Origin of the sequence: Candidatus Thiodiazotropha endoloripes (genome assembly GCF_001708965.1) — a bacterium.
Classification (GTDB): domain Bacteria; phylum Pseudomonadota; class Gammaproteobacteria; order Chromatiales; family Chromatiaceae; genus Thiodiazotropha; species Thiodiazotropha endoloripes.
This window is the reverse complement of record NZ_LVJW01000003.1, coordinates 1,440,645-1,498,315: the sequence shown is the minus strand read 5'-3', so window position 1 is coordinate 1,498,315 and position 57,671 is coordinate 1,440,645. Positions and strand designations below refer to the sequence as shown.

Sequence of the window (57,671 nt, the reverse complement as noted above, 5' to 3'; positions counted from 1 at the left end):
TTTCTGTATTCACTCCAGTCGCAACCACCACACCTCTAGCCTGTCCATGAGTTACCAGGGTTCCCGAGTAGGCCATGTTTGTCCGATCTCCGAGAGGAGCATCCTTTTCAAGTACCTGGACGCCCTTCTCGACAGCCATCGATTCGCCTGTCAATGCTGACTCCTGTAGCTGAAGCCCCTTGACCCGAAACAGCCTCAGGTCAGCCGGCACCCGATCACCTGATTGCAACAGCACCACATCACCTACAACCAGCTGTTCAGCATCAACGGTCAGTTGCACTTCATCCCGTAGCACCATGGCCTGTGGAGATAACATCTGGCGAATGGCATTCAGAGCATTTTCCGCTTTGCCTTCCTGGAGATAGCCGATCAAGGCATTGATGACCACCACCCCGAAGATAACACTGGCATCAAGCCAATGTTGCAGCAGTGCAGTGACTACCCCTGCAACAATCAGTACATAGATCAGTAAATTATGGAATTGATGGAGAAAACGCTTCCAGGCAGGTACCGGCTCTGGCTCTGGAAGTCGATTGGCACCATAGAGTTCATAATGCTTTTTTGCCTGATCGCTCGACAACCCGGCTTGATTCGAATCATATCGTTCAAACACCGCCCTGTAATCAGAAGCATGCCAGTAATCATTGATTTGTTGGGAATCATCCTGCTCGGCTGAGTCACTACTCCTGGCTGGTTTGAAGACTCTGTAAAGACTGAAGATGACAACGAATACACATAACAGCGCCAGGCCGCTCCACCATATGTCACTAAACATGAACAGACTCTCTTATAACTTCTGATCGGCGAACCTACTGAAAAGTAAGGTGCAAACAGTGGCTGGTAATTCAAGACCATGATTATCAGTATATAAGCAGCATATTGCCTGCTGTGAATCTGTTGATCGCAAGCAACAGCAGTATTTACTCACAATTAAGGGCCTTAACTATCAATTATAATAAAGATCCGCAATTCCACTGGAAAATCATGGGAATTTTCCTGGCCAATTGGAACAGACGAAAGGCTTTGACAAGCGGAATCACTTCGACAACAGTGCTTTATCAACCGGCCAGCAAGAGGCCCTATGCGCTGCTCTGCCTCCACAACTGGACCTCCCCATGAAGAATGCGGCACTCTTAAAAGTATATTCAATTATTCTAATTAATAATCAATACCTTAATTAATTCTCGACAAATTAACTTAGTTATTGCGTTTTAGTTGGTTTTTGACTTATTCTTCAGACCTAGGGCCTATTAAATAAGTTCTAGACCAATAAAACGACGCCTAGCAGAATCCGGCCGTCACTGATGTGCGGAATAGCAGATGATCCTAAGGGATAGTCAAAACAGTGATTCTGATGAAGCAGTTCTCATCATAAATCCAAACAGAAACCTTACATGGCAGCAGTCCAAGTGGTTATTCCTCTTGTTTGCCTTTTGCTGTTCGGCAGTTGCCGCTTATTTCTACTCGCTCGGCGCCTGGCTGGTGCTCCCGTTTGCCGGTATGGAGATTCTGCTGATCGGTATCGCCATCTATTGCCAAAGCTGCTGTGCCCATAGTCAACAGATCATCCGCATAGACAGCAAACATGTCAGAGTCATCGATAGCGGTCGAGTCGAAACGGAAAAGTGTTTTCACAAATCCTGGCTGAAGATCATCAGAAACCGTGATCCGAAAGGCTGGTACCCAAGCCGGCTGTTGATCGGTTCCCATGGACAATTCGTAGAGGTAGGAAAGTATTTGATTGAAGAGGAGCGGGAAACACTCGCCCACAACCTGAAAAGTGCAATCGAGGGCATCTGAGCCGTATGAAGTTCAATAACAATTTTAAACGACAGGATAATCATCCCATGTCGGTAACTCAGCAGCTGATCAATAACCAATCTTACAAGCTTAAAGCGACATCATTAACCGGTATAGCAGTTGCCGGAATGTTTTTTGCCGATAAATGTAGAGCGGAATATGGTATCAATTTCCCTCCTCCGGCTGCTGATGTTGCCCAGGAGATCTATGACATCCATATGTTGACGATGCAGATCACAACTGTGTTGTTGCTGATTGTTTTCGGATTCGTCTTCTACTCCCTCTACTATCATCGAAAAAGCCGGGGATTTGAGGCCGATCAGGATTTCCATAACTCCTGGTTTGGCAACTGGTCCTGGGTTGTTGTACCAGTAATGGTGCTGGGTGTGGATCTCACCATTGCCGGTAAAGCGGATGCGGTACTTAAAAAAGTCTGGGATGTACCGAAAGCGGAGAATATTCTGGATGTCAAAGTCACCGGCCATCAATGGTGGTGGGAGTTCGACTATCTGGATCATGACATCAAGGTGGAAAGCCGCTATGTGCCGGAAAAGGAATCGGGGGATCTCTATCTGAGAGAGGTCGACAATCGCCTGGTATTACCGACTGGTCAGAAAATACGCTTTCTACATACCTCAGCTGACGTTTTGCACGCCTTCTGGGTACCGGAACTGGCAGTAAAAAAAGATGCCATTCCCGGTTATGTCACCGAAACCTGGGCTGAGCTCAACCGTGAAGGTGTATTCCGTGGTCAATGTGCTGAACTTTGCGGCACCTGGCACTCCCGCATGCCCATTGTGGTTGAGTCGGTTTCGCCACAACAGTTTGCCGCCTGGGTCGATGACCAAAAAGCCATCAAGGTCGCTGCGGCGGCAGAGGCCAGTGCTGACAAAACATGGAGCCTGGACGAGTTGATGGCCAAAGGAAAAACCCTGTACGACACGAAATGTGCCGCCTGCCATCAGGTCACCGGCATGGGCCTGCCTCCCGCCTTTCCTGGCTTGAAAGGCTCGGCAATGGTAACCGGCCCAATCGAAGCCCACCTTGAGATCGTGATCAAAGGTAAAGAGGGGACTGCCATGCAGCCTTGGGGTTCACTGAACGATCTTGAAATTGCAGCCATCGTGACCTACGAACGAAACGCCTGGGACAACAATACAGGCGATGTGGTGCAACCTTCAGATGTGAAGCAGGCGAGATAGAGGAGAGTTTGAACATGACCACAACCACCTTAAACCACGATGAAGCGCATCATCATGATATGCCCACAGGTTGGCGTCGCTGGCTGTTCAGCACCAACCATAAAGATATCGGGACTCTTTATCTTCTGTTTGCCCTGACAATGCTGTTTCTCGGTGGTGCCAGCGCCATGCTGATCCGTGTGGAACTGTTCCAGCCGGGCATTCAGTTGCTTGATCCGGATCTCTACAACAATCTGGTAACCAACCATGCCCTGATCATGATATTCGGCGCGGTTATGCCGGCTGCGGCAGGATTGGCAAACTGGATGATCCCGATGATGATCGGTGCACCGGATATGGCCCTGCCAAGGATGAACAATCTCAGCTTCTGGATCCTTCCTGCAGCTGCAACCATGTTGATTCTCTCCTTTGTAGTGCCCTTCTTTCCAGGTGGCGGTACCCAGATCAATACCGGCTGGACGCTCTATCCTCCGCTTTCAGTTCAAGTTGGCATGTCGATGGATTTCCTCATCTTCGCCATCCATCTGTTGGGTATATCCTCAGTGCTGGCCTCGATCAATATCATTGTCACGCTGTTGAATATGCGCGCACCAGGGATGACCCTGATGACCATGCCGATGTTCTGCTGGACTTGGCTGGTAACCGCTTTCCTGCTGATTCTGGTAGTACCTGTTCTTGCCGGCGGTGTCACAATGCTGCTGTTTGACCGACATTTCGGCACCAGCTTTTTTGATGCAGCCGGTGGTGGAGACCCGGTGTTGTTTCAACATCTGTTCTGGTTCTTTGGTCATCCGGAAGTCTACATCCTGCTGTTACCGTCAATCGGCGTACTTTCCCATGTAATTCCTGCATTCTCCCGCAAGCCCCTATTCGGCTATAAGTCGATGGTTGGTGCGATGTTGACGGTAGCCACAATCGGTATGGTGGTGTGGGCCCATCATCAATACACCATCGGTATGTCATTGGGTGCTGTTACCTATTTCATGATCGGCACCATTCTGATCTCCATCCCGGTGGGTCTGATGATCTTTAACTTCATCGCCACCATGTGGCGCGGCGCCATGACCTTCGAAACACCCATGCTGTTTGCCGTAGCAATCGTTCTGATGTTCACTTTCGGAGGATTGAGTGGCGTCATGCTGGCTGTTGTTCCTGCCGACATGCAGTATCACGACAGTATGTTCGTTGTGGCTCATTTCCACTATGTATTGATGCCAGGCGCTGTGTTCGGACTGTTTGCAGGTGTATTCTACTGGCTACCCAAGTGGACAGGTCATATGTATGACGAGACCCTGGCCAAGATCTTTTTCTGGACCAATGTGATCGGTTTCAACATCACCTTCTTCCCGCAGCACTTTCTTGGCCTGGCTGGCATGCCGCGAAGAATCGTCGACTACAACATGATGTTTACCGAGTTCAATGTCATCTCCAGTATCGGTGCGATCATTTTCGGTCTTAGCCACCTGTTGTTGCTCTATATCGTCATTAAAACCATTCGTGGTGGAAAGAAAGCAGAGAGCCGGGCCTGGGAAGGCGCCAAAGGCCTGGAATGGGAGTTGGATTCACCACCGGCATTTCATACCTGGACCGTAGCTCCACAAATTAAATAGAAACACTGGGAGTGGTAATGAGAATACCGAGATATCAAACACCGGAGTTGAGAAATAAAAATGTCCGCCTGGCCTGGGTGCTGGGTGGCATGGCGATTTTTTTCCTGGTTACCTCCTTTCCATTTTGGACTGGCCTGTTCCGCATCGTAGGCACCCAGGCAATGCCATGAACAAAGCGCGTTCCGGAGAAAACAAGAACCGTCGTACCACCCTGCTGCTGAGTGGACTGGTGGTGGGTATGTTCGGTTTTGGTTTCGCTCTGGTACCGCTGTATGACCTATTTTGTGAAGTCACAGGCACACAATCCCTGTCTCAGCGAAAAATCAATCCTGCAGATCTTACGGTGGTCAAACAGGTTGAAAGCGACAGGTGGGTAACCGTGAAATTCGACGCCACGGTGAACCCGAATCTGCCCTGGGATTTCCAGGCGGCAACCCGCACTATGCGGGTACATCCGGGTAAAACCTATGAAGTCAATTTTGTCGCCCGCAACCGCAGTGGCGATGCTGCGACCGGACAGGCAATTCCCAGTGTTGCTCCCTGGCAGGCCACCCCCTATTTCAGCAAACTGGAGTGCTTCTGTTTCAACAAGCAGACTCTGGCCGGCAATCAGCAGACCGACATGCCACTAAGATTTATGGTATCCCCTGACCTGCCGGCGGACATCCAATCGCTTACCCTGTCCTACAGCTTTATGCGCTTGAAGGCCTCCAAAAGCAAAACTGATCTGTCGAAACTGCTACCGCAAATCGCCAAGCAGTCTACAACTGGAAGCACTTTACCCAACAGATAACCGATGACAATCAACCAAACAAAACTCATATCGGGGAGAGAATTATAATGTCAGCAAAGGAGCATAGTGGGGACTACTTCATACCCGATCCAAGTCCCTGGCCAATCATCGGCATGTTTTCACTGTTAATCACCCTGTTTGGCGGCGCTCTGGCAATGAACGGGGTCTCGATAGGCAATTTTCTGGTGGTAGCCGGCCTGTTGATGTTCTTCTACCTGCTGTATGGCTGGTTCCGGGATGTGATCAAGGAGAATTTAAGCGATTGTTACAATCGTCAGGTCGATACCTCTTTCCGCATGGGCATGTTTTGGTTTATTGCCTCGGAAGTATTCTTCTTTCTAAGCTTTTTTGGCGCCCTATACTACATTCGGAATATCGCTTTACCCTGGCTGGGTGGCGATGGCTATCTTGGTGTAACCAACGAAATTCTCTATCACGGTTTTGAGAATGCCTGGCCATCCCATGGGCCGGGAGAACTGGGTGGTGATTTCAAACCGATGGGTGCCTGGGGTATTCCTGCAATCAATACACTGATACTGCTGACCAGTGGTGCGACCATCACCTGGGCCCACTGGGGTTTAAAGCTGGACAACCAAAAGCAGCTGGTTAACGGACTGATCGCAACCATCGCCCTGGGGGTCTTTTTCGTGATCCTTCAGGCCTATGAATATGGCCACGCCTATCAGGAGCTCAACCTGACACTGGAAACCGGAGCCTACGGCTCAACCTTTTATATGCTAACCGGATTCCATGGATTCCATGTGACCATGGGGGCGGTGATGCTGATGGCCATCCTGGGCCGAAGTATGAAAAGCCATTTCAGCGCGCATAACCACTTCGCCTTCGAGGCCGTTGCCTGGTACTGGCACTTTGTGGATGTGGTATGGCTTGGCCTGTTTGTATTTGTCTATTGGCTGTAAGCCTCTTCACCACCCATATCAAATAGAATCAAGGTGTTAGACCATGCGGTGTGAGCAGCCCGAAAAAGTAACCGGCCATGAGAATGGCGAACAACAGTAGTGAGAGTGTCACCCGGATGGTCAAGGCGCGTACCACACGGGTGCTACTGTTCTTACCGTCATCCTTCGCCATGTAGTACATTCCCTGAAAAAGGGAGATGAGAATGAACAACAGAACCAGAAGTACAGGTAATTTAAAGATAATGTCCACGTTTATGCCCTCTTCTGAGGTACCGATGAAATACCGATCTTCAGTACTGTTTTGATTAAGGATGATTTTAATATAGTTGTTATGACACGTAGTACCCGGCAATTTCGCGCTCAAACAATCCCTACAGTTGTTATGGTAATTGTAACCCCCCTGTTATGCAGTCTTGGATTCTGGCAACTCGATCGTGCCGAGCAGAAACGCACCCAGGCCACTGCCTTGGAGATGCGCCGTAAGATGCCCCCGATTTCGCTGACCGATTCTTCACGACCTGAAACAGATCAACTTCTATACAGACAGGTAAATCTGCAAGGTGAATTCCTGACCGAGAGAACCATCTTAATTGCCAATCGCAAACACTTGGGTAAAACCGGATTTCATGTGGTGACACCACTGCAACTCTCAGCCAGCGGCGAACTGGTCCTGGTAAATCGTGGTTGGACTGCAGTGACACCTTCCACAGACAACGAATCACTGTCCAACCACAGTGGCCAGCTGACCATAGCTGGAGAGATCACCATTCCCCAAGCTCCTGCGATAGAGCTTACGCCAACCGACGACGCTGCTCAGTTACAGCCACACTGGCCCTATCTGACTCTGGAGCGTTATCACCAATGGTCAGGTTTGGAGGTATTACCCATTCTGGTACTGCAGACATCTGAAGATGATCAGGATTTCATCCGCCAATGGCCAACACCGAAAGTCAGTGATCTGATGCATATCGGCTATGCCATCCAGTGGTTTGCTTTCGCTATCATCGCTCTACTTGTCTGGCTGCGTCTCTCCTATCAAAAGGTGGCAAACGAAATCCCATGAACAGTCTGGCCCAACAACCTCCTGCTTCTCGCAATTTGACCTCGTTATGGATCCTGGTTGCGATTACTGCGCTACCACTGATAGCCGCCTGGCTGTTTTTTCTGAATCCACAATGGCTTCCCTCAGGCAGGACACATCATGGGGTGTTGATCGATCCGCCCAGAGCGGTGGCATCAATCGATCTCAAGACAATCGATCAATCGAGTTTTGACTGGCTGACCCTTGAAGGCATGTGGACACTGCTGGTAATCAGCGAACGGAGTTGTGATGCAGCCTGCCTGGAAACCCTGATCAAAGTTCGCCAGATACGAAAAGCCACAGCGGCCAACAGACAGCGCATTGCCCGTGGGCTGATCATTCTGCCGGGGAGCGATGGAACTCTGCAGACCCCCTCCCTCGACGGTCTTGATGGCACCCATCTGCTGATCCCAGAAGATGGCCAGCAGAGCGCCGTCAGAACACTCTTTCCACTCGCCGAATTTGAAGATAGCGTACCGATCTTTGTAATCGATCCCAGAGGTGATTTGATGATGCGTTATGACACCCCACAGGTCACTTCCAAACAGATTCTCAAAGATCTGGAACGCCTACTCAAGGCCTCACAAACCTGGTCCCAAGGAGGTCAATATGGCCACCAGTGATCTTACCGCCCGCCAATCCGTTGGTTTTGCCTGGCAGCACTACTATGAACTGACCAAACCCAAGGTGGTGTTGTTGATCGCCTTTACTGCACTGGTCGGCATGCTGCTGTCAAAACAGGGCATAGTCCCCTGGCAACCGATGTTGTTCGGGCTGCTCGGCATCTCTTTGGCAGCGGCCTGTGGGGCGGTGGTCAACCATATTGTCGATCAGCGAATTGATAAAATGATGGACCGCACCCAGCGTCGACCAATCCCCAGCGGCCACATGGACAGTCAGCATGCGGGCAGTTTTGCCCTGTTACTGGGTATGGTTTCGATCTCCATGCTCTATTTCCTGGTAAATCCGCTGACTGCACTGCTGACATTCCTGGCGCTGATCGGTTATGCACTGATCTATACCCGTTTTCTGAAACGCACCACTCCGCAAAATATCGTCTGGGGGGGCTTGGCCGGTGCTGCGCCTCCACTGCTCGGTTGGGCTGCGATTACCGGCGAGGTGACCATCGAGGCCTTTCTGCTGATGTTGATCATCTTTGTATGGACCCCACCCCACTTCTGGCCGCTGGCGATCCACCGGCGCGATGACTATGCCAAGGCGGACATTCCGATGTTGCCGGTAACCCATGGTGTCGACTTTACCAAGCAGCAGATTCTGATCTACAGCATCATGTTGCTGGCCGTTACGCTGCTGCCCTTCGTGGTGCATATGAGTGGCTATCTCTATTTGAGCGGTGCCATCGCACTTGGTATCGGTTTTGTCTATCACGCAGTCAAACTGCTGCATAGCCCGGGTCGTACCCATGCGATGAAAACCTTTGGCTACTCAATCCTCTATTTGAGCCTGCTCTTCACACTGTTACTGGCAGATCACTACATCATGCTGATCTGAACAATTGTAAAATGAGCTTGAATTCTCAAGCTCTCGACACCATATAGGGTATGTCTCCAAGAGAATCGTGAGATAATTCTTTGCGGGTTGTGAAATTCGCGGCTGGCAATCTGAGCCAGGGAATATTTCAATCTCAATGAAAGGAAGGTCATCCGTGAAGGACATATTCGCCAGGATTGCCCGCCAAACAGCGGCAATGTTCAATCGCATCCTATCCCTCTACCATCCCCGTACTCTGCGGGAGAAAGGTAAGCTCTGGGCGAGTGGCCTGGCCACCATCACACTGATCGTCATCCTGTTTCTGCTCGGAGTCTACTGGAGCATCATGCCGCCACCGTTCGATGTGCGCAGCCACAGTAACGATCGACTGGCGGAACTGGAGCTGAAACCGGTAACAGGCTCCTACACCACCATGACCCTGCTGACGGCAATCAAAACCCTGTTAGAAAAACCGGGTGGCTATCTGAGTAACGACATCACGCCTCCCAGTGTGTTTCTCGACAACATGCCGAATTGGGAGTTCGGCGTGCTCACCCAGGTCAGGGATCTGGCTCGTTCGCTGAGAAACGATATGAGCCGCTCCCAATCCCAATCCCTGGAAAACAAGGATCTCGCCATCACTGAGCCCCAGTTCAACTACAGCAATGACTCCTGGATTTTCCCATCCACCGAGGGTGAATACAGACAGGGTATTGTAGCACTGGAGCGTTATCTGAAAGGGCTCTCTGCGGATGGCAATCAAAACACCCAATTTTATGCCAGGGCCGATAATCTGCGGGATTGGCTGGCGGTGGTGGAAAAGAGGCTGGGCAGTCTTTCTCAGCGTTTGAGCGCCAGTGTCGGGCAACAGCGGATCAATACCGATCTGGCAGGTGACCCTTCGGCCTCCCAGTCCACAGCCACTAATCAGCAGATGAGGGTACAGACTCCCTGGCTGGAGATCGATGACGTTTTCTATGAAGCCAGAGGCTCGACCTGGGCACTGATTCACTTCCTGCAGGCAGTGGAGATCGATTTCTATGAAATCCTGCGCAAAAAGAATGCTCTGGTCAGTCTGCGACAGATCATCCGTGAACTGGAAGCCACCCAGGCACCGATCAGCAGTCCTGTGGTATTGAATGGTAAGGGATTTGGCATCTTCGCCAACTACTCGCTGGTGATGGCTTCCTACATTTCCAGAGCTAACGCGGCGGTAATCGATTTGCGAAACCTCCTCAGCCAGGGATGACATGTTTTTATAACATTTGTAAAAATTCGAAACCTGAAGTCGATAAACCTATCAAATGAGTAACCAGACGCTGCTCACCGCTCAATACAGATAGATCCCCTAAGTGGATTCTATAGAGTAATATCAGAAAGTTATGTAGAAAAAGCCGGTATTGGCGCAACAGTGTCAAGCCGCATCAAATGCCACAAGTAAGCTGTTCAGCTCTGGGAAAAGCCATAAAAACAGCATCATGCTGAAACATCACCGGGGAATTTACACCCCCGCAAGCTGCGGAATGATGCAGAATCACTTGCCATACGCGTAAATATACTGATAATGGCGCACTTCAGTTGCGGGCCCTGTGCTATAATCCGCCCGTTTTTGAGAGCCCTCAGTTGGGGCCCACACAATATTGAGTATAGAGATAGTATGGCGAAAGAAGATTTTATCGAGATGGAAGGCACGGTTGTCGAGACTCTGCCCAACACCATGTTCCGAGTGGAATTGGAAAACGGTCATGTGGTGACTGCCCATATTTCCGGCAAAATGCGCAAACACTACATTCGTATCCTTACCGGCGATAAGGTAACCGTGCAGCTGACCCCCTACGACCTGACCAAGGGCCGCATCACCTATCGTGCTCGCTGAGGCCGATCAGCCTTCGTCGATCGAGGTATCGGCAACCTGTTCGCCCTCGATATCGAAAACCAGCTTGTCTTCCACGACATCCACTCTGACGGCTCCACCCGCTGACAGCTTTCCGAACAGCAACTCTTCAGCGAGGGGCTTTTTAATTTCGTCCTGAATCAAACGGGCCATGGGACGCGCACCCATCTGTGGATCATATCCATGCTCCGCAAGCCAGACTCTCGCTTCAGCTTCGACGATCAGATTGACATGCTTCTCCTGTAGCTGACCTTCCAGCTCAAAGACAAACTTGTCCACAACCTTGGCGATATGCTCCGGTGTCAATCCGGAGAACTGAATGATCGCGTCGAGTCGGTTTCTGAATTCAGGTGTGAACATCTTTTTGATCACTTCCATGCCGTCAGTGGTATGGTCCTGCTTACTGAAACCGATGGATGAGCGACTCATCTCCTGAGCACCGGCATTGGTGGTCATTACGATCACCACATTTCTGAAATCGGCCTTCCGCCCATTGTTATCGGTCAGGGTGCCGTGATCCATCACCTGAAGCAGCAGATTGAATACATCCGGATGGGCCTTTTCGATCTCATCGAGCAGCAGGACACAGTGTGGGTGTTTGGCGATCTCTTCGGTCAACAGACCACCTTGATCAAATCCCACATAGCCAGGAGGCGCACCGATCAGTCTTGATACGGTATGCCGCTCCATGTATTCAGACATGTCGAAGCGGATCAGCTCCATGCTTAAGATTCTGGCCAGCTGCCGGGTGATCTCGGTCTTACCAACACCGGTCGGCCCGGTAAACAGGAACGAACCAACCGGACGTCCTTCGTTGACCAGACCGGAGCGGTTCATACGAATCGCAGCGGTTAATGCCTCGATTGCCAGATCCTGACCAAACACCACCATCTTCAGGTCTCGGGTCAGATTACGCAGGGATTCTGTATCGGACATGGAGACCTTTTTCGGTGGAATTCGAGCGATTTTGGCAACAATTGCCTCAACTTCGTCCACATCGATAATCTTTCTGCGCTCATCCTCCGGCTGCAGTTGCACGTTCGCACCCGCCTCATCGATCACATCGATTGCCTTGTCGGGCAGATGTCGATCGTTAATGTATTTGTCAGACAATTCGGCAGCACTGTTCAGAGCATCCTGGGTGTACTCGATATTGTGGTGCTCCTCGAAGCGGGATTTGAGACCTTTCAGGATCTCAATCGTCTCTTCAACGGTAGGCTCTTCCACATCGATCTTCTGGAATCGGCGGGCCAGTGCCCGGTCCTTCTCAAAAATTCCACGGAATTCCTGATAGGTGGTTGAACCGATGCAGCGCAGTTCGCCGGAGGCCAGCACCGGTTTGATCAGATTCGAGGCATCCATAACCCCACCGGATGCAGCTCCGGCACCAATGATGGTGTGGATCTCATCGATGAACAGCACCACATCTTTTTTCTGCTTGAGTTCTGCCAGAACGGCTTTCAGGCGCTTTTCGAAATCGCCCCGATATTTTGTACCGGCGACCAGGGTTCCCAGATCCAACGCATAGATGGTGGCCGTTGCCAGGATATCGGGTACCTCGGAATCGACAATCTTTTTTGCCAATCCTTCTGCAATTGCGGTTTTACCGACACCCGCTTCTCCGACCAGCAGAGGGTTGTTCTTACGCCGTCTGCAAAGTATCTGGATGGTGCGTTCGATCTCATGGTGCCTGCCGATCAGTGGATCGATCTTGCCCTGTTCCGCCAGGTGATTGAGATTGGTCGCATAGTTGTCGAGCGCACTCGCCTGCTCCTCACCTTTGTTCTCGCTGGAGAGTTCCACCGGTGTCTCTTCTTGGCCCACATCATCCAGTTTCGAGATACCGTGAGAGATGTAGTTGACCACATCCAGTCGGCTTACCTTCTGTTCATTCAGGAAAAATACCGCCTGGGAATCCTGTTCATTGAAGATCGCCACCAGCACATTGGCACCGGTGACTTCATTTTTACCGGAGGACTGAACATGAAATACGGCACGCTGCAAAACCCGTTGAAAACCCAGGGTGGGTTGAATCTCCCGATCGTCCCCATCAGGGATCAACGGCGTTGTCTCATCGACGAAGCTGCGTATCTTCTGCCGCATCTTTTCGATATCGGCGCCACAGGCACGCAGCACGGTGACTGCTGAAGGGTTATCCAGCAACGCGAGCAGCAGATGATCCACAGTCATGAACTCATGCTGTCGCTCTTTAGCACTTTTAAAGGCCTGATTTAGCGTGAATTCCAGCTCTTTGTTCAACATCTTAAAACTCCGTCAGTACCGCTCAGGTCTCTTCCATGGTGCACATCAGCGGATGCTGGTTGCTACGTGAGTAGTCGTTAACCTGTGAGACCTTGGTCTCGGCAATGTCTTTGGTGAATACACCACAGACACCTACACCCCGGGTATGTACATGCAGCATTACCCGGGTTGCCTTCTCCCGGTCCATGTTAAAGAAGGTTTCCAAAACCTGAACCACGAACTCCATAGGGGTATAGTCGTCGTTGAGGATAATAACCTTATACAGTGGCGGTCTTTTTAGTTTGGGAGACGCCTCCTCTAATGCTAGACCATCGTCATGTGATATTTGTTCTCTATCGCTCATAAAGGGTGATTCTAGCAGGCTTGCAGAGCCTGAAAAGTGGAATTATTTTACGGATTACTTGTCCTGTCCTGGCCCGGCTATCCATTGTCATCAAACCAATCCCTGCAGTAAAAAAAGAGAGCACGCTTGCACATCATATCCAGTGCTAACGATCTCCAGCTGACCAGTAATTACCGCCTGCATGCTCCGTTTCAATAATTTGAAATATCAATAATTAATCTGATTATTCCTAACATTGACCATAGGAAGCTTAAAAAGCTCCTAATCCTCGATGCACAATCTTACTTGAGCGCTCTTTTGCTTCCATCTCCCTGGAAACCCACCAGAAACCACTGAGCGGTACTGTTCCAGTAATATTGTGGCCGCTTGTTCCTTATTCAAGAGGTGATAATAAAAAAATATCCCTTCCGGACTCACGTCTGTTCTGATGTTTTACTGAAACCAGATCGATCAGGCAGATCGTGAATTGATAACAGCTCCGGAAACTGACCGGCAGCAGTTAAGGGTAAGCCTGGATAACGAGGTTAAAAAGATTAGGGTAATTACCTATAAAAATTACAATTTACTGTTAAAAGTCAGATATTTGTTGACCCACACAATCTGCACACTATACTTCAATCTACAGTGTTGAGAATGGTTCCGAAAAGAGAACCAGAGCACTGGTTTTTTGGCCGTTGATTTGACGGTCTAAGCATTTTTTCCAAAGGTTGATGCTTAGGCTGGTGGACAGAGTAGTTTCATGCCTCTCTGCTAAATATAACAACCTTGTGAGTTGCAGTGAATGACTCGCTCAGATCAGTCTGATCATGCAACCCGCAATGAGCGATCCACCAATCCTGGGCTTTCGTATATAGTGAGGAGTAATAGCTATGGCGACTGGAGTCGTAAAGTGGTTTAACAACGCCAAGGGCTACGGTTTTGTAACCCCAGAAGATGGAGATCAAGATGTTTTTGTCCATTTCTCATCGATTGATATGGATGGATACAAAACACTGAAAGAGGGCCAGAAAGTCCAATTCGATATAAGCCAGGGTCCGAAAGGTCTACATGCAACCAATATCCAAAAAGTTGCTGCCAGTGGTGATCAATCCTAAGTATCGTCCACTGTTACAGTTTTCCTGTTCAAAAGCCGGTATAGCCTAGCTATCCCGGCTTTTTTACGTCTACCCTGCCCGTTTTCTCAATCCTGAAACGACACTGACGGTTTCCAGGCTCGGCTGCAACCGATACCATACAGTTTTTTGTATGGATATCGACCGCCCAGCTCCCCTCGAATGTTGATTCTGCTTAACAAACCTTTCGGTGTTCTGACCCAGTTTACCGACGCCCAGGGACGCCCTACACTGGCTGATTTCATCAAAACCAAAGGGGTCTATGCCGCCGGCCGATTGGATCGGGAGAGTGAAGGCCTGGTGATCCTCACCGATGATGGAAAGCTACAGCAGCAGATCACCCGTCCCGGTAAAAAGAGTTGGAAAACCTACTGGGTGCAGGTGGAAGGAATTCCCAGCGATCAGAGTATCGAGCAACTGAAGCAGGGAGTGGTGTTGAAAGATGGCCCCACCCTGCCGGCAAAGGTCAGAAAGATTGCCGAACCAACCCTATGGCCGAGGAATCCCCCGGTGCGGTTTCGCGCCAGGATACCAACCCAATGGCTTGAAATCGCACTGCAGGAGGGAAGAAACCGTCAGGTACGTCGTATGACGGCCAGTATCGGCCATCCTACGCTGAGGCTGGTTCGCACATCGATCGGTAAATGGCGGTTGAAACATCTACAACCTGGTGAATGGGTCATGCTGGATAACCAACCGGCAAAACTCCAGGTTCAGAGAAAAAAGCACAAGCATGTCAGAAAAAGCTAAGGTAATTGTCGGTCTTTCCGGTGGCGTCGACTCATCGGTCGCCGCCCTGTTGTTGCAACAGCAGGGTTATGATGTGGAAGGACTCTTCATGAAGAACTGGGAAGAGGATGACGATCAGGACTACTGCTCGGCAGCCGTGGATCTGGCGGATGCCCAGGCGGTTGCCGACCGATTAAGCATTCCACTGCACACCATCAACTTTTCAAGCGAGTATTGGGACCGGGTGTTTGCCTATTTTTTGCAGGAGTATGGGGCCGGCAGGACCCCCAACCCGGATGTTCTGTGTAACCGGGAGATAAAGTTCAAGGCATTTCTCGACTATGCAACGGAGCAGTTGCAAGCCCATGCGATCGCCACGGGCCACTACGCTTCAGTTGCTAAGGCTGGTGAGTATTTCCACCTGGCCCGTGCTTTGGATGAAGGCAAGGACCAGACCTATTTTCTCTATATGCTGGGTCAGCAGGCGCTTTCAAAAAGTCTCTTCCCGCTTGGCCGGTTAACCAAAACAGAGGTCAGAGGGATCGCCGAAGAGGCCGGCTTTCCCAATCATAAAAAGAAGGACAGCACCGGCATCTGTTTCATCGGTGAACGTAAATTCCGCGATTTTCTGCAGCGTTTTTTACCGGCTAAACCTGGCGTAATCGAAGATCCGGAAGGCCATACGATCGGCCAACACCAGGGCCTGATGTACTACACACTGGGCCAGCGTCAGGGACTGGGTATCGGTGGCCGCAAGGGTGCGGCGGAAGCCCCCTGGTTTGTTGCCGCTAAAGATCTTGATCGTAACGTGCTGATTGCTGTTCAGGGCCATCAACACCCACTGTTGATGTGTCAGAAACTGATCTGCGGACAGCTCCATTGGGTGGATGGCAGGGCCCCGGCTGGACCGATCCAATCGACGGCCAGGATCAGACATCGCCAGCCGTTGCAGTCATGCCGGGTGCATCCCATGGAGCGTGGGCAATGCGAAGTGGTCTTTGATTCACCACAACGTGCCGCAACACCTGGTCAATCCCTGGTTCTGTATGACGATCAAGTCTGCCTTGGAGGCGGTATTATCGAGTCGACAGATGCCCCCTCACCCTGAATTGCCTGGCTACACTTTGCGCCGGCGCCTCGATCCAATATGGTAGAATATCAACACCAGCCAACCTTCAGTCAGGAACAGCATGAAGTTTCAGGATAGTGATCGCGTCATCGCCTTATCGGGAGTTTTTCAAGCCGCTGGCCTGGTCCAGCAGGTTGCCCGTAAAGGCCTGATCAGTACTGAAAGAATCTCCACCAGCATCAACAGTCTTTTTCAACTCGATGCGAAAAGTGTGGTCGATGTCTACGGCAGCCTGGATGATATCGCACCGGGTGTAAAGCTGACCTACAAGCAACTCAGTGCAACCGATACCCGGGATGATGAGTTGACCCGTTATGTTCTGAGTCTGATCCAGTTGGAACGTAAGCTCAGTAAACACCGTCAAAGACTGGACAAGATCAGGGCCGGAATCACCGAAACCGCCGCCCGACTGATTCACTTTCCCGCCACGCACAGCAATATCCTGGGTGCGCTGGCCGATATCTATGCGGAGAATATCAGCACCCTCAAACCAAGAATCATGGTAAGTGGGGAGACTGTCTATCTGCAGAACAGCGACAACGTGAATCGTATTCGAGCCCTGCTGCTGTCCGGCATTCGATCTGCCATGTTGTGGCGCCAGACTGGAGGACGTCGCCGACAGCTGCTGTTCAGCCGAAGCAACTACATCGATAACTGCAAAAACCTCCTCGACAAACTCTGAATCCCAGTCCGATTGGCATCCCCAGTCGAGCACCTATGTGTCAGCCAAGCGGCTGCCGGGACTCTGCAATCCGGACGAAGCCGTTTAACACTTCTGATTTCCGCTAAATTCGGACTTATCCATAGTCAATGGCAGTAGAATCCTAAGCTCCATACTTGATCCTCCTATAGTAATCTGATGATTACCTTCTATAGTGCAAGAGATCACAGCCAGCAGAACATTATCACCATTGAATGGCTGTAATTCGGCTAACCAGGAATCTGGCAACTGGCCTGTGTCGCCCGCTGTATGACTTACTGGCCTGCTTGAAGAGAAGCAGCAAGAAATATAAATAACACGAATAATCAAACAGTAATATACTGTTTTTTAAAAGCTACAGGAGGATTGCATGAGTAGCAGCTTTGGTGCAGAAAAAGAGCTGATGGTCAATGGAACTGCCTATCAGATCTATCGTCTGGATGCGTTGGAGAATTCAGACCGACTACCGGTTTCGATTCGTATCCTGTTAGAAAACCTGTTGAGACATGAAGACGGTGTCACCGTTACCGCAATGGATATCAAAGCGGTTGCCAACTGGGATCCCCAAGCGGAGCCCAGCAGAGAGATTCAGTATCGGCCTGCCCGGGTTCTGATGCAGGATTTCACTGGTGTACCGGCGGTTGTCGACCTGGCTGCGATGCGCGATGCCATGGTCACACTGGGTGGCAGCGCGACCGATATCAATCCGCTCCAGGCGGCCGAACTGGTTATCGACCACTCGGTACAGGTTGATCACTTCGGCGATGCCAATGCCTTCGATCTCAATGCTGAGATTGAATTTCAACGTAACCGGGAGCGCTATCAATTTCTAAAATGGGGCCAGAGCGGCTTTTCCAGCCTCAAAGTCGTACCACCCGACACCGGCATCGTACACCAGGTCAATCTGGAATACCTGGCTCGGGTAGTCTATTCAGAACAGCGCGATGACAAACTCCTGGCCTTTCCCGATACCTTGGTCGGTACAGACTCCCACACAACCATGATAAATGGTATCGGGGTACTTGGATGGGGTGTCGGCGGTATCGAAGCTGAAGCCTCAATGCTGGGCCAGCCGATCTCAATGCTGGTTCCTAAGGTCGTGGGGGTCAAATTGGTTGGCAAGCTTCCTGAAGGCAGTCTGGCAACTGACCTGGTGTTAACCATTGTCGAACGCCTGCGCGAGCATGGTGTGGTAGGTAAATTTGTCGAATTCTATGGCCCCGCAATCGCCAAGATGCCGCTTGGTGATCGCGCCACCATTGCCAATATGGCCCCCGAATACGGCGCCACATGTGGTCTGTTTCCTGTCGATCAGGAGACTCTCGACTATCTGCGCCTGACCAATCGATCAGAGGATCAGATCGCCCTGGTAGAGGCCTACGCCAAAGCCCAGGGTATGTTTCACACGGCAGACTCCGCGGAGGCTGAATACTCTGAGACCCTGGAGATCGATCTCTCTGTAATCGAGCCCAGCCTCGCCGGGCCCAAGCGTCCCCAGGACCGGGTGCCGCTGAAAGATGCCAAGGCACAATTCGAGCAAGCTGTTGAGGCTTTCAACGGTGGAGAGAGTCAAACCGTCTCCACCAATATTGATGGTGCATCCACTGAAATCACCGACGGCGATGTTGTCATTGCGGCAATCACCTCATGCACCAACACATCAAATCCCAGTGTCATGATGGCAGCCGGTTTACTGGCTAAAAAGGCGGTTGAATCTGGGCTTTCAGTCAAACCCTGGGTCAAGACCTCCCTCGGACCGGGATCCCGGGTGGTGATGCAATACCTGGAGCAGGCCGGCCTGGACAAACCACTCGATACCCTGGGCTTCGATCTGGTCGGTTATGGCTGTACAACCTGCATCGGCAACTCCGGCCCATTGCCGGAAGAGGTCTCCAAAGCGATCAGCGATGGTGACCTGACGGTCACTTCGGTACTCTCCGGGAACCGAAATTTTGAAGGCCGTGTCCATGCAGAAGTCAGAATGAACTACCTGGCATCACCACCTCTGGTTGTGGCCTACGCCCTGGCCGGCACGATGAATATCGACCTGTATCATGACCCCCTGGGCATCAACACAGAAGGAGAACCGGTGTTACTCAAGGATATCTGGCCTAGCAGTAAAGAGATTGCTGAGGCGATTTCAGATAACCTGACCAGAGAGGGCTTCATTGCCAGTTATGCCAGGCTTTTCGACGGGGATAGCCGCTGGCAATCCCTGGAAGCCCCTGCCGGCAGCCAGTTTCAGTGGGATCCCGACTCGACCTACATCCGCCATCCGCCCTACTTCGAAGAGATCTCGCTCGATCTGGATCCGATTACCGATATCGAAGCGGCGCGATGTCTGGCGTGGCTTGGCGATTCAGTCACCACTGACCATATCTCACCGGCAGGCGCCATCAAAGCCGACAGCCCGGCAGGTACATACCTGACCGAGCTGGGGGTGAAAGCGGATGAGTTCAACTCCTATGGCTCCCGTCGTGGCAATCATGAAGTGATGATGCGGGGTACTTTCGCCAATATCCGCTTGCGCAACCGCCTGCTGCCCGAGAGTGAAGGCGGTGTGACCCGTCATCTGCCTTCAGGTGATGAGATGAGCATCTACGATGCTGCCATGCGCTACAAAGAGGAGTCCGTGCCGGTGATTGTGATTGCCGGCAAGGAGTACGGATCCGGATCCTCCCGTGACTGGGCGGCAAAAGGACCGGCCCTGCAAGGGGTACGTGCGGTAATTGCTGAAAGCTATGAGCGGATTCATCGTACCAATCTGGTCTGCATGGGCATACTGCCGTTACAGTTTCTACCGGGAGAGAGTGCGGATACCCTGGAGCTGACCGGTGAGGAACGATTCTTCATCCCTGACCCGGGAGAACAGACTGTCCACCGCATCACCGTCAAGGCGAGATCCGATAAGGGCAGTGAAAAGGAGTTCGACGTCACCGTGCGTATCGATACACCCAATGAAGTCGACTATTTCAAACACGGGGGAATCCTGCACTATGTGCTGCGCAAGATGGCCTCTGAAAGCAGCAAATAAAGGGATCCTCTGCACTGCAGCCAGTTGAGAATCGTTTGCCTCATCCAAGCGCGACTCTGCCTAACCTTTATTGGTTAGGCAGAGTCGAAAGGAGCGATTGACAGGCAAAGCCAGCCGCTTGTGGGTACAGGGGATAAAAATATATTAATCCCAATTATTAAATAATAACCCTATCTTTATGTTTTAATTTATTTTTCAAAACAAAGAAATCAGCCGACTTAACCCCTTACAACTCAACGGGTATAATTCCCGCCTTTCTAAGATTTCGTGGTACGTAAAAACATGCAACTCTCCTCACTCACAGCAGTCTCCCCCATTGACGGCCGTTATGGCAGCAAAACTGAAGACTTGCGGGCCATCTTCAGTGAATTCGGTCTGATCCGTCACCGGGTCAAAGTCGAAATCCGCTGGTTACAGGCACTTGCCGGCCACAATGACCTACTCGAAATTCCCACCCTGAGTGAACATGCCAACAATATTCTCAACGGCATTGTGGATAACTTCAGTGAAGAAGATGCCCGCCGGGTCAAGAACATCGAACGCACCACCAATCACGATGTGAAGGCTGTGGAGTACTTTTTGAAGGAGAAGATTGCCGGCAATGAAGAGCTTGAGGGCATCAGTGAGTTCATCCACTTTGCCTGCACATCGGAAGACATCAACAATCTCTCCCATGCCCTGATGCTGCGGGAGGGTCGTGGTCAGGTACTTCTGCCCTATGTCGATGAAGTGATCGAAGGGGTGAAATACCTGGCACAGCAACTGGCGGATCAACCCGTCCTGAGCCGCACCCATGGCCAGCCAGCCTCACCCAGCACCATGGGTAAAGAGATGGCCAATGTGGTCTACCGTCTGCAGCGCCAGAGAGAGCAGATTGCCGCTGTGCAACTGATGGGAAAGATCAACGGTGCTGTCGGTAACTATAACGCTCACCTGGCCGCCTATCCGGAAATCGACTGGCAGGCTTTCGCCAAGCAGTTTGTCGAAAGCCTGGGCATCAGCTGGAACCCCTATACCATACAGATCGAACCCCATGACTACATCGCCGAGCTGTTTCATGCACTCTCCCGGTTCAACACCATCCTGATCGATCTGTCCCGTGATATCTGGAGCTACATCTCATTGGGTTACTTCAAACAGAAGACCGTTGCCGGAGAAGTCGGCTCCTCCACCATGCCACACAAGGTCAATCCCATCGACTTTGAAAATGCGGAAGGTAATCTTGGTATCGCCAATGCCCTGTTCGGCCATCTGGCGGAAAAACTGCCAATCTCCCGCTGGCAGCGTGATCTTACCGACTCCACTGTACTGAGAAACCTCGGTGTCGGATTTGCCCATACCTCGATTGCCCTGCAGTCCCTGCTCAAAGGGCTGGGCAAACTGGAGGCCAACGGTGATGCCATGCTGGATGACCTGAACCAGAACTGGGAAGTCCTTGCAGAGCCGATACAGACGGTAATGCGTCGTTATGGCATCGAGAAGCCCTATGAAAAGCTCAAAGAGCTGACCCGGGGTCAACGCATTACCCCGGAAGAGCTGCAAACCTTTGTTGACGGTCTGGAGATTCCTGAGCAGGCCAAAGAGTCTCTGAAACGTCTGACACCGATGAGCTATATCGGCAATGCCAAAGACCAGGCCGCAGATATATAAGGATTAACTGTCAGGGGCTTTTAACACGAATCCAACATTCAATCCGCTACTACAGGTAGCGGATTGAATAGAGCCAATTATGTGTATCAGGCTTGCTGCCTAACATATTCAACCTCACAGCTGCCCCACTAACTTCGATCACTATGACCTTTTGGATTGATTCTCCTTGGCCACGCCTCTCCTTCGTGTTTGAAACATGAATTACATTACGCAGTTAAAAGATGAAGCTCAGAAAAAGCGAACATCTTCAGCATGCAGATCAGGTGAGGAGTCTAACTCCCCTCTCCCCATGCGGGAGAGTGGTTCTGAGTTGCTGACAATTTTTCTCACAGACCACCACTACTTTGCATGCTGAGTAAATGGTACCGAATCCATGATGAGGTACACTATGGGTATGCATTTACTTAACTTCCCAAAAAACATAGATACTGACAAATTTCTGACCAACTACTGGCAGAAAAAACCCCTCTTATTTCGCCAGGCACTGCCCGACTTCAAATGCCATATAGAGGCCGATGAACTGGCCGGCATGGCATGCGACGAAGAGATCGAATCCCGCCTGGTACTGGAAAAGCATGGTGCCACACCCTGGGAAGCACGCTATGGCCCCTTCGCCGAGTCACTCTTCGCTGAACTGCCTGAGAGTCACTGGACACTGCTGGTCCAGGATGTGGACAAATACATTCCGGAAGTGGCAGAGCTGTTGGACTACTTCCGTTTCATACCCGATTGGCGTCTGGATGACATCATGATCAGTTATGCGGTTGACCAGGGTTCGGTTGGCCCCCATACCGATGACTATGATGTTTTTCTGTTGCAGGCCAAAGGTTGCCGACGCTGGAAGATTCACACCCGGGCGGTTGATGAGAATGACTATATACCCGGACTCGACCTGCGCATCCTGCCCCAGTTTGAAGCGGAGCAGGAGTGGCTGCTGGAAGAGGGAGATATGCTCTATCTACCACCGAATGTAGCCCATTGGGGTATCGCCGAGGGTGAAGCCATAACCTGTTCCGTGGGGTTTCGTGCCCCGACCTGGCAGGATATCGCTTCGTCCTGGTTTGAGTCCTGGATCGAACAGCAACTGCCGAAGCAACGCTACCGTGATCCTGCGCTGAAACCACAAATCGCACCAGCGGAGATCAAACCTGTAGCACTTGAGGGCTTCAAAGCCAAACTGCAGAGCTGTCTGGATCGACTCGACCGGGATGAACGCTGGTTTGGTCGTCTGGTAACGGAAACCAAACCCCACCTGCAGGTTATTCCAGTAGAGCAGCCTCTTACTGAACAGACGTTTCTCAACCGATTCCGGGAACAGGCGATAATCCATCGCAACAGCCACAGCCGAATGGCATTCAGCCGCTATGAAAAAGATGGCCTGGATACGCTCTACATAAACGGCAACAGCTATACCCTGCCCAGCTCTTCCGGTGAGTTTCTCCCGGTCATCACACACTACCGGGATTTGCATTTCGGTTATCTGCAGGAGTGGCTTGAACAACCTGAATACCTGAGCCTGCTCTGCAGGCTCTACAATGAAGGACATTTTCTGTTCAGTGATGAGCACTGAATCCGCTTGAATCAATGAGATTGTCCAGGACAAGAAGCAAGGCTGAAAAAACGGCCCGCTGAAACAGCTGTATGGAAGCAGAAAGGATAGGAGTAATCATCAATGGCAACTAACGACTTCGCAATCCGCCAGGCGATATGGCCGGATGATCGGGAATTGCTGCGTCAGGTAAGAGAACCTGTATTCATCGAGGAACAGGGTGTCCCGGAGAGTATGGAGTGGGATGATGACGACATTATCGCCTATCACCTGCTCGCGCTGGACAATCAACAACAACCGATTGGCACGGCACGACTACTGGGCAGTGGACAGATCGGACGAATGGCTGTACTGGCCGACTGGCGTAATCAGGGGATCGGTACCGCCCTGCTGTTGGAACTGCTGCAACAAGCCAGCCGGGTCGGCCAGGATCAACTGTTTCTGCATGCTCAGACCTCAGCAGAACCCTTCTATGCGAAATTCGGTTTTATCGCCAAGGGAGAGATCTTCCACGAAGCCGATATACCCCATCGAAAGATGTTCTTCTCATTAACCGATCAACCCAGCGTTGATGATCTAAAACTGGCCACCCTGGGTAAAGACGATGAGCTGTTTCAATTGAACAGAGTTGAAGACCACCAGATTCACGCCGCATCGATGGTGAGACAAGCGAAACGTTACCTTTGCCTGTTCAGTTATGACCTCGACCCGATCGTCTATGACACCGATTCATTCCATGATGCCGTGAAGCAGCTTGCGATGCGATCGAAGTTCAGCCGGATTCGAATCCTGGTTCAGGACAATAGCCTTATTGTGCAACAGGGTCATCGTCTGGTTGATCTGGCACAACGCCTCCCCTCGGTGATCGAAATCCGCAAACCCTCCGATGAGCATCTCGATATAGAAGAGAACTTTATGCTCGCTGATGATTGTGGATACCTCTATAAACAGCAGGCATCCAATGTAATAGGCACTGCAAGATACAACAACCGGCACTTCGTAAGCCGGCTTCAGACGTTGTTTGATGAAGCTTGGGAGTACGGTGCTCCGGATCGTGAGCTGGCTCGGTTACATCTGTAGAATACTTTTTTAATTAGCCATATCCTTCACTTATCCTTTAACTAAAGAGAAAAAATCTTTTAGCACTCTACCAAACTGATTTATTTTAGATGGTCAGTATTTTATATCATCTTGAAATAACGCATTGAGAATTATCACAATACCAAATTAGCATCCAGGCCTACTTAATTGCTATTTGGTTAGAGCTTGCACATAGAGTACATTCTGACGAGTTTGTAAGGGTTTTCTTGTCTATCTACATCTTAATAATGAAAGGATTTGAAGAATACATTTCAAATGAAATCGCGGGGAACAATAAAAAGTTAAAACTTAATAAACAATAAGGATTATAATTAATTCCGTAAGATCGAATAAGATTTAGTTCAATGAAATCTCATGATTCAGGCATCTGATAAATCTTAAAAGCTCAACACCAGTCTTGTCTGAGTGATTCCCGATGCATTGCTAACCATTGAAGTGCAATAATGATACTGGTTGAGTTCGCCCGCCCCTGGTAGAGTTCGCCAATCGCCTCACCAGCATCCATGACAACAACCCGTATATCTTCACCTTCATGATCCAAACCGTGCACACCAGCGGCATTGGTTGCATCAACCTCACCACAATATAGCTTGATGCGGTCAACCGATATGCCTGGGCTGACGACAAATTCACAGATTCGTTTCAGGCGGCCGATCTCGCAATTGGCCTCTTCAAGGGACTCTCTTCTGGCTACCGACTCATCGCTTTCATCACCATCCTGCAGGCCACCAATGGTTTCCAGCATCCAGGGGGGATTCTGATATCCGGCCACACCGATTCGAAACTGTTCCACCAGCACCACCTTGTCCTGACGTGGGTCGTAGAGGAGAACAGATACAGCCCCGATATCCTCGATCCGTTCCCGAATGATGGTCTCACTCTCGCCCCCCATATAGAGATCATGTTTTAGGCGGTAGCGGTTGATTTTCAGAAATCCACGATAGGCCGGGTCGGTCTCAACGATCTTGAAGTTGTATTTCATTGAATAAGTTTCGCAATTCTGATGTCATCTCTATCCGGTAGCTGATCATTCAAGTACCGTTTAATAAAATACCTATGAAATGTGAGTAGATCCAGAACAGAATTTGGAGTTTCGCCTATGCGCGATTCATGTTTGGCCCCCCTCTCCCCCAGCACTTCTCTCACGATAGGAGAAGAGTGTCACTCCCTACAGATGTTGATGGGATAGCAGTAAGTTGAATTACAATCCCAATCATTTCAAATCAGCTTATGCTAAGAAATATCAATGTCTACTGGAGTTTAGTTTTTTGGATTTTACTTTAAGTTCCTTTGAACAAGGTTCACCAACTGATCCAAACCGATAGAGCACCACACATGTCACAATAGAAGTTTATTTTTTTACGACGTATTACAAAATGTAGTAATAGATTTAAAATATTGAAGACAGATATATATCCACACATTATTTAGGGAAATCACAGAGCCAATCCAACAGGTTATGCGAGGTGAGCAACCATCAAAGATAGGCATTGATGTGGTATCGTGTGGTTGTTTTCCAGTGGTTAATTGTAAGAATATTCAGTTATAAGACAGGACTCTTGATTATGCCTTTACCGGTTGTGGGTGTTACCCGTCCAAACTTCCTGGTACTAACCCCGATCTGTGTCTCTTTGGGTGTAGGAAGCGCACTTCTTTCTGGTTTTCCCATCGCCTGGGGAGTACTTGGCGTCGTACTGCTTGGAGCCTTGATGGCCCATGTCAGCGTCAATGCCCTGAATGAATATTTCGATTTTCATTCGGGATTGGATGCTAAAACCGACCGAACACCCTTTAGCGGGGGTAGTGGTACCTTGATTCTGCAACCGCATCTTGCACCTCAGGCATTAATCATCGGTACAATCTCCCTCCTGATTACACTGGCCTGCGGACTTTATCTGATACAGGTATCCGGCTGGGGGTTGCTACCCATTGGGCTTCTGGGCATTCTGATCATCATCAGTTATACCAGTTGGATCAATCGTTACCGCTTTCTGGTATTGATCGCTTCAGGTCTCTGTTTTGGCCCATTGATGGTAGTCGGCACCCACTACGCCCTGACAGGTCAGCTATCCATCGCCGCCGTGTTACTCTCACTGGCACCTTTCTTCCTGGTTAACAATCTTCTTTTACTGAATCAAATACCCGATATCGATGCTGACCGTAGTATCGGACGGAATAACTATGCTATCTCATTGGATGCGCCGAAAAGAGCCCGAGTGTTCTTGACTTTTACTCTTTCTGCCTACCTGGCGATAATTTCAGGGGTCATGCTGAATCATTTACCGGTGACCACCCTACTCTGTCTGCTGACCGCCGGATTGGTATACAAGATATATCAAGTCATAAAAGATGATACCCACGATCGGAATCAATTGATTGCAAGCCTGGGCCGGAATGTCATACTGACATTGATTACACCCAGTCTGATTTTTCTAGGCATCCTGATGGACACTCTATAGTCCTCATCCAACAACCAGGTCTGATCAACTCTAGAGACAGTTTGATATTGCCGCTCTGCTGGCACATGAGACCACACGAGCCAGAATGACCTTGTTTTTACGTGTCAGTTTGATCGTTGTTGCTTTTTGATCACTACCAAAGCCACCGATGGAGACACGATACGTCTGATCATCAGTCATCTGAATTACCTGCCTGACGAGTTTCTCTTTTTCATCGGATCCCACAGTAAAAGCAACCACCACATTGAATCGATCATTATCCACTGTATAGAAAGTACCCCTTTTCCTCCCTCCATTGGCAGGCTTACTGCGGTATTGGGTCTATTTATCTCAAGCTCTGCTGCATTGTTGATCAATGGAGAGAATGCCAATAGGCTGGCAATTACTGATTTCAGATATTTCACTTTAGGTCTCAATTTTGACTTAAGGGAAAAGGATGTTCGGATTTTGCCTCAATAAGGGCCGATCAAATTCGTGTTTACAGACACTGACCATAGGCCTCTGAGATGCGCTAAATCGAATTTTCTTAAATTGTGGGGCACCAAACTGCTGCCATACCCTTTACATTTACACATGCAATTTTTCATAGAAAATCACTTGGTTACCTATCTTCATTTGATCTTCAGGGTACCTACCATCGGTCCAGTCAACGCTAGGGTAATCCCCATCTTGTTACATCAAGGGGTTGTTGGAATCTAAAAACGGAGAACTAAACCGATCAGGGAGGTCAGCCATGATTCATTGTTCCACCAGATTTCACCAAAACACCAATCAAACGAAATCTACAACGAGCAGCAACAGCCGCACGGGAGGAATCAGCGACGAATAAAAATAGAGAACTACGCCAATGATGCTCAGAAACTTGGAATACTCATTGAAAACAGTTCGCCAGAAGAGATCATTCAGATACTCAAAGTCCAGATGAATTAACAGGTTGTCATCACCAACATCCTGAAACAAGTAGCTTATCTGACCTGTCTCTCGTCCTTCCCCTTTGAATCCGCGCCTACACGCGGATTCTTATATTTACTAACCTGTTGTAATTATTCAGTTATACAGGATAACCCTAGCTAGGGGGATTCCCATCTACAGATCCTTATTGATAAATAGTTTAATTGATTCAGGCAAGCTCAATCTTCATTCAGGGATCAGTAATCCAATAACACATCAAGGAGTAACACATGGGCTTTTTCAGTAAGATAATCGATCGAAACTCCACCAGAGTCGATATGGGGAACCGGAATGGTCCCTTCGGCATGAAATTCAATACCGGTAAAGTTGTACTGGATGCCAGAGGTGGTAACGACAAAATCCATGTCCACCAGAATATGGATGGTTCGGTTAAAGTCAACGTCAATGGTAAAGATTACAATTTTACCGCTGAACAGGCGAAAAACCTGGTCATCAAAGGCGGCAGGGGCAATGACACCATTACCATGTCCGGATACCAGCTCTATGGACCAAAAACCAGCATCACAATCGATGGAGGTAAGGGAAATGACACAATTTACGGCAGCTGTGGCGATGACAAGCTGATTGGCGGTAAAGGCAACGATAAAATTTATGGTGGTGGTGGCAACGATTACATCAATGGCGGTAAAGGCAGCGACAAACTCTATGGTGGCTGTGGCAATGATCGTATTGTCGGTGGTAAAGGCAACGACACCATCAAAGGCGGTTGTGGCAATGACTCGATCAGTGGCGGCAAAGGTAACGACACCATCGATGGCGGTTGCGGCAATGACAATATCCAGGGGAACAAAGGCAGAGACCGGATCTTTGGCGGCTTTGGCAACGATACCATTCATGGTGGCAAAGGCAGTGATACCATTTACGGCCAGTGGGGCAATGACCTCATAACTGGCGGTAAAGGCAACGACTATATCGATGGTGGTAGCGGAAATGACCGAATTCAAGGCAACAAAGGTGATGACCATTTACGTGGTGGATCTGGCAACGATATCATCCATGGCGGCAAAGGCTGGGATCGTTTGGTGGGCGGTTATGGCAATGATTACCTGAATGGGGGTAAGGGCTGGGATCGCATCATTCAAGGTAATGATGACCAGGTTTCCACCATGCCGGTCGGACCAGGTATGATCCTGAAGCCTATTTCGGCCCGGTAACAAACAACAATCTCTCCCACCTGGATATTTCATTTTGTCATCCCCGTTAAAGGTGAAATATCCGGGCTTATTCACTGCTGGTACACTCTAAAACCCGCTATCGACTACAATATTTGTGGGAAGTGAGTCTATCTATAGCCGCAAATGAACGCTAATCAGCGCAACCATTCAATAATAGAAATTCAGCACTGATGATCAGAATCCCCATCTTCCCTGTGAAGGATGGGATCCGGGAATCACCATCATGGATCCCAGTATCCGCTTAGAAGATGAAGGGTTATACATCAGAACCCACACAAATAAGCAGCAACAACTAAAAAATCAGGAGAGATTGTATATTTTATGAAACTTTCAGGCAGATCGAAGTCGAAACTATTCAGTAGTTTTCAACAATGAAGCAATCCAAGGTTTGCAATGACCTGAAAACTCTGAATCCAAGATCTGAAACACAGACAGGATTTCAAATTTCAGACAATAGAAACAATGCCAAATAAGGAAGTTATCGATGCCTCTATTAATCTCACTGCTTCTTCTCATGCTGTCGCTTGGCACCCAAGCCGAAGAGATTCCAGAGAATGAAGTATTAACGCTTGATGATCCGATACCCGGATCACTCTACCTCGAATTTACCGATGCGGATGATCTGCTGCCAAAAATCGGTGATTTCAAAATCATCAGCAGTCTTTTCATGAGCAATCAACTGGGTGAACGCTGGGCGACTATGACTATTCTGAACCAATCGTCATCCCAGCGCCTGTTGGATCGGAAGTATATTGTTGCCCTGTTCGCAGATGGTGAAAAAAGACATCCGGTCGATATCGAACATACCTTTTATGGGAAGGAACAGATCACCCTGATCATCAACTTTGGTAAGAGCAAATTCCCAATCCTGCGTACCGAAGTTAGAAACTAATTTGGCTTACCTGCCACGTAGAAAAGCACGCAGCATAATCCACACGAAGAGGATTCCACCGATCACCGCCAGTAGTCCACCGATCCCCATAACCCCCATCGACGCTTTTGCCCAGACACTCTCCAGGCCCTGTGCTGTTCCTGCTGTTTTGCGCTGAATACCCATCATGCCGGATGCTGCCAGACCACTGATATGCAACAGTTGGCCAATACCATAGATCCAGGGTTGCAGCTCAACCATCCGGCCTTTGGGCAATGGGTAGCCCAGCTTGGGCAGTAGAAGATATCCCAACCCCATCAGAGCTAGAGTCACACCGACGATCGATCCATGATAGTGGGCCGGGATCATGGTATTGAGACCGGAAATAAAGAGTGCCAATGCACCACCGGAGAAGAAAAGCAGCAGAGACATCCAGAGTGCAGCACGCAAAGGTTTATATTCAGAGTTTGAACGATCGGCACGAATCAATCCACTGAGTATCAAAAAACCTGCAGGGATTACCGCGAGACCTCCTCCATATTTCATCAAATCGGTAAAGGCCGACCTTGACTCAAGGCTCACTGTTTCATGAACCATATAGATGACTGGCGTGAACAAAACTGGCACTACACCAATCATCAAAATCCACGCATACCAACGTGAACTCCCCGGAAGTGTTACTCCACTGGCGCGTGCCAGGAGAATCCATGCGAGAATAACCAACTGAGTATAAGCGAACTGTAAGCTGTGTCCTGCCCCCCAAAACAGATACTCATAGTAGGCCTGTCCCTCCACCTCGTCAGGCATCTGAAACCAAGCAATGAGTAGAGCCAGTAAGGAGATTACGATCGCCAGTGATACAGTCCAGCTGGCCAGACCAGGGATATCAGGTCTATTACCCAACCACTGTCTCGGACGAAAGTTGCCCAGCCGAATCAATGCCTGCAGGGTAATGCCGATTCCAAACAACCCCAGCATCAGGAAAAAACCTGGACGCTGTAGAACCGGTACATAGTTATTCATCAATGGAGCGCCATCGCCTAAAAAAGCGGAGACGGCTATACCCAGTGCACCACTGAGTGCTGATAGATAAGCGACCGATTCAACAATCCGCAACCTGTTCTCATCCGGTGAGGTCAGACACCAGACCAACGCACTCATCGCCAGGAACCAGATCAGTACCGATTGATCTACGTGTATCACCAGGGCGGTTTTAAAAAAATCAATCCAGATAAAAAAGGCTTCACTTCCAGGAACCCGGGAAAGGACCAGCAACAGTGCAAACAGACCCGCCAGTGCCAGAGCCAATACACCCAATTGCAACCATCTGAGTGCCAGCTTTTGTCTGCGCTCACTCGCTGCCTGTAGTGCAAAATCCTCACATTCGGAAGGAATCAACGCGAATAATCTCCAGTTAGGATTGAGAGGTTAAGCCCGGTAAAAGAAAACAGTAATCTGTACACGATTGGTAAGTCGGCGCCAAGAGGCTCAACCGGCACCTACTTCCACCATATCAGAGTACCCTTGAAGAAGAATCCCAATGTGAACGCCCTGCTACCTTTTTTTGTTTGCACTCTGTTTGCCTGCCGACAGGTACAATGCATTTGGTCTTTATAATAATCAAAATGTTAGGAGCTTCAAACATCACCTAGGCGAAATCCACCAATTCACCGGTGAACAGAGAGAACAAAACAAGCTTGCCGTTGATTTGACTCACGTTCAGCACTCATATTAGGCTGGCACCATTATAATAAGCTGCAGTGGGAATGAAAATTATTTCCCCATCTCATTCAGGATGCGAGCAGCCGTCTCACCCATTGCGTTGAGGAGACCATGCGGAAAGACCCGGCCTTGCTGTTTCGAGTTCAATATCGTCTAGTCCTGATGACCTGTCTGCTGGCGTTTTGCGTCATACTGCTTGGTGCCTATGTGCGGCTCTCGGATGCCGGTCTTGGTTGTCCGGACTGGCCAGGATGCTACGGGCAACTCATCGTTCCCAGTGAATCGGCTGAGGTGGTCTCAACCGATCAGGCGTTCGATCAATCCAAAGCCTGGAAAGAGATGATCCATCGGTATATGGCGGGCACCCTGGGTCTATTCATTTTGCTCCTCGCGATACTCGCCTGGACAAACCGGGCAATCGCCCGTCAGCCTGTAATACTCCCTGGCGTACTGTTGTTGCTGGTAATATTTCAGGCCCTGCTGGGGATGTGGACTGTAACTCTGCTGGTCAAACCAGCCATCGTGACGGCTCATCTGCTGGGTGGCTTTGCCACCCTTGCCCTGCTCTGGTTACTGTTGCTAAGAGTGCGACCCATCGACCATCTGCACACGGTGGAGACCAGCAGATCTCTCAGGCGATGGATTTACTTCTCGCTTTTCATACTGTTGATGCAGATCACGCTGGGTGGCTGGACCAGCAGCAACTATGCCGCGCTGGGATGTACCGATTTTCCAACCTGTTATGCCGGGCAATGGTGGCCTGATATGGATTTCAAAGAGGCGTTTGTGATCTGGCGCGGGCTGGGTATCAACTATGAATTCGGCGTGCTGGAAACCGAAGCCCGTACGGCCATACATGTCACTCATAGAGTGGGCGCCCTAATAACCCTAATTACTCTGGGTATATTAACCTACTGGTTGATAAGGAAGAGCTCAGCGCGTTCATTGCAAAGCATCGGATATCTGCTTACATTAATCCTCATATTGCAAATTGGCCTTGGTATCACCAATGTAGTAGGTCATTTACCGCTGAATGTTGCAGTTGCTCACAATGGTGGCGCAGCCATTCTGTTATTGATTTTGGTGACACTGATCTGGGTGTCGAGACAACGGGAATAGCACATGTCGGAAAACGCCACCCCTCGCCTGGGGATAACTGCATTGCTTGGAATCTCTGCCTTACTCGGTGGATTGCTGGTTTGGTCCTACCTGCAAGGATCCAAGACTGAAGAATCAATCCAACCCTTGGCAACCGAACAGGCAACCCTGCTTCCGGAATTACGTTCCCTGAAACCATTCTCCCTCTCCAACCACCATGGCGAGACATTCGACAATCAGAGTCTGCTCGGACAATGGACCTTCATGAGTTTTGGCTATACCTACTGTCCCGATATCTGTCCTACCACCATGTCTCTGTTCAGTGAAATGAATGACCTGCTGAAAAGGGAACAGCAAACTGATCCCTACAAAATCACATTCGTTTCCGTGGATCCACAAAGAGACTCGCTGGAACGACTTGCTGAGTATGTCACCTATTTCAATCCGGAATTCCTCGGTGCCACCGGCCCGGAACCGGCGCTTGAGAAACTGACCAAACCATTGGGCATTCTCTATCAACGGGTTGAAACTGAGGACAGTGCTATGGGCTATGTGATGGATCACTCTGCCTCAATCATTCTTGTCGATCCGCAGGGCCAATACCATGCCTATTTCAGCCCGCCCCATGATCCACAGAAAATGGCCAATGATTTTCTCAGCATCACTGACCATGCCAGATTGGGAAAATAGCTGTGAACAACCTTATAAAAGGTAAATGTTGGCATTGTGGCCATGAATTGCAGACAGCCGATTTTGGCCGCGAGGCCGGCTGTCTCTCCTGTGGCAAACCGACTCGGGTTTGCCGTAACTGCCGTTGGTATGCCCCCAGCCGTCCCAATCAATGTGAAGAACCCAGTGTTGAACGGGTGCTGGATAAAGAGAAAGCCAATTTCTGCGAGTTGTTTGAGCCAACACTGGTACCACTGTCAGAAAAAGCAAACCGATCAGAAGATTCTTTGCGCCAGGCCGCTGAGGATCTATTCAAGTAGTCGTCACCCGCCCGGCAAAAGGTCTACTGTCTGCGCTGGTTGACCGAGACTCACTGTAATCTATTTGCTCCTGGATCAGGGTCTGTCAACCAGCCCTGGCAAGCAGTCGGTCGAGCTGGTTGGCGAAAGCCTGGCGATCTGAATGACTGAACGCTGCCGGTCCCCCAGTATCCACACCACTACCCCGCATGGTATCCAGGAAGTCCCGCATCGCCAGACGCTGACGGATATTATCAGCCGTATAGCGCTCACCCCGGGGAGTCAGAACAAAACAGCCCTTCTCGATGACGTCCGCAGCCAAGGGTATATCGGCGGTAATCACCAATTCCCCAGGTTGTGCCTGTTGCACAATGTAGTCGTCCGCCACATCAAAACCAGCCGAGACCTGCACTGAGCGGATCAGTTCTGAAGGGGGAACCTGTAATGCCTGATTGGCGACCAGTACAACAGGAATACGGACCCTGTCAGAGGCGCGAAACAGAATCTCTTTTATCGGTTTTGGGCAGGCATCGGCATCGACCCAGATCCTCTGCAATGACATTTTAGCTCCGGAATTAAACGCGCCTTGTTAATAAAAGTGCATACTGACTGTAATATTGGCTATTGTAATCAGTAAACAGACCATTATACTTCACGGCCCGGCCATGCCTATGGCCGCTTCATCTGCTCCCACCAGGAATCCTTAATGTCCCACGAAGATCCCGCAGCCACCAGCTTCAATGAGTTTGATCTGCCCAAACAGCTTCTCAGTGCACTGGATAAAGTAGGCTATGAAACCCCCTCCCCGATCCAGGCGCAAACCATCCCATATTTGCTGGCCGGGGACGATTTGCTGGGACATGCACCTACAGGGACCGGTAAAACCGCCGCCTTTGCCCTGCCACTGCTGGCTCGCCTGAACCTGAAACAGCGCCATGTTCAGGTTATGGTGCTGACCCCAACCCGGGAACTGGCCATCCAGGTTGCCGAGGCATTTCAGCGCTATGCGTCGCAGATGCAGGATTTTCATGTCCTGCCAATCTACGGCGGTCAGGATTATGGCGGCCAGATCCGCCAATTGAAACGGGGTGTTCATGTGGTCGTCGGAACACCCGGCCGGGTCATGGACCATATGCGCAAAGGCACACTCAAACTGGATAATATTCAGACCCTGGTACTGGATGAAGCTGATGAGATGTTGCGCATGGGCTTTATCGATGATGTGGAGTGGATACTCGAGCAGACCAATCCGGAGAGGCAGATCGCTCTCTTCTCCGCCACCATGCCGAAAGAGATACGCCATATTGCTAGGCGTCATCTCAATCAACCCCATGAAATTGCTATTAAAAGCAAAACGGCCACCGCTGAAACCATCAGGCAGCGTTACTGGCTGGTCAAAGGACTGCATAAGCTGGATGCCTTGACCAGGATTCTTGAAGTCGAACCGTTTGACGCCATTATCATCTTTGTTCGTACCAAGACGGCCACCACCGAGCTGGCTGAAAGACTCTCTGCGAGAGGCTATAGTGCCGCTGCATTGAATGGTGACATGGTGCAAAAGCAGCGGGAACAGATGGTTGAACGACTGAAACGAGGCGCACTCGATATTCTGGTAGCAACCGATGTCGCTGCCCGAGGTCTGGATGTAGAGCGGATCAGCCATGTCATCAACTTCGATATCCCATACGATGCCGAGTCCTATGTACATCGTATTGGACGAACCGGACGTGCCGGTAGAACCGGTGACGCAATTCTGTTTGTTGCCCCCCGGGAGAGGCGTATGTTGGGCACGATCGAGAAGTCGACCCGGCAAAAAATCGAACAATTGACTCTGCCCAGTACCGAAACCGTCAACAATCAACGGATCGCAGCATTCAAGCAGCGAATCAGCGATACCCTGGCATCTGAAGAGCTCGATTTTATGCAGGGCCTGTTGGAACAGTACCAACAGGAGCACGATGTACCGGCTATCGATATTGCTGCGGCTCTGGCTAAAATGTCACTTGGCGACAAACCTTTACTGCTTCAAGCCGAAAAAAGCAGACCCAAAAACAGTGAGCCTTCCAGAGAGAGAAACAGCAAACGGGTGCGAAGTGATCAAAAAAGTCACGTTACCAGCTCCGCCGCGCCTTCAGGTATGGAACGCTTTCGCATCGAAGTGGGCCATGATCACGATGTAAAGCCTGGCAATATTGTTGGCGCAATTGCCAATGAGGCGGGTCTTGACGCGGAGCATATTGGTCATATCGATATTCAAAACGATTTCAGCCTGGTCGATCTACCGGTCGGTATGCCCCATGAGATCTTTCAGGATCTCAGAAAGGCCTGGGTCTGTGGGCAACGCCTGAAGATTTCCCGCCTTGCAAAAGCGGAAAAACCAGCCAAAAGAAGCAACAGGTCTGAAAAGAAAAAACCTAAGAAAAGAAAGCCCAAAAAGCGCTCCAGCGCGGGTTCAAAACAGTGATCCGTGTGGCTGTTATAGGCTGGAAGCTCGACCAAGGCAACAGCGGATTAATCGACATGCCTGCGGCCTGATTATCGGATCTCGAGGGTTTGCAGATGCCCGGCTCTTCTGTCAGAGAAAATCCACTCGCAGATTAACTCTTCGGTTTTCTGCCCGTCCACCAGCATTGCTGTTATCGGCAACCGGTTGAGAATCGGCGTAGCTGACCGAACGCAGATGTTTCGGTGAAAATCCCTGATCCAATAAAAACCGGGTTACTGCATTGGCCCGCGCTGCAGCCAGTTCCCAATTGGATTGAAAAGGACCACCAAGAATCGGCCGGTCATCCGTATGCCCTTCCACGGCAATATCCGCTTCACCGATCTCCTGAAGGGTCATGGCAAGCCGACTCAATACGGGCTGGGCTTCAGGTAACAGTTCAGCCTTGCCGGAATGAAAAAGAATCACATCGGCAATCTCAAGAGAGACACCGAGCTCACGCTGAACCACTTTGACTTCATCATCAAAGCGCTGCTCGATGGCCGCAGTCAGCCTGGTCACCGCGCTGTTGTCAGGCTGGGATTGTGATGGGGTTTCCTCAACGACCTCGGTGGGTTGTGGAATGGTGGCTGGTACAGGTGTCTCAGGCTGGCTGTAGGTCGATGCAATTTGATTCTGCTCTTCAATAGGCTGCATCTGACGGACCGCCATTTGACCCAGCAAAACCACCAGCATGGCCAGGATAACACTCAGCACATCTACATAGGTCAACAACCAGTTCGCATCAGTATTGTCACTCTCCCACTGATACCAGGAGATGTCGTTCAAAGGACCATCACTGCTCTGTGATACCATCGATCCTTCCCCCTACTGTGAAGCGACCAGTTTCAGTTGGACTGCCGCCTGCTGGATATCCTGATTTGCCGAGGCTTCATCCATCATCTCTCGGATCAGTTCAGAGTGTTGCCGATCACAAAGCATCATGACTGCCTGCAGGTGAGCGACCCGGCGGCTGATTAATTGCCTACCTCGCTGCTCGAATTTGCTTGCCATCGGTTTAAACACCAGATTGGCCAGCACCAATCCATAAACGGTGGTCAACATGGCAAACCCCATGGCAGCGCCAATAGATGCCAGGTCTCCAGAACCGAGACCAAACAGCATCTGTACCAACCCCAGCAGGGTCCCCAGCATACCGAATGCCGGGGCATATCCGCCCATTGCCCTGAGAATATCAGCCGGCCTGCGAAGATGATCGCGATCTTCCGCAATTTGCCGCTGAAGTGCCAAATTCACCTGATCCCGCGGGAATCCATCGAGAACCAGTTGGGTTCCTCGACGCAGTAGAGGAGCGGATATCCGCTGGGTAACCGCCTCTGCCGGCCGAATTTCACCGCGGCGGAAAAAGTTTGCCGCCTGGAGAAAGCGTCGAAATGACTCTTCCTCTTCATCTCCCTGATCCGCAGTCGGCTTTCGAAAATCACTCACCAGCTGCCACATAGCCATCACAGCGTTCAGGGAATGACTCATGATTGTGGTCAGAAGTGTCCCGCCTACGACCAGAAACAGCCCGGATACGATGGCGATCAAGCCTGATCCTGGTGCCATCAACTGAATCGTTACGGAGACAACTACAGATATTGAAAGCAGTCCAATCCAGATATAAATGGCCAACGCAACTCTCCTAATCTCTATGGTGGTGTACAGATCCGATCTGACCCAGGTTTTCTGATATTTGCGTTTAAGAAATCTGCAAGTTACAGGCCAAATTTGTGAAACTGATCCAATCGATCGACTCTACTAGGCGTGGTTCCGGCAATATAAACCCGAACATGTGCATGTAAATTATTATCAAATAGCGGTATATTTCGATGACACAGGGATAATCAACCCAAGCAGCATACCCTGGACTACGGCATAATCAGCCTTTCCAACCAATCATCGCGGGATAACCCAATGAAGTTAAAAGCGCTCTTGCTTATCTCATTATTATCGAGCAACACGCTCTCAGTGGTAGCTGCAGCATCGGAAGTCAATATGAATCCGGGTTTGTGGCAGTGGACTGCCGTTATGGATATGCCCGGCATGCCAATGCAGCTCCCCCCCACTTCCTATACCACCTGTATCAGTCAGGCTGACTTTGTGCCGAAGGACAGTGAACTGGGACAGAACTGTGAAACCATCGATCTGAAAACTGAAGGTGATACAGTCTCCTGGAATATCACCTGCTCCCAGAATGGTATGGCAACTACCAGCCAGGGAGATATCACCTACTACGGGGATCGAGCTGAAGGAAATATCAATATCAACTCTCAGGGTTTACAAATGCGCTCTAAAACCACTGGTGAAAGATTGGGGCCCTGCACGAAACAGTAGTCTGATATCGATAGGTTACAGTAGAGCATCAATTACTCGTTTTGAACATGACTGCTTGATTGTCAACCATTTGCAAAGCAGTGTATAGACCTCCTATAGGTGCAGCCAGGCATATCCCAATTGCTCCATCTGCTGCTCAATCCAACGGGAGCGCTCAACCACATAAGGAGAGGGAGGATGCGCACGATAACGCCAGGGATTGGGTAGAACGGCCGCAAGTCTGGCGGCCTGTCTGTTGGATAGCTCACCAACCGGTACCTGAAACCAGTAATCACTGGCGGCACCAACTCCAAAAACCCCAGGACCAAATTCAGCAATATTCAGATAAACCTCTAGAATTCGCTGTTTATTCCAAAATAGCTCAAGCAACAGCGCGATGCCCATCTCCAAGACTTTTCTGGCGAAATCTCTGTTTGACCAGAGAAACAGGTTTTTGGCAGTCTGTTGGGTCAGTGTACTTGCGCCACGTAATCGCTTACCCCTGTCCGCCTCTTCCAATGCATCTATGATCGCTTCTGGATCAATTCCGTAATGATATGGAAAACGCTGGTCTTCTGCAGCCACTATAGCTAATTGCACCGAAGGTGCGATCCTATCCAGACTGACCCATGTGTGGCGTATCACTTGCGGATAAGCCATTGGCCTGCTGAACTCTCTCTGAATCTTCCATGACCAGGTTGGAGGATCGAAATAGCGAAGCAGTACGATGGTCGTGATGACGAGTATGCTTACACCTAATACAAACTTAAAAATCAGGCGAAACACTAATTCCAGCAACTGAACAATACCACACTTACCCTTATTCTTTCGAACAACCACTTGCGCTAATGAAATCTTTGATATGGGAGTATGAATTGATACTTAGAGCAGGTGTTTTCCATCGAACAGATCATACTCAAGGGTAAATGGGTCGATTCCTTCAATACAGCCCAGGTTCACGCGAAAGTGCCCTGGCATTCTGGCCGTTTCATGAAAAGTATAGATACCGCATTGATTACAGAAGTAGTGGCGGGCTGTTTTTAACCCGAACTGATAGCTTCCAAGTGTCTGATCATCAGACTCATAAGAAAACTGATCAGGAGGTATTGCCTCACTGCTCATCATTGCACCTTTGCGAGTGCAGAGGGAACAGTTGCAGCGTAAACCTTTTACAATCTCTTCACCTTCAAAAGAGAAGCGGACCGCACCGCAATGGCAACTCCCATGGTAACGTTCTGTCATGACCTGCCTCCTGATATTCAGTATTTCTTGAAAGTGTAGATGGTGTAAATCCAAATATTAGCTGGAAATAGGCTGTTTTGTTCCAGTAAAAAGGGATCAGTCAGATTAACCTGTAGTTTACCATTTCGTTGATAATTGCATCACACCTTGAATAGGCTAATCTCTAGAGCCGTTTAACACTATTCCAATAGGCCATAGTATTATCGAAACCATGCCACCAGAAAACGCCAAATACGCACGTAAAAAGTAGTTAAAAGTGCATCATGCACGATCATGCCCAGTATTGCCGTGATCAAAGTAAACCAGAGTACCGCTTCGAAAGGTATCAAAGTTGTACTGGAAATAAACAGACTGTTTATTGCCAGCCAGAGGATCAGTCCTGTTATGAAACCGACAATTGCATTGAAAAGACCCAGGGCCAATCTGTCTATCATTGTTGTATCGCTATCCAATTTCATAGGCTTGGCTCAAGTATGCTCTTTTTACTCTATTCCGGGTTTGCAGATCGGGGGGATTCCTTTGAGAATTTTCACTGTGTAAATCTGATATCTCAGATTCAATGAGCTGATCATCATTTTGTGATATTACAACAATCCATGAGTCTAGCTGATTATGTTGCTCTTTTAACTCTCTGTAGCTTGAAGGCGGCATGAATAACTCTGGCAGGCCCTCCATACAACCAAAACTGAGCCAGCTATCTTATTGTTTTTATGTATTTTTTTCGCACTTCTCTTTAATAACTCTTTATAGGCTATTGTATCTTAAACTGATATGATTAGTTCTACTGGCAAGTTGATACATTATAAAGATGCCTAATAATCGTCTGTTTACAACTACTGCAGCCATCATTATAGAGAATCTATCCAAATTTCGAGGATGGATTGCAAACCATATGATGGGCAGTTTCTATGCAGGTTTTTACAAAGAAAATGCCAGCACCAACTCCATCCTATGGGGGTACTATCCTGTTGCTTTGGTTGCTCTGATCGGCTTGATAATATCTGTAGGCCTGTTCATGCAATCTATGAACTGGGAAAAACAACAGGCTGAGATTGCTTTTCATGAAACTGCCCAGGACAGGATTTTACTGATCCAGAGAGAGATTAAGTTCTCACTCGGTATTATTCAGGATATCGCCAGCTTTATTGAAGCTTCTGAAATTGTAGGGCGAAGAGAATTTAGGAAATTTGTAGGGCCAGCTTTGAAGAATCAGGCTGGAATTGAAACCCTCGCATGGGTACCTAAAGTAGATTTTGACAGTTATGATGAATTTCTGAATTTTGCCAGAAGAGGTTTCCCTCCATTTAATATAAAAGAGTTGACGACCTCTGGTCAATCAATAAGCAGAAAAGCGAAAGGTCACGTTTATTATCCTATTTTATATGTGCAACCTTACCAGGATAATAAACCGATGCTTGGCTTGAATATCGGAACCGATAGTCAGGTAAAATCTCTATTCGAGGAGAGTATCAGCAAGGGAACAATACAGATTGCCAACCGATCGAATATAGACTCACAAACACAACAATCGGTTTCAGGAATTGCTGTTGTCGTTCCCGTCTTTGTAAAGAGTGATGAAGAGCAGTCTGAAACAGTTCAGAATCACCTGCGCGGTTATGCACTGGGTATTTTCAATATCGGTGAAATAATTGAACGTGCACTTGAAAACCTTAGACCAGGATCTGTCGATATCAGGTTCTATCAAGGGGATACAACCACAGATGAGACACTTTTATATACCCATTACTCAAGAAGCCGACAACATGATCTGCTCTCTACGTCTGATCTTGAGGAGTCAGGAATCAATTATTTACAGAAGATAGTGGTTGAAAACCTATCTTGGAGTGTTCTGTGTACACCTGTATTTGATAAATTTGAAGCCAAGACTTTCACCAGTTGGATTATTCTTATTGGCGGTTTTGCCTTCACTGCATTACTCACGATCTATACGGCCAACCTGGTTGGGCAAACAAACCAGATACGCCATCAGGTTGCAGAGAGAACCGCCCTGCTTCGCTCAACTGTTGAGGAACTGAATCAGGAAGTTATGGAGAGAAAAGCTGCTGAAACCGAATTGCAGAACCTTAACGAGACTTTGGAACACCATATCGCTTCGCGTACAGAAGAAGCCGAGCGTAGGGCAGAATATTTGGAACAATTTGCCTATGTAACCTCTCATGACCTTAAAGCCCCACTTAGAGCAGTTAGCAATCTTGCAGAATGGATTGAGGAAGATCTTACAGACAAATTAGACAACTCCTCAAAAGAACAGCTTGCTCTACTCAGGGATCGTGTCAGACGAATGCATGACCTGATAGAGGGACTGCTGGAATACTCTAGAGTAGGAAAAACATCCGACGTTGAGGCCATAATTGATACACGTGAACTGATACAGGAAATCACTGACTCGCTTTCGCCTCAGAAGGGTTTCACAATTAAGATCAAGGGTGAAATGCCAATATTGAAAGCAGACCGACTTCAGCTTGGACAGGTTTTCTCCAACCTCATCGGAAACAGTTTAAAACACCATGGTGGAAGTAAAGGTAAAATACGTATTAGCAGTAAGCAGGTAGGAGACTATTATGAGTTTACTGTATGTGACAACGGCCAGGGTATTGCCTCTGAGTACCATGATAAGGTTTTCAAGATGTTTCAAACTCTCAAATCGAGTGACTATAACAACAGTACCGGTATCGGATTAGCTCTTGTTAAAAAAATAGTTATAGAGCATGGTGGTTCGATACAGCTGAATTCCGCTGTAAATAAAGGCGCTTGCTTTACTTTCTTATGGCCTTATACACCTGTAGAAGATATTCAGGTTTATAATAAAATTGAAGGTAAACTGACCGGGTAATATTTCATGTTGAACAAAACTGAATCCATATTGCTTATTGAGGACGATCGTGTCGATATAATGACAGTTCAACGTGCACTAAAAAAGAACAAGATATCTAATCCACTGTTCATAGCCCGAACTGGCCATGAGGCATTTAATATGCTGCGTGGTGATCATGGTGAAAAGCAGGTTACTCCAGCACTGATTTTACTGGATTTGAACTTACCTAAAATGAGTGGAATTGAGTTCCTGCATAAAATCAGAAATGATCCAAATTTATCCGATCAACGTATTATTGTATTGACCTCTTCCAATGAACCCAAGGATAGAGATGCAGCCTTTGAATATGATGTTGATGACTATATCGTGAAACCCCATTCATTCAGTGAATTTACACGAGCTATTGCGACCATTCTTGAACTTTGGGAATAGTTGCCAGTTAAGTACAGTTGTACTATTTCCTATTAAATAATATGTGCCATAACTCTTGTTTGTTACTCAACAATAGAGTTTTTTGTTTGCCATCCTCCTTCCATCTATACAGCAAATCTATTCTCTTCCTTTCTTGATCCATGAATTACAACAATAGTAACTTGAACTCACAGGATATTAGATAAAACAGATTTTATGCGTTAAATTCCTACTACATTAAGATTAGCTTAAGAAAGCAATTGATCCATGTCCCTTATCTTTTTGTTTTCATCATTTTATTCCTAGTTATCTATTTGTTTTTATTGAATATTAAATATCTTGATTGTCTTTTTTTGTTGTAAATCTATAAAAGATGACCAAGTTATGAACATCATTCAAACATAGTTATACTGTGGTTAATCATTCGTAACAGAAAGCACTCTCCAGTCATAAGTTCATGAACAATTCGACTATGACCATTGGCATTTTAAAGAGTATTTCGTTCAAATTGACGACCAAGCTGGCATCTCACCCGCTTTTTAATCAATATTTTCAAAATATTAACGACTTCATATCGATAACTGGTTTTGAATCTAACGAACTTTTTAATCTTTTAGAGCAACCCGAACAGAAAATATTTGATCATTTTGTTGTGGTTGGTGATAGTCTCTATGAGAAATATCAACCACCTTTTGTTGATGTTGTAAAAATAGTTGACTTTGCTGCTTCAGAAATCAATAAAGCTGTTAGAAAACAAAAATTAAAAGCAACAGCGGATATGGTCAATAAGCAAGCTGAAGTGATAAAAAACGCAATAGCAAAAGCCTACTTTTACCGATCTCTCGACAATGTCAGATTACTTGCCTCTCAATCACCCGAAAATCCTAATTCCCCTTTGACATTACATCTCCATTGGCTAGAAGAGATCGTAGCCTATCTTACTAAAAAAACAAAAGTTCTACCTGAAACAAATCACCTTGAGTGTCATTTTGCTGAATGGCTGAAAAAAATGGAGTTTGAGTTATTACTTCAAAGCACAGGTGAAGATAAAGATGCTCAACACGCAAGAATCTATTTATCCCATAGAAAGATACACCAAGAGTTCACATACATCCTCACATTTGTACACAATTCTGATTATGAATTAGCATTTTCACATTGGTCTCTATTGTATCAAGCCGTTCTAGAATTACGTCAAAACATTCAAAATTTACAACTCTTATATAAAAACCATGAAGAGAAATATTTCTTCGAGTACGTAGATGAGAAATCAGACATAGATGAACAACTCTATTACTTTCTCTCGATAAGATTGGCTAAATGGGCTCTTAGTGGCAAGAACACAGAAAATATAGATCAGCTTAACCTGAAAATCTTAGAGTGTTTATCTGATGCTAAACTCGATGGTGTTTTATTTACAAGTGATAATGAAATACGTGTACTTTTACAAAACCCGGATAATAGTGAAGATATAGATATTCCCCATTTTTTAGAAGAAAAATTACATGCATTTCTTTTTAAATTGGCAAAAGAATCTGGAATGAAAAGTCGGGCTATTGCCATAAACCTCAATGCATTGAACAATTATCCAAAACAAAAAATCTCAATGCTTCGTCAACTTTCTTTCTATAAAACAAAGCATAATTTTGAACTCATCACACAGCAAAAAGTGGAATTACTTTACCAATCTGCAATTGAGGCTGAGTCTGTTGCTGCTTTTGCCTCGAAGGCCCTGGATGACAGAACACTTGAGGTATTCTTCCAACCTATAATCGGTGTACAGAAAAATGATATGGTCAGCCTTGAAGCTTTAGTCAGAGCACCAACCAATGAGGGATATCTTGCTGCTGAGGCTTTTTTGCAGTACCTGGTGAATGAAGACAAAATGATGGCTCTCGACCATTTTGTGATACAGAGGATTTCCCAATATGCAAATCAATTAGAGGGAATAGTAGACAGTGTCAGTATCAATATCTATCCGACATCATTCCAACACGAAGAGATTATTAATGCCTTAATTTCATTATCTGAAGAATTACAGAGACATACTGTTTCATTGGTTGTTGAAATAACTGAACAACTGTTTATGGGTGACACTTCTCCTGTTGAATATCTGGCAAGAGAGCACAATATCGCCTTCTCACTGGATGACTTTGGCTCAGGTTATTCTAACTTATTCCAGCTTATCGGATTGGCAGAGCGAGAAGTGGTCAAGGTATTGAAGATAGACGGTAGTCTCGTACGCCAAATTGATAAAGATGACAAAGTCTTTGAAGTCATCGAAACCATAACAAAAATTGCCAATACCCTAAGCATTACTCCTATTGTCATGGAGTATGTCGAGAGTGAACACATTTTGAATAAACTACAGTGTCTCGACGCAAAAATGTATTTTCAAGGCTATTTTTTCGACAGACCTCTGCCTCTTGATCAGTTGATTAAAAAATATGGGTCTGCTAACAGAAGAGATGCATCACTAGTTGAGCATTGAAATTATTCTTTGAATTATATATAGGATAACAGGGTATGTACGATTTTTTAAATAGTATAACGCTCAAGCATATCTAACCTATCTAAATATATTAATCAGTGTGATTCATAGACATCCTTTCATTATCATTGGGTGTTGCAAAGAATACAATGGATTCACCTTTATGAAGAGTCTGATGATGTAGGCTTTGTTAACAGGCTATGCGGTATCTCTAGTCCCACTTTGAGAAAGTGGAAGCGTAGCGCACTCATCACTCAACGCCAAAATCACTATTGATATGGAGACCTTAGGAATTCCCGTAATCTTGGCGCAAGACGAGTTCAAAGTGAGTTATTGCGGCTGCACAATATTTTGCTATCACTAGCGTCAATTCATAAGGATTTCAAAAAGCAACAGGTAAAGCCTGTCAAATAATTTAGGAAAAAGTCCGAAAAGACATTGTGGCATCTAAACAAACACATTAATTACACTTTCGACTGTGCCAGCTTGAATCAGTAATAGAGAAGTTTAAGGATTAGAATTTATACTCCTTTTTGTAGGTTTTCTTTCTCAACAATTGATACCTCAATTGTAGCCAAAAACCATTTTATATTTTAAATCTGATTGGCAGCTCATTTTGAAACTGAGTGACTCATTTAATATCTTTTAAGTTTCATTGCGTTTCATCATTAAGTACGAATTTTGCCTGTTCAAGTAATACTTTATACTTGTAACCGGCACCGATATCCACGTTATTTCGAACCACCCCTTGTACTGTAACCCTGGCACCTGGTGAAATCATCTCCTGAGAGGTAGCAATCAATTTAGTATTAGGTCCTTGACCAGTACCATCCTGCAATGTTATCCAGTTCTTACCCACTATATTCAGGTTGACTTTGATAACCTTTGCGTTGAAGGCAACACTCTTTTCATTTAATTCCATAGCATTGGAGACAATTTCCCCGATGGTCATACCATCAGGGAGTGGAGTAATCTCACCCGGCTCTGGAGACTTAACAGCATCTTTTTTGGATAATGACTTTATATCAACTTCATGCTTACCAGAAACTGACCTGTGTAGACTGTCCATATCACCGACACCAGTTTGACTTACACTTTCTACAAAAATAATTGAGTCGAAAAACCTGTCCAGTGATTTACTGTAGAAATCTCTCATCTCCATACCACCCTTGTAGACGATCTTCTCACCTATCTTTATCGGTAGAAGAGTGGTTGCAATCCAACTATTTCGCCCTTCAAGCCTGAGATAGGTATAATTCTCCACATCCATCATTTCTACGACAGTACCTGAGCCGGTACCCACCTCCTCTGCTGAGGCAGTTTGGAAGACATATAGCATAATCACGAAAATTAACGCACTAAGGTTTGACATAATTCTCTCTGATAATGAGGAGCCGATACTATTTTGAATGGCAAACCGGAGCTGCCATCAATCTTTTTCTGATGGAGTATAATCCTGCGCCGGTAAATTCAGCTGGTCGTTTTAAGGTATAGTTTATTTGAGTTTTAGTTATACCCAAATCAGTTTCCGTGGACTACTGTTACGGTTTCCTGAAATACAAATATTGAGCTACCATAGATTTTAGCCTACTAGATCAGCTCCACTAATACAAAAACAGCAGCTGTCATTCCAGCTATATGGAGGAAATCGTGAGATCCAGACCTGTATCTGATTACCACTCGCAACACAGATATCAAAAGAGAGTACTGTTACAGCTTATTCTATTGGTATCGATCATCATTCTGGTTTCAGGCTGCGCTTCTCCAGGCCCATCTGCCCAAGGTCAACAGGCTGATGCTGGAAATTATGTTTGGCCAGCGCCACCAGAGAAGCCCAAAATACGCTATCTCGGCAGCTTGAAGTCCTCAGACTCTTTCGATAGTGGCCAAGGAATGGGGCTTCGTGAGTGGTTTCTTGGGAAAGAGGAGGAGGAAACCCGAGCCCTGGTCAAACCCTATGGTGTATTCAGCGATTCTCAAGGCCGGGTTTATGTTGCTGACACGGGCATTTCCGGACTTGTGGTATTCGACCTCAATAGAGAAACCATGGAGTTCCTGGGCACCAGTGGTCCAGGAACGCTGAAAAAACCAACAGGCGTAACTACCGACTCTGCCGGCAACGTATATGTCAGTGATGTCATAGATCATCGGGTCGTGATGTACAGTAAAGACGGGCAGTTCATTAATGCATTTGGAGGCAGTGATGTCCTCGTTTCACCCGTCGGGCTGACATTCAACGACACCACCCAACAACTCTATGTAGTCGACTCAAAAAAGCACCAAGTCATTGTTTTTAATAAGAATGGTGACGTGGATTTTACCATTGGCGACCGAGGTTCCGAGAAGGGAAAATTCAACTATCCCACCAACATTACCATTGATGAAAAGGGTCAGATATATCTTGCCGATACAATGAATTTTCGCGTTCAGATTTTTGATCAACAGGGAAAATATCTGAACGGTTTCGGCAACCTTGGTGATGGTCGTGGACAATTCAGCCGACTCAAAGGAATCGGTGTCGACCTTGAAGGCCACATCTACACTATCGATGCCGCATTCAACAATATGCAGATCTTCAATCAGGGAGGCCAACTTCTACTCACCGTCGGTAAGCCAGGTACCGGACCGGGAGGCTTCTATCTGCCTGCAGGAGCTCATGTGGACAAAAATAATAAAATCTTTGTAGCTGATCAATTGAATCAGCGTATCCAGATGTTTGAGTATTTAGGAGAGGCAGAATAAAAGCGATATTCGTGAAAACTCGATTCACTTCCTCATTTCAGAGATGAAAACAGTTAGTGCCAAAGTGGCACTAACGCAAGTTTTAGTCGAGCTGTGTCGACACGAATTAATTCCGACTTAATATTTCTTAATGAATTCTTAATAATACCGCTTGATAATTCACTCAATAAAGCGATCAGATTTGAATGCCCAAGTATCACCACGAAGTTAAAAATACCCAGTATTTTACTTGATATTTCTAAGATCGCTCTCAAATCATAAAATCTAAAAATAATAGCTAAGTAAAACCAATTAAATTCCTCAAAACCATTGACCTTAATATAGCGTTGTCATAATATTACTATCGATGTGGGATTTATTTCCCATTTCTTAAGAGAACCTTAAGAAAGCCTAAGAACTGCTGGACAACAAGGCAGCAAGGCCACATGCAGTAGAAGTACCCCTAAATGTAAGAATAGAAATAACGTAAAGCACTCAAATGGAGCTGGTGCATCATCCTATACCCTGAAAGGAGGAATGGCATGAGAAGAACAGCAATCCTGGGTAGTATTTTTGCCTCACTTGCCCTGCTAGCCACATCAGCAATTGCAGATATTGCCAACACATCACATGACCTTCGAAGTCAAACAACACTCTTGACCCAGGCCGGTAATACACAAATCTGTGCTTACTGCCACACGCCCCATAATGCCAGTACCACAAACAGTACGACCCCATTATGGAATCATCAAGATACAGTGGCCACCTACACCATGTACAGCAGTCCCTCTTTGGATATGACCATTGCCGGTTCACCGGCGGGCGTCTCCCTTGCGTGCCTCAGCTGTCATGATGGAACCGTTGCTGCTGATCAGTTGATTAATTTTCCAACTGGCATCACTGGACCCGATGGGATCTTTTTTCTGGGTGACAGTCTTGGTACAGATCTGAGCAACGACCACCCGATCTCACTGACCTATAACGCGACACAGGATCCTGATTTTGTTGCTGCCGTTAATTCACAGGTCAATGGTCTGCAACTGTTCGGCGGAACCGGGGATCAGGTTGAGTGTGGTACATGCCACTCTGTGCATGACAATACCAATGAGCCATTCCTTCGAATGAGTAATGCTGGCAGCGCACTCTGTCTGGCCTGCCACATTAAGTAATCACACAGCGTATACATCCCGTGATTCGCATTGGGAACAGAGAGACATTCGGCATAACCAGGGTAATATCCATTATCCTGGTTGTGTCCTCTCTGTTATTGATTGCTTCCTGCAGTACAGAGTCCAAACAGGTATTTTTCGATATTCAGCCACCGACAGCCAAAGAGTTGGCAGAGCAGGAATTGAAACGACAAACCGCACTGATTGAGGCTCAAACAAAAGGATTGAAAGCAGGTCAATCAGCTAATTTCTCTGCTGGATATTTCCAACAACCTGCTGATACTGGCCCAAGACCAGAGATTGAGTCGATCAAGGAATGGGAGAGGGTGGAGGAAATCCTACCCAAAGATGAAGAAGACAATGTCGATTGGTCCATGGCTTTGAAACAGGGAATGATAAGACCCCGTGCCGGAAAAGACCCTCGCGCATTATGGGCTAGAGCCTTCCAATGGGATTTTATCATTCCAGGTGAAGAGCGGGAGGATGATGCCTTTTTCCCCCACTCCGCACACACCGAGTGGCTTGGGTGCAAGAATTGTCATAATCCCACGCTCTACCCCTATCGAAGAAATCCTGCAACGATGAAAGAGATGAAGCGGGGAGCTTCCTGTGGTGCCTGTCACGGTAAAAAGAAAGTCTCATTCTCTCTGAAAGCATGTGACCGCTGCCATATCAACAGTGACGACGAGGAAGAGGAAGAAGAAGACGAATAATCTAAAAGACACTACCGCTGTAGTGCTTTCAGGGTAAATAATTGGTGAAGGTATGCGCAAGTACACTTGTGTTCTAACAACAACATTAATATCTCTTTTCTTATACGGTTCATTGCTGACCGCAGCCCCTGGTGATATTCAATACACTCGAGAAGGTGGTGATCCTGAAAAACTGAAATCATTCCCACCATCAATCTTTCCCCATTGGATCCATCGACTCAATTACCGCTGTGATGCCTGTCACAACACGATATTTGAGATGAAAACCGGGACCACTACGATCAATAAGGACATAATGAAAGAAGGCAAGACCTGTGCTGTTTGCCATAATGGTACAGATGCCTTTGACGATGGATTTGCCAATTGTAACCGCTGTCACCTTCTCGAAGAGCAGTAGGCATCATGCTTCCCCTGGAGGTCATGACAAGATCCATGATGCCTCTGGCATTCATTTGGTTTTTTGCCACGATAACTTTTTTCTGGAGTGAGAGGCTCTCTGCCGAATCAAACAGTAGTTTCGTACTCTACCCCACTGAATTGGATGCAGTGGTGAAATTTGATGGCACGAAAACACGGAATGGTTTCGAATCTGAAGAGATTGAGTGGCAGGCAGGCTTGAGAATTGCCCAGATGGGATATCTGTTGGACCCCAGGATTGCCTGGTTTCTCATCGATATAGAACCACTCTATACCTGGACTGAAGTTGAAACCGACGATACCGTTGAGGAATACGATGGTGAATTGTTCAACTATTTACTTCAGACCAGCCTACTGCAAGGAACACCTGGGCCTTTCGGACTGGATCTATCCGCACAAAAGAATACAAGCCTGAATACAGGCTCACTCGGTAGTCGTTTCGACACAGATATCGAATCTTTTGCAGCAACCCTTAACTGGAAAAATTCAGCCTTTCCAATGAGTCTCTCCTATGAAGAGAAGACGCTTGATGAAGAGTTTCGTTCAAGTCTGACGAATCCGGTTACCGAACGCGACGAGCTTTTAAAAAGTTGGAATCTCAAGGGACGAAGCAGCAAACTGAGTGTTCACCTTACCCATGACGAACTGGATGACCGTATCATTTCACGAAACCAGGATTACGAACTGGACAGAGCAAATATCTCACACCACCTGTTATGGGGACGAAACAGTCAGCTTGATTCGAACCTTAACTACTCGGACCGTACAGGTTTCAATGCCAATGAACGTCTAACAGTGAGTGAGAGTGCGAGGATACAACACCTGGACAATGTTCACAGCCGTACCTCATATCACTATCAATCCACTGAGCAGACCATAGAAAATACAGAGCACGGCGGCAGATTCGAGCTTCACCACAGACTCTACAATAACCTCAACAGCATGGGCTATGCCAATCTCAACAAACGCGAATCAGACGACCTGGAGGAGGATAAGTGGCGAGTAGGTCTGGAGACACGCTATACAAAGAACAAGCTTTTGGGCGCTCACATCAGTGCTGGTGTCCGCGCTTCATACCAGGAGACAGACAGGGTTTCCACACTTGGAACCATCGATGTCATCGATGAGAGTCAATCAGTTCCTTTTACCGGGGCAATCCTACTCGAACAACGATTTATCATAACAAGCACCATCGTTGTTACAGATAGTGATGGAATAACCGTATATGACGAAAATACAGATTATACGATTATCGATCTGTCTGGTGATCTGACTCAGCTGCAGATAGTTCCCGGCGGCAGAATAAATTCCGGAGATACCATACTGGTAAGCTATGACGCGGAAATACTGCCTACGCAGGAGTTCTCCACAGTATTCACCAATTACCATTTCACCATTGATTACGATTGGGTAAGACTTTCACATAGTGACAGTAAATCGGATGACAAGCTCATCGCTGGAGCAAGCGAAAGTTTTCTACAGAACACGCGTAATACTTACACCGATCTTGAGTTTCATTTCAAACCGATCAATATTGACACGGTAATCGGTGCTGAAAGACGCTATACCGAGACCGGTGGGTTCGAATCGACCACATATTCTTTCAATCAGCGGTTTTCGTGGACCCCAACCGCACGCAGAGGCGGACAGAGCATCAATTGGAGTTTAAATGCCACCCAATCATTTACAGAACAGGATTTTCTCGACACTGACCTCTATCGCGTTGATTTCATCGTAAATTGGCAAGCCAGTAGAAATCTGACGATCCGACCGACCATAAGCGGTTGGAAGAGAAAGGATGTCGGCTCAGCCATCGCAGGGGGACGCAAAGACGATGAATTCTTCACAGCCGGGATTCTTGCTCAATGGCGTTACCGTAAACTCGACCTGGACTTCAAATACAACCATGATCGTCGCGAAGTGACCAATTCAGATAACAGTGATACGACCGAGACCAACGAGGATCGACTGATGATCACGTTGAGGCGGAGAATATTGTGAGTAGACTTATCTTACTGACAATTTTCCTCTTGCTTACCGCTTGCTCGTCTACAGGCCCGGTTACCTTCGTGCCCGCAAAAGATAGCCAAAGGATTGTCTGGCCTTCAGCACCGGAACCAGCGAGAATAGAGTTTATTACAGCTTTCAGTAATGCCCAGGACCTGGGCATAGAAAAATCTATATTCACTAAATTACTTGACCTCTTTACTGGTGCAGATGATCAAAATCTAGCACGCCCCTATGCACTTGCAGTCTTTGAGAACAGGCTTGCAATAGCAGATCCGGATGCAGCTGTGGTGCATTTATACGATCTCAACAAGCAGACCCACAATAGAATAGAGCGTGTCGGTGAGAACCAACTGGAATCACCGATCAGTGTGGCCATTGATAGTCACCGGCTTTTCATTGCTGATTCAAAATTAAATAAAGTATTTGTTTTGGATTCCAGCAATAAGCTTCAACACATAATCGAAGGGTTAGAGCGCCCTACCAGCCTGTCATTAAATCCATCCCAGCAACGATTATTCATTGCAGATACATTGGCTCACAAGGTCTTTGCTTATGATCTAGTAGGAAACTACTTATTCAAAATCGGTGAGCGGGGTGAAAATGATCTAGAGTTTAACTACCCAAGTCATCTGGCAGCCTCGGATAAGAAACTCTTTGTCAACGACACCATGAACTTCAGGGTTCAAATATTCGATAGTAATGGGCAACATATATCAACCTTTGGCAAGCAAGGAGACGCTTCCGGTTACCTGACCCAGTCAAAGGGAATAGCGGTTGACTCTGATGGACATATCTATATCGCCGATGCACTGGCGAATAGAGTTCAGATTTTTACCCAAAACGGTGAGTTTTTACTTGAGTTTGGCAACACCGGCAGACAACATGGAGAGTTCCAGATGCCGACAGGATTAGCCGTGTGGAATGACAAAATATTTGTCGCCGACTCTTATAATCAACGCATCCAGGTTTTTCAATACCTGAAGGTGGATGAATGATATGCGAAATATCTATCTTCTATTTCTACTAATGACGACGATTCCCGGTATCACTCTGGCAGGCATTGCTGAGACGGCGCATAACCTCTCCTCAAGCGGTCAGTTTACGGTTAAAAGCAACACTGAGGATCGAATCTGCATTTTTTGTCATACCCCACATGCCTCTGCACCGGATTCACCATTATGGAACAGATCCTCTACTGGGGTCTATATCGACTATCTCAGTAGTACGACACATGCCGATGCAGGCACCATGAGTTCGTCATCAGTTCTTTGCCTGTCTTGTCATGATGGCACCATCGCCTTGGGTAATATTGGTAGACCGGGTACGATCACCGATTTAAGTACCACATATATCACTGATCGTGCTCTGTTGGGTACAGATCTATCTGATGATCATCCGGTATCCATTATCTACAATCCTACTCTTTTGAATACCGATCCTGATCTGGTGCACCCAAACAATGTGGATCTACCACTACGAAACAATGAGCTTCACTGCTCCTCATGCCATGATGCCCATGAGAACATTCATCCCCCATTTCTGCATAAATCAACTACGAACGGTGATCTGTGTGTCACCTGCCATATGCCAAGGCCTGAAGGAGCAGGTACTGCCTGGATCTGGTCCAATAGTTCGCATGCAACCTCAACCGCGACACCCCAAGGCACCAATCCCTGGTCAGAACGTAAGCCTGAATGGACAGGACTGACCGTACAAGCGAACGCTTGTATGAACTGCCATACACCCCACAATGCCGCAACACCGGAAAGACTGATCAAAGGCATAGAGGAGGATACTTGCTACCTCTGCCATAATGGTACAGTCGCGCAGACCGATATCCAGACCGAAATGCAGAAAATTTATCACCACCCGGTTGAGATTGCCCTTAATGACGAACACTCTGCACGCACCGAAAATCCTCTAATGATGCCCTGGCATGTGGAGTGCGAAGACTGCCATAACCCCCACGCCAGTTTCAGTGAAGCGCCAATGATCTCATTCAATCCGACGAACCCGATGGGTGGCGGTCACTCAGTTGCACCTGCTGTTAATGGCAGCATGATCGGTGTCACTGGTATAGACGCCAACGGTAATTTTAAGCAGGAAGCGGACTTCGAGTACGAAGTCTGTTTTAAATGCCATGGCGTACCCGGAAAAAGTGCATGTGATAACCAGCGCTGTTCAACCGCGGATAGTTACAATATGGTTAGGGCTGATGGCGTTTACAATATCCGTGACAAAGTGAATTCAGGCAACCCGGCCCTGGTTTCATACCATCCCATCGTGGAAAACGATCCTTCAAACAATAGCGAAGTACCCAGTCTTCGTAACGACATCCCTCTCACCACTTTTAGCGGACAGATCTATTGCAGTGACTGCCACAGCAGTAACACTTCGCCTGCTGCCGGTGGCCTGGGGCCTGCAGGTCCGCATGGTTCGATCCATCAAGGGATTATGGCCCAAACTTATGATATTGACCCTGCCAGTTCCACAACGCTCTCAAACGATCTCTGCTTCAAATGTCATGATTCAGGTAATTTATTTACAGATCAATCCTTTCCACATACGGAACACGTAGTTGCAGAAAATCTGGGGTGTGTCAATTGCCATGACCCCCATGGATCCGCATCGAATCGCCATCTGATTAATTTCCTCACCTCATCCAACATTGGCGGACAGATCAGAACAATCACAGGTACCGGTGATTATCTCGAACCTACCTGGTTGGATACAGGTGTACACAGCGGAAGCTGTTGGCTGGATTGCCATGGAACGGTTCACAATGGTTTTGACTATTGATGATCTGGTTTGACTTAATTTCGGTGAAAAGTATTGACTCGAATCACACGCTATCTTCTTGGGGTTAAACTATGAAACTTGTCACTCAGGTATTGGCTTTTTTCACCCTTCTGATCGCAGCTGCTCCTGCAGCACTTGCCAATCCATCCCCTGCGTTCGAGGGCAGAAAACTCTACATATCACACTGCATGATCTGTCATGGTATGGATGGTAAAGGATATGGCCCTCTGGCGAAGAAAATGAAGATCGAAGCGGAGGATCTCACCGACTATGTACCAACGATGAGTGATTACGGTCTGCAAGTTATCATTACCGGGGACAAAAATGTTCCCAAGTCTCTGAGATCAAGACACGGTAAAATCAGCAAGGATATGCCGAAATGGAAAGAGGTGCTCAATCAGAGCCAAATCTCAGCATTGATTGCCTATTTGCGCTTTCTCAGCACCACCAAACATGATCTACCCGGTGACCCGGAGCTCGGCTATGAACTCTATCAGCGCTATTGCTCAATCTGCCACGGTGTAGAAGGTGTTGGGGATGGTGCCTTAACCAATCTTATTGGCGTTGTTCCTATCGATCTTACAAACCCAGGTAAAACAGATGACTTTAGTAATAAGACTCTGACCAAGGATATTCTTGAGGGAAAAGGAGACTACATGCCAGGCTGGAAAGGCATACTGACTAATGAGGAAGTCGATGGTTTGGTCAGCTATATCAGACTGCTGTACCAGGTTTGGGCACACCTGGAAGATGGCGGTCTGGTAGTCGTCATGAATTCACCAACACTGGAAAACAATAAGGATAGAACAACTGCGTTACTTAACGATACCTCATGCAGCAGCAAAGCCAACTTATCTGTAAAAGGCAAAGCAGAAGCCCGTAAAGTTGGTAAACTCTTCAAATCCAGGGGTGTTAGAGTAGAGCAGGTCCTATCCAGTCCTTACTGCCTTGCTAAGGAGACCGCACTGACAGCTTTCGGTCAGGCTGAAACACATGACTATCTGGCTTCAAACGAAAAGCTTTCATCAAACCAGGCTGATAACTATGCTGCTGAGCTGGACACCCGCATTGGCAGTTACGAAGGGAAAGGCAACCTGGTTATTTTCACCCATGATTCAATCATCAAAGATCTCTCATTTCAAAAACTGAAAGATGGATATTTTCTAGTCTTGAAACCTATGGGTAAAAACGAATATGAAGAGATTGGCGTTTACAAGATGAACAGATGATACCAACCCCACTTACAAAGGTAAGTGGAATTGGTATTTCTATTTATCCGTTAAGTGAACTATTTATCTGGCAGCATACAGGGATTTCATCTGCACACTGCATTCAGCATCCTGATTACACAGCACAGCTTTAACCAGTTTCAATGCCCCTTGCGGATTGCTTGGCTTGCGCCAGATCGGAATATATTTGGTTGAGTTATCCTGGTAATCCCCTTCCATGATCAAAGGGTCATTATAGAGGCTTATCAGATTGTCGCAGCGCAGATAGAGTACGTCATCATACCCTCGAGAATAATCGCATACCCATTTCTGCTGATCCGCACTGTTGGACATTACATTATGATAATGGTCACTCGCTACCGCATTGAATGCTGTAGTCATGAGCAGCAGTACCAAACCGTGGAAAGTTAATTGTGCTTTGGACCGTGTGTACATCATTCTTCCCCTAACAACCCATAGGAGTTCGAAACGACAAGACGCACAACACTAGGTATTGGTCTGATTATGTCAACAGAGCAGTTGCCCGGTGACATATCGCGTTTTCGGTAATCCGTCGGTCATAGGCGGCTCAGCCACCCTTAGACTGTGATTTTGCGTCCCCACCTTTCGATGGGTTTGCCCTTTCGAACACATTGTGAAGCAAATTATCACCTGCTTCTGTAGCCTGTAGCGACCCGCGACAATGATTCTTTAGTTATTGATATTGGCTGTCATGGGCATACAGGAATCTGGCGATGGACCACCTGAAATTAAGTGATGCGCCTACCCTTATAAAATTATTTACTGCACCCATTGAATCCATGCATAGCATGATTCGGGTATACCACCAAATAAGGTGCAATTCCCATGCCTTCAATTTTTTGCTTTATAAAACAGTTCATTGAGTAATAAGATTTTTATTCTTTTCGCTAAATGTAAAAAAAATCGACATATCCATCTGCTAAAAAGTGACAACCCGTTATGACTCAAGGCTATGAATTTTAACCATCGATATAGCGCCAGAGTCTGTTTGGAATATCCAACTGTGATCCAGAGTAATTGTTCCAAATGGGTAGTATTACCCATTGCCAACCCATTCTTAATTTAATAGTTTGCACACGAATGGACATAGATTATGGACACGCCAGGAAGGTAGATATTGGAGAGGAATCATTTCATGAAGAAATCACT

General features: G+C 47.6%; 54 protein-coding genes and 1 riboswitch (2 of these 55 cut by a window edge). Of the genes, 39 read left to right on the top strand and 15 right to left on the bottom strand.

What is annotated here, in order from left to right; genetic code table 11:
* On the bottom strand, positions 1 to 775 hold the 5' end (the start) of the coding sequence (locus A3193_RS06740) for a cation-transporting P-type ATPase (protein ID WP_083218599.1). It extends 2,057 nt beyond the left edge of the window; the window shows 775 of its 2,832 coding nt (coding positions 1-775); its start codon is at positions 773 to 775; its stop codon lies beyond the left edge, outside the window.
* A 545-nt stretch (positions 776 to 1,320) separates the two neighbouring features.
* Between A3193_RS06740 and A3193_RS06735 the strand changes: the two genes are divergently transcribed.
* From A3193_RS06735 to A3193_RS06715, 6 genes are read left to right on the top strand one after another with little or no spacing between them, the layout of a single operon-like run.
* Complete coding sequence (locus A3193_RS06735) at positions 1,321 to 1,800, top strand: DUF2244 domain-containing protein (RefSeq protein WP_071933784.1); 480 nt, start codon at positions 1,321 to 1,323, stop codon at positions 1,798 to 1,800.
* A 47-nt stretch (positions 1,801 to 1,847) separates the two neighbouring features.
* Positions 1,848 to 3,002, top strand: a complete 1,155-nt coding sequence (gene coxB, locus A3193_RS06730; protein ID WP_069005637.1) for a cytochrome c oxidase subunit II — start codon at positions 1,848 to 1,850, stop codon at positions 3,000 to 3,002.
* 14 nt (positions 3,003 to 3,016) lie between these two features.
* Positions 3,017 to 4,612, top strand: coding sequence for a cytochrome c oxidase subunit I (locus A3193_RS06725; protein ID WP_069014375.1), 1,596 nt, complete (start codon positions 3,017 to 3,019; stop codon positions 4,610 to 4,612).
* Between the two features lie 17 nt (positions 4,613 to 4,629).
* A complete protein-coding gene (locus A3193_RS20690) occupies positions 4,630 to 4,782 on the top strand; it encodes a hypothetical protein (RefSeq protein ID WP_201258737.1) in 153 nt (50 codons plus the stop codon).
* Positions 4,779 to 5,405, top strand: a complete 627-nt coding sequence (locus A3193_RS06720; protein WP_069005639.1) for a cytochrome c oxidase assembly protein — start codon at positions 4,779 to 4,781, stop codon at positions 5,403 to 5,405. The genes A3193_RS20690 and A3193_RS06720 overlap by 4 nt, the downstream gene beginning before the upstream one ends.
* A 47-nt stretch (positions 5,406 to 5,452) precedes the next feature.
* A complete protein-coding gene (locus tag A3193_RS06715) occupies positions 5,453 to 6,325 on the top strand; it encodes a cytochrome c oxidase subunit 3 (protein WP_069005640.1) in 873 nt (290 codons plus the stop codon).
* A 28-nt stretch (positions 6,326 to 6,353) separates the two neighbouring features.
* Here A3193_RS06715 and A3193_RS06710 read toward each other — a convergent pair whose 3' ends face one another.
* On the bottom strand, positions 6,354 to 6,575 hold the full coding sequence (locus A3193_RS06710) for a twin transmembrane helix small protein (protein ID WP_235614917.1): 222 nt from the start codon (positions 6,573 to 6,575) through the stop codon (positions 6,354 to 6,356).
* A gap of 132 nt (positions 6,576 to 6,707) precedes the next feature.
* Between A3193_RS06710 and A3193_RS06705 the strand changes: the two genes are divergently transcribed.
* The 5 genes from A3193_RS06705 (at position 6,708) to infA (ending at position 10,773) form a co-directional block, all read left to right on the top strand.
* Positions 6,708 to 7,388: an SURF1 family protein gene (locus A3193_RS06705; RefSeq protein ID WP_162273733.1), complete on the top strand. Its 681-nt coding sequence runs from the start codon at positions 6,708 to 6,710 to the stop codon at positions 7,386 to 7,388.
* Positions 7,385 to 8,029 carry a hypothetical protein gene (locus tag A3193_RS06700; protein ID WP_069005642.1) on the top strand — a complete coding sequence of 215 codons (645 nt, stop codon included), beginning with the start codon at positions 7,385 to 7,387 and terminating at the stop codon, positions 8,027 to 8,029. Before A3193_RS06705 ends, A3193_RS06700 begins: the two co-directional genes overlap by 4 nt.
* A complete protein-coding gene (gene cyoE / locus A3193_RS06695; protein WP_069005643.1) occupies positions 8,016 to 8,918 on the top strand; it encodes a heme o synthase in 903 nt (300 codons plus the stop codon). The genes A3193_RS06700 and cyoE overlap by 14 nt, the downstream gene beginning before the upstream one ends.
* A 154-nt stretch (positions 8,919 to 9,072) precedes the next feature.
* Positions 9,073 to 10,146 carry a DUF2333 family protein gene (locus A3193_RS06690; protein ID WP_235614916.1) on the top strand — a complete coding sequence of 358 codons (1,074 nt, stop codon included), beginning with the start codon at positions 9,073 to 9,075 and terminating at the stop codon, positions 10,144 to 10,146.
* 408 nt (positions 10,147 to 10,554) lie between these two features.
* The gene (gene infA, locus A3193_RS06685) at positions 10,555 to 10,773 is read left to right on the top strand and encodes a translation initiation factor IF-1 (RefSeq protein ID WP_068995306.1); all 219 of its coding nucleotides are present in this window, start codon (positions 10,555 to 10,557) and stop codon (positions 10,771 to 10,773) included.
* Positions 10,774 to 10,779: 6 nt separating this feature from the next.
* Here the strand turns inward: infA and clpA are convergent, their stop codons facing one another.
* Both clpA and clpS read right to left on the bottom strand, forming a co-directional pair.
* The gene (gene clpA / locus A3193_RS06680) at positions 10,780 to 13,053 is read right to left on the bottom strand and encodes an ATP-dependent Clp protease ATP-binding subunit ClpA (protein ID WP_069005645.1); all 2,274 of its coding nucleotides are present in this window, start codon (positions 13,051 to 13,053) and stop codon (positions 10,780 to 10,782) included.
* Between the two features lie 22 nt (positions 13,054 to 13,075).
* The gene (clpS, locus tag A3193_RS06675) at positions 13,076 to 13,396 is read right to left on the bottom strand and encodes an ATP-dependent Clp protease adapter ClpS (RefSeq protein ID WP_069005646.1); all 321 of its coding nucleotides are present in this window, start codon (positions 13,394 to 13,396) and stop codon (positions 13,076 to 13,078) included.
* A gap of 869 nt (positions 13,397 to 14,265) precedes the next feature.
* On the opposite strand from clpS, the gene cspD reads away from it, so the two are divergent.
* From cspD to A3193_RS06635, 8 genes are all read left to right on the top strand, one after another.
* Positions 14,266 to 14,490: a cold shock domain-containing protein CspD gene (cspD, locus tag A3193_RS06670; RefSeq protein ID WP_068995302.1), complete on the top strand. Its 225-nt coding sequence runs from the start codon at positions 14,266 to 14,268 to the stop codon at positions 14,488 to 14,490.
* 180 nt (positions 14,491 to 14,670) lie between these two features.
* Positions 14,671 to 15,258, top strand: coding sequence for a pseudouridine synthase (locus A3193_RS06665; protein ID WP_083218598.1), 588 nt, complete (start codon positions 14,671 to 14,673; stop codon positions 15,256 to 15,258).
* The gene (gene mnmA, locus A3193_RS06660; protein ID WP_069014373.1) at positions 15,242 to 16,345 is read left to right on the top strand and encodes a tRNA 2-thiouridine(34) synthase MnmA; all 1,104 of its coding nucleotides are present in this window, start codon (positions 15,242 to 15,244) and stop codon (positions 16,343 to 16,345) included. The genes A3193_RS06665 and mnmA overlap by 17 nt, the downstream gene beginning before the upstream one ends.
* An 82-nt stretch (positions 16,346 to 16,427) precedes the next feature.
* Complete coding sequence (hflD, locus tag A3193_RS06655; protein ID WP_069005648.1) at positions 16,428 to 17,048, top strand: high frequency lysogenization protein HflD; 621 nt, start codon at positions 16,428 to 16,430, stop codon at positions 17,046 to 17,048.
* Positions 17,049 to 17,436: 388 nt separating this feature from the next.
* On the top strand, positions 17,437 to 20,100 hold the full coding sequence (gene acnA / locus A3193_RS06650) for an aconitate hydratase AcnA (protein ID WP_069014372.1): 2,664 nt from the start codon (positions 17,437 to 17,439) through the stop codon (positions 20,098 to 20,100).
* Positions 20,101 to 20,382: 282 nt separating this feature from the next.
* Positions 20,383 to 21,750, top strand: a complete 1,368-nt coding sequence (gene purB / locus A3193_RS06645; protein ID WP_069005650.1) for an adenylosuccinate lyase — start codon at positions 20,383 to 20,385, stop codon at positions 21,748 to 21,750.
* Positions 21,751 to 22,138: 388 nt separating this feature from the next.
* Positions 22,139 to 23,320, top strand: coding sequence for a cupin domain-containing protein (locus A3193_RS06640; RefSeq protein ID WP_201258777.1), 1,182 nt, complete (start codon positions 22,139 to 22,141; stop codon positions 23,318 to 23,320).
* Between the two features lie 102 nt (positions 23,321 to 23,422).
* Positions 23,423 to 24,379: a GNAT family N-acetyltransferase gene (locus tag A3193_RS06635; protein ID WP_069014371.1), complete on the top strand. Its 957-nt coding sequence runs from the start codon at positions 23,423 to 23,425 to the stop codon at positions 24,377 to 24,379.
* A 406-nt stretch (positions 24,380 to 24,785) separates the two neighbouring features.
* Here the strand turns inward: A3193_RS06635 and A3193_RS06630 are convergent, their stop codons facing one another.
* The gene (locus tag A3193_RS06630; protein ID WP_069005652.1) at positions 24,786 to 25,382 is read right to left on the bottom strand and encodes an NUDIX domain-containing protein; all 597 of its coding nucleotides are present in this window, start codon (positions 25,380 to 25,382) and stop codon (positions 24,786 to 24,788) included.
* Positions 25,383 to 25,965: 583 nt separating this feature from the next.
* Between A3193_RS06630 and A3193_RS06625 the strand changes: the two genes are divergently transcribed.
* Positions 25,966 to 26,859, top strand: coding sequence for a prenyltransferase (locus A3193_RS06625; protein ID WP_069014370.1), 894 nt, complete (start codon positions 25,966 to 25,968; stop codon positions 26,857 to 26,859).
* Between the two features lie 30 nt (positions 26,860 to 26,889).
* Here the strand turns inward: A3193_RS06625 and A3193_RS20770 are convergent, their stop codons facing one another.
* Positions 26,890 to 27,039 carry a hypothetical protein gene (locus A3193_RS20770; protein ID WP_155523056.1) on the bottom strand — a complete coding sequence of 50 codons (150 nt, stop codon included), beginning with the start codon at positions 27,037 to 27,039 and terminating at the stop codon, positions 26,890 to 26,892.
* 1,001 nt (positions 27,040 to 28,040) lie between these two features.
* Between A3193_RS20770 and A3193_RS06610 the strand changes: the two genes are divergently transcribed.
* Both A3193_RS06610 and A3193_RS06605 read left to right on the top strand, forming a co-directional pair.
* Positions 28,041 to 28,985 (top strand): calcium-binding protein, encoded by a 945-nt coding sequence (locus A3193_RS06610; RefSeq protein WP_069014368.1) that lies wholly within the window; start codon positions 28,041 to 28,043, stop codon positions 28,983 to 28,985.
* A 505-nt stretch (positions 28,986 to 29,490) separates the two neighbouring features.
* A complete protein-coding gene (locus A3193_RS06605; protein ID WP_069005657.1) occupies positions 29,491 to 29,898 on the top strand; it encodes a hypothetical protein in 408 nt (135 codons plus the stop codon).
* Between the two features lie 6 nt (positions 29,899 to 29,904).
* Here the strand turns inward: A3193_RS06605 and A3193_RS06600 are convergent, their stop codons facing one another.
* Positions 29,905 to 31,275, bottom strand: coding sequence for a cbb3-type cytochrome c oxidase subunit I (locus A3193_RS06600; RefSeq protein WP_235614915.1), 1,371 nt, complete (start codon positions 31,273 to 31,275; stop codon positions 29,905 to 29,907).
* A gap of 435 nt (positions 31,276 to 31,710) precedes the next feature.
* Between A3193_RS06600 and A3193_RS06595 the strand changes: the two genes are divergently transcribed.
* From A3193_RS06595 to A3193_RS06585, 3 genes are read left to right on the top strand one after another with little or no spacing between them, the layout of a single operon-like run.
* Entirely contained in the window at positions 31,711 to 32,718 is a 1,008-nt protein-coding gene (locus tag A3193_RS06595; protein ID WP_069014367.1) for a COX15/CtaA family protein, read from the top strand.
* Between the two features lie 3 nt (positions 32,719 to 32,721).
* Entirely contained in the window at positions 32,722 to 33,387 is a 666-nt protein-coding gene (locus tag A3193_RS06590) for an SCO family protein (protein WP_069005659.1), read from the top strand.
* Between the two features lie 2 nt (positions 33,388 to 33,389).
* Positions 33,390 to 33,686 carry a hypothetical protein gene (locus A3193_RS06585; protein WP_069005660.1) on the top strand — a complete coding sequence of 99 codons (297 nt, stop codon included), beginning with the start codon at positions 33,390 to 33,392 and terminating at the stop codon, positions 33,684 to 33,686.
* Positions 33,687 to 33,771: 85 nt separating this feature from the next.
* Here A3193_RS06585 and A3193_RS06580 read toward each other — a convergent pair whose 3' ends face one another.
* A complete protein-coding gene (locus tag A3193_RS06580) occupies positions 33,772 to 34,227 on the bottom strand; it encodes a YaiI/YqxD family protein (RefSeq protein WP_069005661.1) in 456 nt (151 codons plus the stop codon).
* A 144-nt stretch (positions 34,228 to 34,371) separates the two neighbouring features.
* On the opposite strand from A3193_RS06580, the gene A3193_RS06575 reads away from it, so the two are divergent.
* A complete protein-coding gene (locus A3193_RS06575) occupies positions 34,372 to 36,129 on the top strand; it encodes a DEAD/DEAH box helicase (RefSeq protein ID WP_069005662.1) in 1,758 nt (585 codons plus the stop codon).
* Between the two features lie 111 nt (positions 36,130 to 36,240).
* On the opposite strand, the gene A3193_RS06570 is transcribed toward A3193_RS06575, so the two are convergent.
* On the bottom strand, positions 36,241 to 36,963 hold the full coding sequence (locus tag A3193_RS06570; protein WP_069005663.1) for an OmpA/MotB family protein: 723 nt from the start codon (positions 36,961 to 36,963) through the stop codon (positions 36,241 to 36,243).
* A 12-nt stretch (positions 36,964 to 36,975) separates the two neighbouring features.
* Entirely contained in the window at positions 36,976 to 37,716 is a 741-nt protein-coding gene (locus tag A3193_RS06565) for a motility protein A (protein WP_139117012.1), read from the bottom strand.
* 348 nt (positions 37,717 to 38,064) lie between these two features.
* Between A3193_RS06565 and A3193_RS06560 the strand changes: the two genes are divergently transcribed.
* A complete protein-coding gene (locus tag A3193_RS06560; RefSeq protein WP_071932420.1) occupies positions 38,065 to 38,484 on the top strand; it encodes a DUF3617 domain-containing protein in 420 nt (139 codons plus the stop codon).
* A 93-nt stretch (positions 38,485 to 38,577) separates the two neighbouring features.
* On the opposite strand, the gene mtgA is transcribed toward A3193_RS06560, so the two are convergent.
* The 3 genes from mtgA to A3193_RS06545 all read right to left on the bottom strand — a co-directional run bounded on the left by mtgA (position 38,578) and on the right by A3193_RS06545 (position 40,139).
* On the bottom strand, positions 38,578 to 39,303 hold the full coding sequence (mtgA, locus tag A3193_RS06555) for a monofunctional biosynthetic peptidoglycan transglycosylase (RefSeq protein ID WP_235614914.1): 726 nt from the start codon (positions 39,301 to 39,303) through the stop codon (positions 38,578 to 38,580).
* Positions 39,304 to 39,345: 42 nt separating this feature from the next.
* Complete coding sequence (locus A3193_RS06550; RefSeq protein ID WP_069014366.1) at positions 39,346 to 39,705, bottom strand: GFA family protein; 360 nt, start codon at positions 39,703 to 39,705, stop codon at positions 39,346 to 39,348.
* A 200-nt stretch (positions 39,706 to 39,905) separates the two neighbouring features.
* Positions 39,906 to 40,139: a hypothetical protein gene (locus A3193_RS06545; RefSeq protein WP_141694597.1), complete on the bottom strand. Its 234-nt coding sequence runs from the start codon at positions 40,137 to 40,139 to the stop codon at positions 39,906 to 39,908.
* Positions 40,140 to 40,513: 374 nt separating this feature from the next.
* On the opposite strand from A3193_RS06545, the gene A3193_RS06540 reads away from it, so the two are divergent.
* The 3 genes from A3193_RS06540 (at position 40,514) to A3193_RS06530 (ending at position 45,443) form a co-directional block, all read left to right on the top strand.
* Positions 40,514 to 42,559 carry a CHASE domain-containing protein gene (locus A3193_RS06540; protein ID WP_069014364.1) on the top strand — a complete coding sequence of 682 codons (2,046 nt, stop codon included), beginning with the start codon at positions 40,514 to 40,516 and terminating at the stop codon, positions 42,557 to 42,559.
* 6 nt (positions 42,560 to 42,565) lie between these two features.
* The gene (locus A3193_RS06535) at positions 42,566 to 42,973 is read left to right on the top strand and encodes a response regulator (protein WP_069005669.1); all 408 of its coding nucleotides are present in this window, start codon (positions 42,566 to 42,568) and stop codon (positions 42,971 to 42,973) included.
* A 451-nt stretch (positions 42,974 to 43,424) separates the two neighbouring features.
* Positions 43,425 to 45,443, top strand: coding sequence for an EAL domain-containing protein (locus A3193_RS06530; RefSeq protein WP_162273732.1), 2,019 nt, complete (start codon positions 43,425 to 43,427; stop codon positions 45,441 to 45,443).
* Positions 45,444 to 46,095: 652 nt separating this feature from the next.
* Here the strand turns inward: A3193_RS06530 and A3193_RS06525 are convergent.
* Positions 46,096 to 46,815, bottom strand: coding sequence for a hypothetical protein (locus tag A3193_RS06525; protein WP_069005671.1), 720 nt, complete (start codon positions 46,813 to 46,815; stop codon positions 46,096 to 46,098).
* 278 nt (positions 46,816 to 47,093) lie between these two features.
* Here A3193_RS06525 and A3193_RS06520 point away from each other — a divergent pair, with 278 nt between their 5' ends.
* The 8 genes from A3193_RS06520 (at position 47,094) to A3193_RS06485 (ending at position 56,501) form a co-directional block, all read left to right on the top strand.
* Complete coding sequence (locus A3193_RS06520) at positions 47,094 to 48,185, top strand: 6-bladed beta-propeller (protein WP_162272475.1); 1,092 nt, start codon at positions 47,094 to 47,096, stop codon at positions 48,183 to 48,185.
* A 521-nt stretch (positions 48,186 to 48,706) separates the two neighbouring features.
* Positions 48,707 to 49,333, top strand: a complete 627-nt coding sequence (locus tag A3193_RS06515; protein WP_069005673.1) for a cytochrome c3 family protein — start codon at positions 48,707 to 48,709, stop codon at positions 49,331 to 49,333.
* A gap of 182 nt (positions 49,334 to 49,515) precedes the next feature.
* The gene (locus A3193_RS06510; RefSeq protein ID WP_141694596.1) at positions 49,516 to 50,046 is read left to right on the top strand and encodes a c(7)-type cytochrome triheme domain-containing protein; all 531 of its coding nucleotides are present in this window, start codon (positions 49,516 to 49,518) and stop codon (positions 50,044 to 50,046) included.
* A 52-nt stretch (positions 50,047 to 50,098) separates the two neighbouring features.
* Positions 50,099 to 50,443, top strand: a complete 345-nt coding sequence (locus A3193_RS20015) for a c(7)-type cytochrome triheme domain-containing protein (protein WP_083218373.1) — start codon at positions 50,099 to 50,101, stop codon at positions 50,441 to 50,443.
* A 23-nt stretch (positions 50,444 to 50,466) separates the two neighbouring features.
* Positions 50,467 to 52,464, top strand: a complete 1,998-nt coding sequence (locus A3193_RS06500) for a hypothetical protein (protein WP_139117014.1) — start codon at positions 50,467 to 50,469, stop codon at positions 52,462 to 52,464.
* A complete protein-coding gene (locus A3193_RS06495) occupies positions 52,461 to 53,468 on the top strand; it encodes a 6-bladed beta-propeller (protein WP_069014360.1) in 1,008 nt (335 codons plus the stop codon). Before A3193_RS06500 ends, A3193_RS06495 begins: the two co-directional genes overlap by 4 nt.
* Before the next feature lies 1 nt (position 53,469).
* Entirely contained in the window at positions 53,470 to 55,272 is a 1,803-nt protein-coding gene (locus tag A3193_RS06490; RefSeq protein WP_162272474.1) for a cytochrome c3 family protein, read from the top strand.
* Between the two features lie 71 nt (positions 55,273 to 55,343).
* Positions 55,344 to 56,501 (top strand): c-type cytochrome, encoded by a 1,158-nt coding sequence (locus A3193_RS06485; protein ID WP_069005679.1) that lies wholly within the window; start codon positions 55,344 to 55,346, stop codon positions 56,499 to 56,501.
* A 63-nt stretch (positions 56,502 to 56,564) separates the two neighbouring features.
* Here the strand turns inward: A3193_RS06485 and A3193_RS06480 are convergent, their stop codons facing one another.
* Positions 56,565 to 56,882, bottom strand: coding sequence for a hypothetical protein (locus A3193_RS06480; protein WP_139117015.1), 318 nt, complete (start codon positions 56,880 to 56,882; stop codon positions 56,565 to 56,567).
* A gap of 160 nt (positions 56,883 to 57,042) precedes the next feature.
* Positions 57,043 to 57,131: riboswitch (cyclic di-GMP riboswitch) on the bottom strand.
* Positions 57,132 to 57,639: 508 nt separating this feature from the next.
* Here A3193_RS06480 and A3193_RS06475 point away from each other — a divergent pair.
* Positions 57,640 to 57,671 carry the 5' end (the start) of a hypothetical protein gene (locus A3193_RS06475; protein ID WP_141694766.1) on the top strand. It continues 643 nt past the right edge of the window, so the window shows 32 of its 675 coding nt (coding positions 1-32); the start codon lies at positions 57,640 to 57,642; the stop codon falls past the right edge of the window.

Coding starts and splice junctions, on each gene's coding strand:
- A3193_RS06560 (WP_071932420.1), top strand. CDS start 38,065: ATGAAGTTAAAAGCGCTCTTGCTTATCTCATTATTATCGAGCAACACG.
- A3193_RS06720 (WP_069005639.1), top strand. CDS start 4,779: ATGAACAAAGCGCGTTCCGGAGAAAACAAGAACCGTCGTACCACCCTG.
- A3193_RS06700 (WP_069005642.1), top strand. CDS start 7,385: ATGAACAGTCTGGCCCAACAACCTCCTGCTTCTCGCAATTTGACCTCG.
- A3193_RS06610 (WP_069014368.1), top strand. CDS start 28,041: ATGGGCTTTTTCAGTAAGATAATCGATCGAAACTCCACCAGAGTCGAT.
- A3193_RS06575 (WP_069005662.1), top strand. CDS start 34,372: ATGTCCCACGAAGATCCCGCAGCCACCAGCTTCAATGAGTTTGATCTG.
- mnmA (WP_069014373.1), top strand. CDS start 15,242: ATGTCAGAAAAAGCTAAGGTAATTGTCGGTCTTTCCGGTGGCGTCGAC.
- cspD (WP_068995302.1), top strand. CDS start 14,266: ATGGCGACTGGAGTCGTAAAGTGGTTTAACAACGCCAAGGGCTACGGT.
- coxB (WP_069005637.1), top strand. CDS start 1,848: ATGTCGGTAACTCAGCAGCTGATCAATAACCAATCTTACAAGCTTAAA.
- cyoE (WP_069005643.1), top strand. CDS start 8,016: ATGGCCACCAGTGATCTTACCGCCCGCCAATCCGTTGGTTTTGCCTGG.
- A3193_RS06725 (WP_069014375.1), top strand. CDS start 3,017: ATGACCACAACCACCTTAAACCACGATGAAGCGCATCATCATGATATG.
- A3193_RS06715 (WP_069005640.1), top strand. CDS start 5,453: ATGTCAGCAAAGGAGCATAGTGGGGACTACTTCATACCCGATCCAAGT.
- A3193_RS06665 (WP_083218598.1), top strand. CDS start 14,671: ATGTTGATTCTGCTTAACAAACCTTTCGGTGTTCTGACCCAGTTTACC.
- A3193_RS06515 (WP_069005673.1), top strand. CDS start 48,707: ATGAGAAGAACAGCAATCCTGGGTAGTATTTTTGCCTCACTTGCCCTG.
- A3193_RS06625 (WP_069014370.1), top strand. CDS start 25,966: ATGCCTTTACCGGTTGTGGGTGTTACCCGTCCAAACTTCCTGGTACTA.
- A3193_RS20690 (WP_201258737.1), top strand. CDS start 4,630: ATGAGAATACCGAGATATCAAACACCGGAGTTGAGAAATAAAAATGTC.
- A3193_RS06635 (WP_069014371.1), top strand. CDS start 23,423: ATGGCAACTAACGACTTCGCAATCCGCCAGGCGATATGGCCGGATGAT.
- acnA (WP_069014372.1), top strand. CDS start 17,437: ATGAGTAGCAGCTTTGGTGCAGAAAAAGAGCTGATGGTCAATGGAACT.
- A3193_RS06705 (WP_162273733.1), top strand. CDS start 6,708: ATGGTAATTGTAACCCCCCTGTTATGCAGTCTTGGATTCTGGCAACTC.
- A3193_RS06565 (WP_139117012.1), bottom strand. CDS start 37,716: ATGGCACCAGGATCAGGCTTGATCGCCATCGTATCCGGGCTGTTTCTG.
- A3193_RS06530 (WP_162273732.1), top strand. CDS start 43,425: ATGACCATTGGCATTTTAAAGAGTATTTCGTTCAAATTGACGACCAAG.
- clpS (WP_069005646.1), bottom strand. CDS start 13,396: ATGAGCGATAGAGAACAAATATCACATGACGATGGTCTAGCATTAGAG.
- A3193_RS06605 (WP_069005657.1), top strand. CDS start 29,491: ATGCCTCTATTAATCTCACTGCTTCTTCTCATGCTGTCGCTTGGCACC.
- A3193_RS06480 (WP_139117015.1), bottom strand. CDS start 56,882: ATGACTACAGCATTCAATGCGGTAGCGAGTGACCATTATCATAATGTA.
- A3193_RS06500 (WP_139117014.1), top strand. CDS start 50,467: ATGACAAGATCCATGATGCCTCTGGCATTCATTTGGTTTTTTGCCACG.
- A3193_RS06540 (WP_069014364.1), top strand. CDS start 40,514: ATGCCTAATAATCGTCTGTTTACAACTACTGCAGCCATCATTATAGAG.
- A3193_RS06545 (WP_141694597.1), bottom strand. CDS start 40,139: ATGATAGACAGATTGGCCCTGGGTCTTTTCAATGCAATTGTCGGTTTC.
- A3193_RS06490 (WP_162272474.1), top strand. CDS start 53,470: ATGCGAAATATCTATCTTCTATTTCTACTAATGACGACGATTCCCGGT.
- A3193_RS06580 (WP_069005661.1), bottom strand. CDS start 34,227: ATGTCATTGCAGAGGATCTGGGTCGATGCCGATGCCTGCCCAAAACCG.
- infA (WP_068995306.1), top strand. CDS start 10,555: ATGGCGAAAGAAGATTTTATCGAGATGGAAGGCACGGTTGTCGAGACT.
- A3193_RS06550 (WP_069014366.1), bottom strand. CDS start 39,705: ATGACAGAACGTTACCATGGGAGTTGCCATTGCGGTGCGGTCCGCTTC.
- clpA (WP_069005645.1), bottom strand. CDS start 13,053: ATGTTGAACAAAGAGCTGGAATTCACGCTAAATCAGGCCTTTAAAAGT.
- A3193_RS06485 (WP_069005679.1), top strand. CDS start 55,344: ATGAAACTTGTCACTCAGGTATTGGCTTTTTTCACCCTTCTGATCGCA.
- A3193_RS20015 (WP_083218373.1), top strand. CDS start 50,099: ATGCGCAAGTACACTTGTGTTCTAACAACAACATTAATATCTCTTTTC.
- purB (WP_069005650.1), top strand. CDS start 20,383: ATGCAACTCTCCTCACTCACAGCAGTCTCCCCCATTGACGGCCGTTAT.
- A3193_RS06535 (WP_069005669.1), top strand. CDS start 42,566: ATGTTGAACAAAACTGAATCCATATTGCTTATTGAGGACGATCGTGTC.
- A3193_RS06630 (WP_069005652.1), bottom strand. CDS start 25,382: ATGAAATACAACTTCAAGATCGTTGAGACCGACCCGGCCTATCGTGGA.
- A3193_RS06595 (WP_069014367.1), top strand. CDS start 31,711: ATGCGGAAAGACCCGGCCTTGCTGTTTCGAGTTCAATATCGTCTAGTC.
- A3193_RS06640 (WP_201258777.1), top strand. CDS start 22,139: ATGGGTATGCATTTACTTAACTTCCCAAAAAACATAGATACTGACAAA.
- A3193_RS20770 (WP_155523056.1), bottom strand. CDS start 27,039: ATGACTGATGATCAGACGTATCGTGTCTCCATCGGTGGCTTTGGTAGT.
- A3193_RS06590 (WP_069005659.1), top strand. CDS start 32,722: ATGTCGGAAAACGCCACCCCTCGCCTGGGGATAACTGCATTGCTTGGA.
- A3193_RS06735 (WP_071933784.1), top strand. CDS start 1,321: ATGATCCTAAGGGATAGTCAAAACAGTGATTCTGATGAAGCAGTTCTC.
- A3193_RS06570 (WP_069005663.1), bottom strand. CDS start 36,963: ATGGTATCACAGAGCAGTGATGGTCCTTTGAACGACATCTCCTGGTAT.
- A3193_RS06525 (WP_069005671.1), bottom strand. CDS start 46,815: ATGTCAAACCTTAGTGCGTTAATTTTCGTGATTATGCTATATGTCTTC.
- hflD (WP_069005648.1), top strand. CDS start 16,428: ATGAAGTTTCAGGATAGTGATCGCGTCATCGCCTTATCGGGAGTTTTT.